We start from the raw sequence: 56,672 nt of genomic DNA, 5'->3' as shown, positions 1-56,672 counted from the left end.
CTCCAGCGCACCGCCAGCGCCCCAGGCGGCCGGGTTGCCGATGTCGCCTTCCAGAAACACCTCCAGCTTGCTCAGCTTCACACCCTTCCAAGTGGCCACGGCCGTCACGCCCACGGCAATGCAGCCGCCCAGGCCGCTGAGCACGATCTCGCCGGGCGCTGGTGCCGTGTCTTCGCCAAACAAGTGCAGCGGCTCGTCCACCACCACCACGTGCTTCTCGCCCACGTGCGACAGCGAGCGGTACTGGCCCTCCATCACGGTGTGGACCTTGTTGGTGCCGCGCCGCGCAGGGTTGGCCTTGCCGCCAGCGGCAAAGTCGGCCAGGCCCTTGGCGTCGATGGGGCGCAAGTAGGCCTTGACGGTGGTCACAGGTGCGGTGGGTTCGAGTGTGTCGGTGGAAGACATGAAGATTCCTGAAAGTGAAATAGAGGGTTTGAAAAGAAAACGGGTCAGGCCGCCAGCGCCAGGCTGGCGGGTTTACTGGCCGGGGCGAATGGCAGGCCGGTCTCGATGGGCAGGCTGTCGTCGCGCGACCATTCGTTCCACGAACCGAAGTACATGCGCACGTCGCTGAAGCCAGCCTGCTTCAGCGCCAGGAAGGTGTTGGACGCGCGCGCGCCCTTGAAGCAATAGAGGTACACCGTGTCGTCCGGCGTTATGCCGGCGGTGGCGCATTCGGCCTTCACCTCGTCCGGCGTCTTGAACACCGGGCCCTGGGCCGAAGGCTTCATGAAGCGGTACCACTCCACCCACTTCGCGCCCGGTAACCGGCCCTTGCGCGGCGCGAAGTCCTTGCCGTAGGGCGAAGAGCTGTCGCCGATCCACTCGTCCACATCGCGCACGTCCAGCAACACGGTGCTGGTGCCCAGCGCGGCCTGCACATCAGCCTGGGTGAGCATCACGTCTGCCATGGGCAGCTCAGGGAAAGTGGCGGGTGTGGGCGTGGCTGCTTCGGTCGACACCGGCAGGCCAGCGGCCTTCCAGGCGCTGAAGCCGCCGTTGAGCACCTTGATCTTGGGGTAGCCCAGCCAGGTGAGCAGGTAATAGCCGCGGCACGACTGGCCGTAGCCGCTGTTCATCGAGTCTTCATAGAACACGGCCGTCTCTTTGCCAGACAGACCGGCATCGCCCAACGCTTTCGCAAACGTGGCCTTGAGTTCCTGCAGACCTTCGGGTGTGGAAGTGGCCAGAAACGTGAACACCTCGCGCAGGTTCACTGCGCCGGGGATGTGGCCAGCGGCAAAGGTGTCGGCGTCGCGCGTGTCGATGATCACCACCGGTTCGGTGGCTTGCAGCGTGGCGAGTTGATCGGGTGCGATCAGGGTGGCGTCGATGCTCATGGAAACCTCTCGAAAAGGGCAAAAGGCAGGATGGCCTAAGTGCTCTTTTGCAACGGTTGTGCCAGGGCTGCGGGCGCGTTGACAGATGCTCGTAATCTATTGATTCTTAAAGATTTATGTGGAATTTCGTAGGTGAGACGCCGGGATGTGGGCTCCGGCTGTTTGACATTGAGTTAGCACAATGTCGACAAATTAATGGGCGACTTGCGTTGAAGGCGCACGGGGGCTGGTGGTTGACGAGTGGCGCTTGCTTTCGGCCCGAGTGTGGCCCCAGCAGTCTTGGCTTCGCGCCTTTACCAATGATTTTCATCACTCACATCACCTGCATCACCTGCATCACCTGCATCACCTGCATCACCTGCATCACCTGCATCACCTGCTTTACATGTAGTCCTGCATCGTGTACGATTCCGCGCAATTTGTTGCAAAGGAGCTATGTGGACGAACTTACTTACATCTTGGATCGGCATGCCGCCGTTCTTGACGGCGGCACCTTTCCGAAACCCGAGAAGGAGTTTTCCCGGTACGCGGTGTCGATTTTTCGGGGCGGCATCGGCAAAACCACTTTGGCCTTCAACTTGGCCTACGAGTTGTCGCGAAACGATTCACTTCTTGTGGCTGATGTCTGCCCCCAGCGCAACTTGTCCGAGCTTCTTCTTGGTGAAGATCTCCACGTCACGGGCCCGGACATCTACGACGCCCTTATTCCCTACGTCGCAGCCGGAATGGATCATGTAGCTGCGGGCGACCTCGGCATGCGGATTTCTCAGAGCTGCCATGCATTCCGAGGCGGCAAGAAAAGCTACGCGATCAAGGGTTCCAATTCCTTGTTCTTGTTCGCATCCAGTCTGTATGGTGGCCTCAACCAGCTTTCGGTTATGGACCCCGTAAAGCGCTCCCAGGCGATGAGCCGAATCCTCATGGGCCTTCGTGATCTGCTTCGCCAGGAAGCTAAGGCACTTGGGGCGTCGAAGACGCTCATCGATACCAGTCCGTTCTTCGGTGGAGCGACTCACCTCGCATGGATGGCAGCGGAGGCCCTTGTTGTGCCTATTCGAGTCGATCAAAGCTCCCTTGAGGCGTTTGACCTCACGTTGCGGATGCTCGAGGACGAGTCGATGGACTTCCTGCGCTACGCCAAGGATGCGGGTATGGCGCAAGCGGCACCGAAGATTCATGTGATCGCCATGACTCACTGCGGATGGAGCCGCACTAAGGCCAACACACCTGATCATTCCACCCAGGCTTTCGTGCAGCAGGTTATTAACAAGATCAAGACCAAGGAGCATCTTTTCAGCTCAAGCAACCCGCTCGACAGCATCGTGCTGCTCGACGACTTCCACTCTGCAGGCCGCATCTCTGGGAACACCAGGGCGCCGCTGGCCACACTGGACGTGGGGCGCTTCGTGACAATTGAAGGCAAGCGCCTCCAAGTTAATGAATCGCTGACCCGCTACCAGAACGAGCTGAAGTTCCTCGCAAGTCTGCTGTGACCACCACGCCAACCTACCGGCCCTTCGCCAGGAACATGCAATGCAGAGCTTAGCTGCCTACTCCCTCGAAGCCACCGTCGCGGACTCGAGCAAGCGACATCTGAGGATCGACGAGCTGATTGACGGTTGGTTGACGCGAAAGGGGGTGGAAGATCCTCGAGCCTCGGACGGCGACTTCACGTCCAAGACGGGAGACGGAACTGGTCAGTTCTCTCGTCGCTATACAGCTTCGTCTGTGGGTGCTACCGAAGAGGTTGAGCTTCTTGAGACGGCGGACACGGGCGCCGTGTTCACGACGACGTTGGAAGTGACTGTCAAGGACGGCAACGTCACCGTGTTCGCGTCCATGGGCGCTACGCCGGGGAAATCGGCGGTGGCTCCTATCAAGGTGTACCCGAGATGCCCAGGCGTAATTCGGTCCTTGATTGAAGAGTTCAGCGACTGGACTTTCGCTGGACAAGAGCTACCGGTTGGCCGTGCCTTTGATGCAACTAACCCTGCCGCTACGTACCAACTCTGCGGTGCCTTGCGCTCTGAGCAGCGACGCCTGCCCCTGATAGTTGTGTCTATTGATCCGGATGAACAGGTGTGGTCGGAGCTACCGGCCAAAGCCGCCGACCAACTCATTGGACTCGCTGATGTGGCCTTCGTGGACGCTGAGTCATCATGGATTTTGACGGACGAGCTCGGCCCGCGCGATTCATGCTTTCTTGGTTCGGTTCGGCTTTACTGGCCAGTGCGCCGTCTCGATGGCTCGCATGAAGGTGTCACTTGGACGGCCCCGCGCCTGATGTCCTTCGGCGAGGGCGATGCTGGTCTGAATAGGTTCTTGGCACTTCTGCGGCGCACGGTGATGTCCACAGCTGCGCTGACCATGCTGCAACCGAGCTGCTTCAGGGAGGTGCAGCGCGCTGCCGCCAAAGAAAAGCTGGATTCCGTTAGTGGGCCTCAACGAAATGAGGAGTTGCTTGCCCGGAACGAACGGTTGATTGCTGACTTGGACGAAGCACAACGGACTATTGACAGACTGCAATGGAAGTTAAATGCCAGCGCGTACGCGCAGCGCGGCCTTGCGGACGATATAGCAGAAGGTGAGCCCCAGGAGTCAGTCGACAGCGAAGAACGTGCCATCCCGCCCATGTCGGGTGAAACGCGCTACTACAAAAAGATTGGGAGTGGGGGAGGCGTTGACTCTCTCGTCAAAACCAAAAAATGCAACCACAAGTCCTCAAACTGGACATCGGCATTCAAGGGCGATCAGGCCGAGAAAGGTCTACTCAAGCTCGAAGGCAGAAATGACTGGAAGAGCCTCGCGCACTGTAGCGCTTGCACTGGAGGGGGGCGCTGGCGCGTCAACTGGTAGATATACGTTTCAGGTCGGCAGGTCGAGTCGACGGGATCAGGTCTTGCCTTTTGCCACTCCTCCCCGCAATCTGCAGCGATGGCAAGACTGCTTCCCATTGAGTTCCCCGACGCGGTCTATCACGGTCCACTCCATAGTGGTACCGCACGTGCGCCAGCGGAAGCGCGCCGCGTTCTACCGTGCAAAGATGCGATGTTCGCCGTTGATGAGCCGGCGCCGGCAACGTGAGAGTGCGTTCAAGAGCCGGCCTGGCATTCGCACACTGTTGCGCCGGGTCAATCCTTCTGCTGGACGAACCCTTCGAGCAAGTTGCAATGCATATGAACCTTGGCCAGCAGCTTCCCCTCCACCAGGATGGCACGAGGCTCGGTGCCGAACTCGGCAAAGCCGGCCTCCCGATACAGCCGGATGGCCGATTCGTTCCCTTCGGTGACGGTGAGGCCCAGGTCGGTCAGTCCGATGGCTTTTGCATGAAGCATCAGCGCCCGCAACAATTCGCGCCCCAAGCGGCAACCCGCCGCTTCCCGTGCAACGTACATCGCCACCACCGTGCCTCTGTGCCGCTGCTTGGCGCGCGAAGAGCATTCGAGGCCGACCATGCCACACAGGGCACCGCCTTCGTCAAACGCACCCCAGAAAGTCACACCTGCTGAGGCCAGTCGTTGGCGCGACTCTTCGGGCGGGCGCCGGCTCGCATCTTCCCAATCGGATGTGAACGCTTCAGGGTGTTCACGCAGCGCGCGCAAGCGCAGTTCGCGGTAGGTGGGTGCGTCATCGGGCGTCAGCTGTCGAATGTGCATCTCGGGGCTTCCAAGCCATCCCTCAGCTGCAAACCATGTCGCCGCCATCCAACGCCGGCGGCCGCATCAGGTCCTCGTCAATCCCCATCACCGCACTGGCCCGCTCCACCGCGCGCCACAGCAACGGCGGCATCTTCAAAATTTCATCGGGCGATTCAGCCTGCGCAATCCAGGTGCTGATTTGCTGGTGCTCGTCGGGGCTCAGCAAGGCCAGGTGCAGCATCTCGTCAATGGTTTTCATGTGGGCCTCGCGTTGTTGGTGTCTGTGTGTACAAATGCGGCCTCGCTGCCGCTGTTCAAGGGATTGGAGCAGATGCTGTCACACATCGCACCCCGTGACCCTGCGCGTGGCCTCACTCCCCGACGCCTCACCGCAGCCCTGCCTTGCGCAACCTATACCCAAACTGCCGCAGCGTGAGACCCAGGCTTTGCGCCGCCCGCGACTGGTTGCCCTGGTGGCGGGTCAGCGCGTCCTGCAGCGTTTGTGCGTCGTGCGAGCGGGCGCTCTGGTAGTCTCGCACCAGGCCACCACCAGCGGCAGCCAGGGCCGGCGGGATCGGGGCTGATGCGGGCGCCGGGGGGCTGCGGTCCAGTGCGGTGGGCATGAAGCGCTCCAGCGCCGCGGCCGTCACCAGCGTGTGGTCGGCCAGCAGCACCAGGCGTTCGATCAGGTTGCCCAGTTCGCGGATGTTGCCGGGCCAGTCGTGCGCTTCCAGCCGCGCCAATGCGTCGGGCGCCAGGTGCACGTTGCGCTGGTGGGCCTGGTTGGCGCGGCTGATGAAGTGCAGGGCCAGGGCGCGCACGTCGTCGCGGCGTTCACGCAGGCTGGGCAGGCGAATGGGGATCACGTTGAGGCGGTAATACAGGTCTTGCCGGAAGGCGCCTGCCTGCACCTCGCGCGCCAGGTCGCGGTTGGTGGCCGCGACCAGCCGCACGTCGATGCGGATCTCGCGCGTGCCGCCCAGGCGCACCAGCGTGCCTTCCTGCAGCGTGCGCAGCAGCTTGCTCTGCATGGCCAACGGCAGCTCGCCGATCTCGTCCAGGAAGATGGTGCCGCTGTTGGCCTGCTCAAACCAGCCGGCGCGCGCCGTGCTGGCGCCGGTGAAGGCGCCGCGTTCGTAGCCGAACAATTCGCTCTCGAACAGCGTGTCTGGAATGGCCGAGCAGTTGACCTTGATGAATGGCTGGTCGCGCCGGCCGCTGGCCAGGTGCACCGCGCGGGCAAACAGCTCTTTGCCGGTGCCGGACTCGCCCAGCAGCAGCACCGTGGCCTGCGACTGCGACACCCGCTCCAGCTCGCCCAGTGCCCGCAGCAGCGCGGGCGAGCGGCCGATCAACCCGTAGCGCGCGCTGCCCACGTCGAGTGCGCGCTCCAGTGCTTCGTTGCGCGCAGCCAGCTGGCGGCGCTCTTCGGCCACCAGCTGTTCGAGCTGCAGCAGCTGCCCGGCCAGCGTGGCCAGAATGCGCAGCACGGCCAGGTCGTCGTTCAGGTGGCGCTGGCGGCTGCGGATGCGGTGGCAGGCCAGCACGCCCACGGTGGCGCCGTTGACCTCGATAGGCAGCGCGATGAAGGCGACCGTCTGTGGCGGCAGCTGGGCGCGCGCCACGGTGCGAAACAGGAACAGCGGCTCGGCGTCCACGTCTTGCACGATGGCGGGCAGCCCGCTGGCCAGCACGCGGCCGGTGATGCCCTCGCCCCAGCGGAACACGCCGCGCGCCGTTTCTTCGGCGGTGAGGCCGTAGGCATGGCGGACGGATGCGGTGTGTTCCGCGCCCGGCACCGCGTCGTCGGCCAGCACCATGCGCCCCCGGTTCAGGCCCAGCAGCTCGCTCATCAGGTGCAGCATCTCGCGAAACACGGCGGCCGGCGCCAGGCTGCGGCCCACGAGCTTCATCACCTCGCGCATCAGCAGCAGTTCCTGGGCGTGCCAGTCGGTGGCGGGTGAAAGGGAATCGGTGATGGGCTGGGGCATGCGAGGCAGGGAGGATGACCACCTCAAGCAATTTGCACACCAAGGGGTGAAATCTGCACCCGCTTGTAACCGACAAAAGGCGGTTTCCAGCGGCTCTGTGCCATGGGGTTTTGAGTGCTATTTACCTATGATGGCTTTTTTTAAACGAATGCCTATGAACGCCATGGATCTGTCTCTTGAAGATGACGAGGACCGGTACGAGCTCAGGATCACGGCAGATGACGTGCGGGAGGCCCTGCTGCTGGATGCCCGCCGTTTCATGCAGCTGGGGCTGGTGGGTGAGGTGGTGTTCTGGCTGGCCCTGATCGTCGTCGCGGTGGGCGGGCCGGTGGGCCTTCTGGCCATGGGGGCGTACGCAGGCGCCGCGGTCGCCATTGCCTGGGGCGTCATCCAGGTGGGCAAGGCTTCCGACATGCGCCCGGCCCAGCAGGGCTTGTTCCTGTTGCTGGCGCTGGCTCCGATCGTGCGGCTGATTCCGGTGGCCGCCTTCATCGGCCGCAGTTCGTCCGTGCTCAGCGCCGAAGCGGCGCGTCAGCGGGCACAGACCAGAGAGGCGCAACGCGCCGAAAAGTCGCGTTCACGATCAAAACCTGAGACGGCGAAGAGAAAAAAACCGGCGGACGAGGTGGAGGTGTTCGATGGGCTGGAAGGGGTGCATCGCGTCGATACCCTGGCCGCCGCTCGCACCCAGCCGGTGGCGCCTGCCAATTCTCCTGCCACACCAGCGGCCAGTGCCGTGCAATGGCCAGCCAACGACGTGGTCCGTCAGCAGGCGCTGGCGCGGCTGTCCACCGCGCTGCCCCGCATTCGTCTGATCGACACCGAAGGCCTTGCCGACGGCATGTTGATGCCCCCCGAGCTGGTCATGCGCGACCTGAACATTCCCCTGGACGGGGACCCGAGCCTGCTTGACCTGCCCGTGACCCGCGCGACCAAAGGCGCGTTTGGGGTGCAGTACATGGTGGAAGACGGCAAGCGTTTCAACACCGTGTTGGCCTCGGACCTGGCAGACGCCGGACTCACGGTGGATGCGCTGCACCGCTTGGCGCTGGTGAATCTGCGCCGTTTGGTGAAAGGGGAACTGAGGCTCAAAAGGGCCAACTCGAAGGACGCGGGCTACCGCGCCATGCGCATCAAGCTCGACGGGTCCCACGAGAGCAGTGTGCTGCTGCTGGACGACCTGTGGGACAAGACGCTGAAGAAGCACACGCCCAACGGCGTGGTGGCGGTCATGCCCTCGCGCGATGTCTGCACCTTCATCGATCTTTCGGCCCTGACCAAGGGTGGGCTGGCCGATCTGCGCGAGGCCATGCTGTATGCCAAGCGCCTGAACGGTGAAGCCGTCAACGCCATCCTGCACCGCCAGGGCCGGCACTGGGCGCTGGCCGGCGAGTTGGATGGGGTGTAGTCGCTTCAGGCCAGGCAGCTCCTGGGCGTGCCAGTTGGCGGCAGGGGGGCGTCAAATCATTGGAAGGAGTTGCCCCGCGATCGCCGCCGCCGCCGACCGGGTTTCCACGCCCAGCTTCTCAAACACATGCTCCAGGTGCTTGTTCACCGTGCGGTGGCTCATGCCCAGGATGTCCGCGATGTCGCGGTTGGTCTTGCCCTTGGCCAGCCACGACAGCACCTCAGTCTCGCGCGGGGTCAGCGCCACCTGGCGCAGGCGGTGCGCGGCCGGGCTGTCTGAAGGCGTGAGCGTGAGCAGCAACATGGATTCGCCCAAGGTGCCCGGCCCCAGGTTGCGCGCCAGCAGCCTTCCCTGGCGCCCCAGGTCGTGCATGGCCTCATTGCTGCGCAGCGCCTGATTGAGCCAGGCCGTCGCCTGTGAGCTTGTGTCCGTGTCGGTCCCGAAGGCCATGCCCATCCAGGCCAAAGCCTGTGGGGAGCTCCACGCCACGCGGCCTTGCGCGTCGAGCACCACGGTGCCCATGCCGGCCACATCCACCGCCGCCTGCGCCAGCCGCGCGACCCGGGCATTGCGCACGTGGGTGGCCAGCCTCGCCATCACCTCCGGTATGCGCAGGGGCTTGACCACATAGTCGACACCGCCGCTGGCAAAGCCGCGCAAGATCTGATCGCTTTCCGACAAGCCGGTCATGAAGACGATGGGCACATGGGACCAGACCGGGTTCTGCTTGATGCGCCGGCACAGGGCGAAGCCGTCCATGCCGGGCATTACCGCGTCCAGCAGCACGCCGTCGGGCACCGTGACCTCGAATCGGGCCAGCGCTTCCTGTGCATCGCGTGCCGCCAGCACCAGATAGCCCTCGCCAATCAGGGCATCGCCCAGCATGCGCAGGGTGTCCACCGCGTCGTCCACGACCAGAATCACCAGCGGTGTGGAGGGCGTGTCGGGTGTCGAAAGTTCAGGTGTCGGGTTCATCGTCGGTCAGCTCCACGGTATCGCGCAGGTGTTCGAGCAGGGCCTGGAAATCAAAACGGTCTGCGCAGGACTGCAGCAGTGCCAGCGTGGCCGCGTGGGCCGGCTCGGTGCCCTGGGCCTGCCACAGGCGCTGGCGCAGGGCGGCGGCCTGGCCCTGGCGCGCCAGGCGCTGCAGTTCCTCGCGCAAGTCTTCCGGCAGCGGCAGGCCGCTCACCCGCTGGCGCAGGATGCTTGCGGGAACGCCGGCGGGCGCCTGTTCCGTCACCCATTTCAGCGCCAGGGCGTGCTGCAGCGCGTCGAGCAACTCGGACTCCATCATGGGTTTGGCCACGAAGCCTTGGTAGTCGAGCTGGCTCAACTCATCGGGCCGGTTGTCCATCAGGTTGGCAGAGACAAACACAATGGGCAGGCGGGAGCCCGGCATCAGCCGGCGCACGGCCTCGGCGGTCTGCCAGCCATCCAGGCCGTCCATGGTGAGGTCCAGCAGCAGCAGGTCGGGCGGTTGCTGTTCAATGATTTCCAGGCATTCCTGGCCGCTGGCGGCTTCACGCACCAGAAAGCCCAATGGCACCAGAATGCTGGCCAGCAGTTGCCGGTGCAGGGGCTGGTCGTCCACCACCAGCAGCGTGCGGCGCTCGCCCAGGTAGCCGGTCACGGCGCGCAGTGTGGAGGGGATCGGCAGCGGGTGCTTCGGGTCAGACGGAATGGCTGGCAGGTACAGCCGCAGCGAGAAGGTGCTGCCGTGCCCTGGCCGGCTCTTGAGCAACAGTTCGCCGCCCATCATGTCGGTGAGCAGGTGGGTGATGGTCAGGCCCAGGCCGGTACCGGTGTCTAGCGCGCGCCGCCCCGCGCTGCCGCGTTCGAAGGGCAGGAAGATGCGCTTCTGGTCTTGCGCGGCAATGCCGATGCCGGTGTCGATCACATCGATGCGGGCCACCTGCTGCCGGAAGTCCAGCCTCAGCGTGACCTCGCCTTCGTCTGTGAAGCGCACCGCATTGCTCAGCAGGTTGATCAGGATCTGGCGCAGGCGTTTGGGGTCTGCACGCACCCAGGCCGGCAACTCGCCTTCTTGCTGAACGATGAAGCGCAGGCCCTTGGCTTCGGCCTGCGGCCGGACCATGCGCTCCACGTCTTCCAGCAACTGGGCCAATGGCAGCGGCACCGGGTCGAGCTTGAGGCGGCCGGCCTCGATGCGCGCCAGGTCCAGCGACCCGTCGATGAGGGTGTGCATGTGTTGCCCGCTGCGCTGCATGGTGGCAATGGTTTCGCGCACCCAGGTCGAGATGTCGTTGTTCTTCAGAAGGATCTGCGCATAGCCCAGGATGCTGGTCAGCGGCGTGCGCAGTTCGTGCGTCATGCCGGCCACGTAGCGGGTCTTGGCCTGACTGGCGGTTTCGGCCCGGTCGCGCGCCGACTGCAGTTCGGCGTCGGTGCGCTTGTGGGCGTTGATCTCCTGCATAAGCAATTGCGTCTGCCGCTCGGACTCGTCCTGCGCCATGCGGCGGCTGTCGGTGGTGAGCACCACCCACCACGAACACACCGCCGCGAACGGCACCAGAAAGGCATAGATTTTCAGGAAGGGCAGGTACAGCAGTTCAGACGGCGTGTGCAGGCTTTCCTGCACATAGACCATGCCGATCAAAAATCCCATGATCGCGCTGATGGACAACCACACCGCCAGAAACTGGCCGGCCCGGAAATTCACGCGAACCGCCACGCCACTGGGCAGCACGGCGGCAATCAGCGCTCGCAACTGGTCGATGGCACGTGAGTCGGTCTTGCAGCGGTCATGGCAACGCGATTCCAGCGAACAGCACAGCGAACAGATGGGGGCGCGGTAAGCCGGGCAGCCGGCCATGTCCTCGCTCTCGAACTGGTTCTCGCACACGGAGCAGCGCACCACCTCGCCGGGCCTCCACTCCTGGGTCGGTGTGCGCGCCAGGTAGTACCGGCCCTGGGTGGCCCACGCGATCAGCGGCGACAGCACCAGCGCCAGGCCCAGCGCAATGAAGGGCGAGAACGCGGCCGCCACTTCACCCATCACACCCGCATAAGCCAGGCTGGCCACCAGCGCCGCAATGATCATCGAGCCCATGCCCACCGGGTTGAAGTCGTAGAGGTAGGCACGCCGGAACTCGATGCCTTTGGGACTCAGGCCCAGTGGCTTGTTGATGATCAGGTCGGCCACCAGCGCGCCCACCCAGGCAATGGCCACGTTGCTGTACACACCCAGCACCTTCTCGATGCCGGCGAACACGCCCAGCAGCATGAGCAGTGTGGCGATGGCCACGTTGAACACCAGCCACACCACGCGGCCCGGGTGGCTGTGTGTCACGCGGGCGAAGAAGTTGGACCAGGCCAGCGAACCCGCGTAGGCGTTGGTCACGTTGATCTTGATCTGAGAAATGATCACGAAGACCACCGTCATGGCCACTGCCAGGCCCGGATGGCCCACCGCCTCGGTGAAGCCGGCCATGAACATCTGCGTGGGCTCGGCGGTGCGCTCAGGACTCACTTCAAACTGCATGGCGGCAAAAGCGAGGAAGGCGCCGCCGGCCATCTTGAGCATGCCCATGACGATCCAGCCCGGCCCGGTGACCAGCACCGCGGCCCACCAGCGCCAGCGGTTCTCGCGCTTGCGCTCGGGCATGAAGCGCAAGAAGTCCACCTGCTCGCCGATCTGCACCACCAGCGAGAAGATCACGGCCGCGGCTGCGCCGAACATCAGCGGCTGAAAGCCGTTGCTGCCCGATCGGATGCCGGTGAGGCTGGTGAAGTCGCGGTAGAGCTGGGGCTGAGAGAGCGCGATCCACACGAAGGGCAGCAACAGCAGGAACAGCCACAACGGCTGCGTCCAGGCCTGCAATTTTGAAATGAGCGTGATGCCGCGAATGACGAGCGGGATGATGACCACCGCCGAGATCAGGTAGCACCACGCCAGTGGCCAGTCAGTGGCCATCTGCAGCGCCAGCGCCATGATCACCGCCTCGATGGCGAAGAAGATGAAGGTGAACACCGCGTAGATCAGCGAGGTGATGGTCGAGCCCAGGTAACCGAAGCCCGCGCCCCGGGTGAGCAGGTCCATGTCGAGCCCGTAGCGGGCGGCGTAGTAGGCGATCGGCAGGCCGGTGAAAAAGATGATCAAGCCCACCACCAGGATCGCCCACATGGCGTTGCCAAAGCCGTAGTTGACGGCGATGGCGCCGCCAATGGCCTCCAGCGCCAGGAACGAGAGCGAACCGAACGCCGTGTTGGCCACCCGCCATTCGCTCCATTTGCGAAAGCTGCGCGGCGTGTAGCGCAGCGCGTAGTCCTCCATGGTTTCGTCGGCCACCCACGAGTTGTATTCCCGGCGGAACCGGAAGATTTTCTGCGTGGCAACGGGCGCTGCGGGCTCTGGCGAGGTCATGCACACACGCTAGCAAGAACCGGCCCTACCGCCCAGACGGTGCACCTACGTTATTTGACGTATGGGCGGGCTTCGGTGCTTTCCCTAGTCTTCACACCAGTCGGCACACCGCCGGTTTCATTGTCCCAACCGTCCCAGGAGTCATTCATGAAGCACCTCTCCGATCCGAACGCTGCCACCCCTGAAACCCCGGAAGCGAGCCGGCGCCGGGTGTTGCAGATGCTGGGCGTCGCCGGCCTGGCCGGCCTGCCCACCTGGAGCTTTGGCCAACCCACCGCGCAGGTCAACACCACCAAGCTCGCCATCACCGACACCGAAGTCACCGTGGGCCAGCTGCACTCGTCCACCGGCACCATGGCCATTTCGGAAACCGGCTCCATTCAGGCCGAACAGCTGGCCATCGACGAGATCAACGCCATGGGCGGCATCCTGGGCCGCAAGATCAAGGTGATCAAGGAAGACGGTGCCTCCGACTGGCCCACCTTTGCTGAGAAGTCCAAGAAACTGCTGATCAACGACCGCTGTGCCGCCGTGTTCGGTTGCTGGACGTCAGCCTCGCGCAAGGCCGTGCTGCCGGTGTTTGAAAAAGAGAACGGCCTGCTGTATTACCCCACCTTCTATGAAGGCCTGGAGCAGTCCAAGAACGTGATCTACACCGGCCAGGAAGCCACGCAGCAGATCCTCTACAGCCTGGACTGGGCGCAAAAGGAGAAGAAAGCCAAGACCTTCTTCCTGATCGGCTCCGACTACATCTGGCCGCGCACCTCGATGAAGATTGCGCGCAAGCACATCGAGAGCTTCCAGAAGGGCAAGGTGGTGGGGGAGGAGTACTACCCGCTGGGCAGCACCAACTTCGGCTCGCTGATGAACAAGATCAAGTTGCAGAAGCCGGATTGCATCTTCGCTGCCGTGGTGGGTGGTTCCAACGTGGCCTTCTACAAGGCGCTCAAGGCCGCCGGCATCACCGGCGACAAGCAGCTGCTGGTGACGCTGTCGGTGACCGAAGACGAAATGACCGGTGTGGGCGGTGAGAACTTCAAGGGCTTCTACTCGTCGATGAAGTACTTCCAGTCGCTGGACAACGAGAACAACAAGAAGTTCGTGGCCGCCTTCAAGGCCAAGTACGGCAAGGACGCCGTGATCGGCGACGTGACGCAGGCGGGTTACCTCGGCCCCTGGTTGTGGAAGGCCGCGGTGGAGAAGGCGCAGAGCTTCGATGTGGACAAGGTGGTGGCTGCTTCACGCACCGGCATCGAGCTCAAGACGGCGCCCGAAGGCTACGTGAAGCTGGATGAGAACCATCACCTGTGGAGCAAGTCGCGCATCGCCATGGGCATGCCGGACGCGACGTTCAAGGTGGTTTCGGAATCGCCTGACCTGATCAAGCCTGATCCGTTCCCCAAAGGCTATCAATAAGCCCACCCCCGTCGCTTGCTCACTGCGTGTAGCCGCATCCCCCCTCAAGGGGGCGGCGCTGGCGGGCCGGCAGAGCCGGACCCGCGGCGTCCTGGGGTGGCCTCGCGGCGCTCGCCACTGCAGACGGCGCTCTGGCGCCGGGTCCCTACCGCACCCCATTCACTCTGCCTTTTCGGAGTCGCATCATGAGTTTCAACGACCTGCTCAACATCGGCCTGATGCAGGGCTTCGCGGGGCTGAGCCTGTTTGCGGTGCTGCTGCTTATGGGGCTGGGCCTGGCGATCATCTTCGGGCAGATGGGCGTGATCAACATGGCGCATGGGGAGTTCATGACCATCGGCGCCTACACCATCTTCCTCGGTTCCACGCTGGCCGAATCGATCAGCCCAGGCGTGGTCGCCGCGTACTTTCCGTTTGCCATCGTGGCCGCCTTTCTGTTCGCGTTCGCGGCTGGCTGGCTGGTGGAGTGGGCGCTGATCCGCCACCTGTACAAGCGCCCGCTGGACACGCTGCTCGCCACCTGGGGCATCAGCCTGGCGATGCAGCAGTGCTTTCGCACCTTCATTGGCCCTAAGGAAGTGAGCCCCACCTTGCCGGACTGGCTGCTGGGTTCCTGGGCGCCTGCCGAAGGGCTGGACATTCCCATCAACGGCATGTTCGTGCTGGGGCTCACGGCCCTGGTCACGGGCGGCGTGCTGATCGCGCTGCACAAAAGCCGCTGGGGCCTGCGCGTGCGGGCCACCGTGAGCAACCGCGTGATGGCCAATGCCACCGGCATCGACACCAAAAAGACCGACCGGCTCACTTTTGCCATTGGTTGCGGCATTGCCGGTGTGGCCGGCGCGGCTTTCACCACCATCGGCTCCACCGGTCCCACCTCGGGCTCGCTCTACATCGTCGACGCCTTCCTGGTTGTCACCTTCGGAGGCGCGGCCAGTCTGCTGGGCACGGTGGTCTCGGCCTTCGGCATTGCACAGACGCAATCCATCACCGAGTTCTTCCTGTCGGGCTCGATGGCCAAGATGCTCACGCTCTCGCTGATCGTGCTGATCCTGATGGTGCGGCCACAGGGCTTGTTCGCTTCCAAAGTCCGCCGATGAACCGCCTCACCTTGAACCTGCACCCTGGAGCAACGTCATGAACGCCCTGAAAGCCTGGATCCTTCGCTACCAGCTCGCCAGCCTGGTGCTGCTCACGGTGCTGCTGGCCGTGGTGCTGCCGCTCTCGCTCGACATCTTCCGGTTGAACCTGGTTGGCAAGTACCTGACCTACGCGTTCGTGGCCATCGGCCTGGTGATGCTCTGGGGGTATGGCGGTGTGCTCAGCCTGGGGCAGGGGGTGTTCTTCGGGCTGGGGGGCTACGCCATGGCGATGTTCCTCAAGCTGGAGGCCTCAGACCCGGAGACCACCAAAATCCAGTCCACCCCCGGCATTCCCGACTTCATGGACTGGAACCAGATCACCGAGCTGCCGGCGTTCTGGGTACCGTTCAAGAGCTTTCCCCTGGCACTCGCAGCTGTGATCGTGGTGCCCACGCTGCTGGCCTTCATCATCAGCTTCGCGATGTTCAAGCGGCGCGTGGGCGGGGTGTATTTCGCCATCATCACGCAGGCGGTGGCCCTGATTCTCACCGTGCTCATCATCGGCCAGCAGGGCTTCACGGGTGGCGTGAACGGCATGACCGACCTCAAGACCTTGCTGGGCTGGGACACGCGCACCGACAGCGCCAAATACATCCTCTACTACATCTGCGTGGGTATGCTGGTGTTGTCCATCGTGGTGTGCCGCTGGATCCAGACCAGCAAGCTGGGCACCCTGCTGCTGGCCATGCGTGACAAGGAAGACCGCGTGCGCTTTTCAGGCTACGACGTGGCTGATTTCCGCATCTTCGTGTTCTGCCTGGCGGCCGCGCTCTCGGGCATCGGCGGTGCGCTGTTCACGCTTCAGGTGGGCTTCATGTCACCGAGTTTTGTGGGCATCGTGCCTTCGATCGAGATGGTGATCTATGCGGCGGTGGGTGGGCGCATGAGCCTGGTCGGCGCGGTGTACGGCGCACTGATCGTCAACGCCGGCAAGACGTTTTTCTCCGAGAGCTTCCCTGACCTCTGGCTGTTCCTGATGGCTGGCCTGTTCATCGGGGTGACCATGGCCTTCCCCATGGGTCTGGCCGGTTTGTGGGAGGAACGCATCGTGCCGTGGTGGAAGGGCCGTCAGGCGGCCTTGCGTGAAGCTGCTGCCGCACGCCCGCAACCTCCCTCGCCCCCACCGCATGCGCCCATGGCGAAGCAGACAACCTCGACCCCGGTGACGCTGCCTGAAGGCGCCAGCGGCCAGAGCGTGTAAGTCAACGAGAGACACCAGATGAGCAACACAGACTTCGCCCTCTCCGTGGAAGACCTCACCGTTTCCTTTGACGGTTTCAAGGCCATCGACGCCCTCACGCTTTACATCGACAAGAACGAGCTGCGCGTGATCATCGGCCCCAACGGTGCGGGCAAGACCACGCTGCTGGACCTGATCTGCGGCAAGACCAAGGCCAGCGCCGGCAGCATCAAGTTCAAGAACGAAGAAATCATCCAGGTGCCCGAACACAAGCGCGTGCGCAAAGGTATCGGCCGCAAGTTCCAGACGCCCTCGATCTACGAGAACCTTTCCGTGTTCCAGAACCTGGAGGTGTCTTACCCCTCAGGCCGTTCGGTGTGGGGCGCGCTGGCTTTCACCGCCACGGAGGAAATCAAGGCCCGTGTGCAGTCGGTGGCCGAAGACATCGGCCTGGGCGACAAGCTGGAAACAGAAGCCGGTCTGCTCTCGCACGGGCAGAAGCAGTGGCTGGAGATCGGCATGTTGCTGATGCAGGAGCCCGAGTTGCTGATGCTCGATGAGCCCATCGCCGGCATGAGCGCGCGCGAGCGCGATCTCACCGCCGAACTGTTGCACCGAATCTGCCAGAACCGCGCCGTGATCGTGATCGAACACGACATGGACTTCGTCAAGAAGATCGCGCACAAGGTCACGGTGATGCACCAGGGAAAGATCCTCGCCGAGGGTCCCATGGATCAAGTTCAAGCCGACCCCAAGGTCATCGACGTGTATTTGGGGCACTGACATGAAGCACCCCCTGCGCCGCTTCGCGTCTTCCCCCTCTCTCGCCTTCGGCGGGAGGGGGACGGCACCAGAGGCCCGGCAAAGCCGGTTCCTCGGTGCCTCTGGAATCATCCCGCGCGCCGACGCGAGTTTCGAGTAAGGAGTTCGTATGCTGAAAGTCAAGGACCTCGTCGTCGCCTATGGCCAGAGCCAGGCACTTCACGGCATCTCGTTTGAGGCGCGCGAGAACGAGTGCGTGGCCATCATGGGGCGCAACGGCATGGGCAAGACCACGCTGTTCAAGAGCCTGATCGGCGTGCTGCCGGTGAAGAGCGGACACATCTCCATCGCGGGCCAGGAGGTGTCGACACTGGAGAGCTACCAGCGTGTGGCCAAGGGCATTGCGTACGTGCCGCAGGGGCGCATGATTTTCCCCACGCTCACGGTGGAAGAGAACATCCAGACCGGGCTGGAAAACGCCAAAGACAAGACCGTTCCCGAAGAAATCTATGCGCTGTTTCCCGTGCTGTGGGACATGCGCCGGCGCAAGGGCGGCAACCTTTCGGGCGGACAGCAACAGCAGCTGGCGATCGCGCGCGCGCTGGTCACCGACCCCAAGGTGCTGCTGCTCGACGAGCCCACCGAAGGCATCCAGCCTTCGATCATCAAGGACATCGCCAAGGCGCTCAACGAGATCCGCAAGATGCGCAAGATCACCATCGTGGTCTCCGAGCAGGTGCTCTCGTTCGCCATGGACGTGGCCGACCGGCTGTTCGTGATTGAAGGCGGCCGTCTGGTACACGAGACCGAGCGCAGCGACACCGACCTGCAGCACATCAAGTCCTACCTGTCCGTCTGATTCCACTCACCCTTCCACCCCTGCAAGGAGCACACCATGGCCGAAACGCTGATCAAGGTCGACCTCACGAAGTCACCACTGGAGAACGAAAACATCCACAACCGCTGGCACCCCGACATTCCCATGGCCTGCTGGGTCAAGCCGGGCGATGAGTTCATCCTGGAAACTTTCGACTGGACGGGCGGATTCATCAAGAACAACGACAGCGCCGATGACGTGCGCGACATCGACCTGAGCACGGTGCATTACCTCAGCGGCCCGGTGGGCGTGAAGGGTGCCGAGCCGGGCGACCTGCTGGTGGTTGATCTGCTCGACATCGGCGCCAAGGACGACAGCCTCTGGGGCTTCAACGGCTTCTTCAGCAAGAAGAACGGCGGCGGCTTCCTGACCGAACATTTCCCGCAGGCACAGAAGTCGATCTGGGACTTCCACGGCATGTTCACCAGTTCGCGCCACGTGCCTGGCGTGAAGTACGCGGGCCTGATCCACCCCGGCCTGATCGGCTGCCTGCCCGACCCCAAGATGTTGGAAATGTGGAACACGCGCGAGCAGGCGCTGATCGACTCCGACCCCGCCACCAGCGGTCTCGCCAACCCGCCGTTTTCCGCCACCGCCCACATGGGCAAGATGACCGGCGCCGCACGCGACAAGGCCGCCGCCGAAGGCGCCCGCACCGTGCCGCCGCGCGAGCACGGCGGCAACTGCGACATCAAGGACCTGTCGCGCGGTGCCAAGGTGTTTTTCCCGGTGTACGTGGAAGGCGCGGGTCTGAGTGTGGGCGACCTGCACTTCAGCCAGGGCGACGGCGAGATCACCTTCTGCGGCGCCATTGAAATGGCCGGCTGGGTGCACATGAAGGTCACGCTCATCAAGGGCGGCATGGCCAAATACGGCATCAAGAACCCGATCTTCAAACCCAGCCCCATCACGCCCACCTACAACGACTACATCATCTTTGAAGGCATCAGCGTCGACGAGAGTGGCAAGCAGTACTACCTGGACGTGAACGTGGCCTACCGCCAGGCCTGCCTGAACGCTATCGAATACCTGAAGAAGTTCGGCTACTCCGGCGCACAGGCTTACTCCATCCTGGGCACCGCCCCGGTGCAAGGCCACATCAGCGGTGTGGTCGACGTGCCCAACGCCTGCGCCACGCTGTGGCTGCCGACGCAGATCTTTGACTTCGACATCAACCCGAGCGCAGCTGGTCCGATGAAGCACCTCGATGGTTCGGTGGCAATGCCGCTCTCCCCGGATCTGTGAGTGCGCCATGCCCACCTACGACTACGCCTGCCCGGCCTGTGGTGGCTTCGACGCGTTCCGCCCCTTGAGCGAACGCAACGAGCCCGCCTCTTGCCCGGACTGCGGTGCCGCGTCAGCGCGCGTGTTCGTCACCGCGCCGCGCCTGGCGCTCATGGACGGCGGCACGCGCAGCGCCATGGGCATCAACGAGCGGGCGCGGCACGAGCCACAGCATTCGGGGAGCTACGCCCGCATGAAGCACCCGCCGGGTTGCGGCTGTTGTGGCACGGTGCGCAGCAAGGCGACCGTCACAGCGCCGAACGGCGCCAAAGCTTTCCCAAGCAAACGCCCCTGGATGATCAGTCACTGAAGAAGGAGCCCGAACCATGATGCATGGCGACATTTCGAGCAGCAAGGACACGGTCGGCGTGGCCGTGGTGAACTACAAGATGCCGCGGCTGCACACCAAGGCCGAGGTGCTGGACAACGCGCGCAAGATCGCCGACATGATCGTGGGTATGAAGTCCGGCCTGCCCGGCATGGACCTGGTGATCTTTCCCGAGTACAGCACGCACGGCATCATGTACGACGCGAAGGAGATGTACGACACGGCGTCCACCGTGCCTGGGGCCGAGACCGCCATCTTCGCCGAGGCCTGCCGAAAGGCGAAAGTGTGGGGCGTGTTCTCGCTCACCGGCGAGCAGCACGAAGAGCACCCGAACAAGGCCCCGTACAACACGCTCATCCTGATGAACGACCAGGGCGAGATCGTGCAGAAGTACCGCAAGATCATGCCCTGGGTGCCCATCGAAGGCTGGTACCCGGGCAACTGCACCTACGTGTCTGAAGGCCCCAAGGGACTGAAGATCAGCCTCATCATTTGCGACGATGGCAACTACCCCGAGATCTGGCGCGACTGCGCGATGAAGGGCGCCGAACTCATCGTGCGCTGTCAGGGCTACATGTACCCCGCGAAAGACCAGCAGGTGCTGATGGCCAAGGCCATGGCCTGGGCCAACAACAGCTATGTGGCCGTGGCCAATGCATCCGGCTTTGACGGTGTCTACAGCTACTTCGGCCATAGCGCCATCATCGGCTTCGACGGACGCACGCTCGGCGAGTGTGGCGAGGAGGACTACGGCATCCAATACGCCGCGCTGTCCACCAGTTTGATCCGCGACTTCCGCAAGAACGCACAGAGCGAGAACCATTTGTTCAAGCTGCTGCACCGCGGCTACACCGGCATGATCAACTCGCGCGAAGGCGACAAAGGTGCCGCCGCCTGCCCCTACGACTTCTACGCACGCTGGGTCAACGATCCCGAAGGCACGCAGAGGGCGGTGGAGGCCATCACGCGACCCATGGTGGGCACCGAAGAATGCCCTATCGAAGGTATACCGAACCCCGACACGGTGGGTCACCGCTGAAGCGCGGTGATGGCGGAGCAACAGGCCGACCCGCTGGCGGAATGGCGGTTGCGGCAGGAGCCGTACTACCAACCGGTGGGCCACGAGATCGCGGCTTTCGATGCTGCGCGCACAGCGCGCTTGCCACTTTTACTCAAGGGTCCAACGGGTTGTGGCAAGACGCGCTTCGTGGAGCACATGGCCTGGCGACTCCAGCTGCCATTGATCACCGTGGCCTGTCACGAGGACCTGAGTGCGAGCGACCTGGCCGGGCGCTGGTTGCTCGATGCACAAGGCACGCGCTGGATGGATGGCCCGCTGGCCCAGGCGGTGCGCCATGGTGGCCTGTGTTACCTCGACGAGTTCATGGAGGCCCGCGCGGACACCACTGTGCTGCTGCATCCCCTGGCCGACACGCGACGGGTGCTGTCGCTGGAGCGCTGCGGCGAACTGTTGCATGCGCACCCCGACTTCCAGCTCATCGTCAGCTACAACCCTGGCTACCAGGGCATTCATCGGGAGCTGAAGCCTTCAACGCGGCAGCGTTTTGTGGCGATGAATTTCGACTATCCAGACCCGCCCACAGAAACCGGCATCGTGCAGCGAGAGGGGCTGGCTTCATCTGAGCTGGCGGGGCAGTTGGTGCGATTCGCCGTGCGGACCCGGCACCTGCGCGATGAAGGCCTGGAAGAGGGGGCCTCCACCCGCATGCTGGTGCACGCCGCACTGCTGGCACGCGCCGGTCTCTCACCGCACGACGCGACCATGCAGGCCATTGCAGATCCGCTCAGCGACGACCCGGATGTGGGCGCCGTCTTGCGCGCCCTGGTCCTCGCGAGCTTCTGACGCCGTGGACACAGCGGTCCAGGTTCGTCGCGTGGCGCGAGCCCTGTGGGGTCAGGCCGTGCAGACCACCATCCAGACCGGCGTCCCGCGGACCGATGCCCGCACGGTTCTCACGTGGGATGCGCTCAATGAGCCTGTGATGCACTTGCCCGCGGGTGTTGGCCAATGCGTTGACCTGCCGTTGGCCATGGCGGCGCACGCGGCGGCCCATTTGCGTTTTGGGGGGGCGCCGCAACCCCGCACCGGACTCAAGCCTGTGCAACAGGCGCTGCTGGGTGTGCTGGAGGACGCCCGTGTGGAGTGGCTGGCGCTGCAGGAGCTGCCCGGCCTGCGGGCGGTGTGGTGGGCTTTCCATGCCGACGCGGCGGCACAGCGGGGCGCCGGTTTCGAAGACCTGCTCGCGCGCCTATCTGCGGGCCTGCTGTATCCCGCGCACGATGACCCGCACGCCTGGGTGGCACGCGTGCGGCGCATGTTCTATGAATCCGATGGATATTCGATTGCGCTTCGCACCCCCACCCAGGTGCGCGAGGCCGCTTCGGTCCTGGGCCACGACATCGGCCAGATGCGTCTGCCGTTCAACGCCCGCACGTACACCGTGCACGCGCGTTACCGCGACGACAACATCCACCTCTGGCTGCCGGACGATTCCCTTCCGCCTTCGGACATGCCGCTGCATGCCGATGCCCCGCCGCCCTCCCAGGGTCCGCCCGCAGCGCCGCCCGAGCAGGCTCTCACTGAACCCGACGCCGTGTATGCCGAGTGGGATCACCGCATCGGCCGCTACCGGCCGCGCTGGTGCAGTGTGTACGACGTTGCCGTGCCGCAGGGACCAACGGCCTGGCAACCAGGTGCGCTGGTCCCGGGTGAACGGAGTCTCGCATGGCGACTGGCGCGTATCGGGGGCGCCTTGCGGCGCGGCAGTGATCGGTCCATTGATGGCGATGAGCTGCATGCCGTGGCGCTGGTGGACTTTGCGTTGGACCATCGCGGCGGTCGCACGCCAGACCCTCGGGTCTACCACCGTCCATCGCGCCCATCGCCGCCGCTGGCTGTGCTGTTTTTGCTCGACGCATCGGCCTCCACTGCGATTCCAGGAGGGCGTGAGGGTGATCTGCTCGGGCGCATCCAGCACAGCGCCGCCACTGCGGCGCTCGCGCTGCAGCGGCTCGGTCACCGCAGCAGTCTGTGGTCCTTCTCCAGCCAGGGCCGGCACCGCATCGACATGCCTTGCCTCAAACCCTGGGACGGCGACCTGGCGGCCATGCCACGGTTGCGGGGAGGCGGCTCGACGCGGCTGGGGGCCGCGCTGCGCCATGCCTTGTACCTCAGCGTGCAGGACGAGCAACTGAATCCGGGCTGGCGGCGCGTGGTGGTGGTGCTGACCGATGGCGAACCGCACGATGTGGATGTGCACGACCCGGCCTACCTGACCGCCGACCTGCAGCGCGCCGCGCGCGAAGCGGCTCGCCGGGGCGTGGCGGTACGTGCCCTGGTATTCGAGCCAGGGGAAGGTGGGGCGCTCGTCTCCGCCCTGGGGCCGGATGGTGTGCGGCGTTGCAGGACGCAGGCCGATCTGCCCAGGGCCCTGACGCAGCTGCTCACGGCCTCCGGCTGAACGAACAGCTAAAATCACCCCCTCTCAAGGAGCGCTGCAGCGCCGGGCCCGATGTTTCCATCGCGCGCACCCGGTGTCAGGCTTGAGGGGGAACCCCGGTTCCTGGCCCCGCACACCGTGCCGGGTCACCCAACGGCGCTCACCAGTTTTTGTCAGCCCCTCTGGTGAGCCTCATGTCAGATACCGTTTCTTCCGTCCCGTCCACTCCCGTGCCGCCCATGCTGCTCTCTGGCCTGGAGCCGCTGCGCATTGGCGAAGGCAGCCTGTTCGTCAACGTGGGCGAGCGCACCAACGTCACCGGCTCCAAGGCCTTCGCCCGCATGATCCTCAACGGCGAGTACGAGCAGGCCCTGGCCGTGGCGCGCCAGCAGGTGGAAAACGGCGCCCAGATCATCGACATCAACATGGACGAGGCGATGCTGGACAGCCAGGCCGCCATGGTGAAGTTCCTGAACCTGATCGCTGGCGAGCCCGACATCGCCCGTGTGCCGGTGATGGTGGACAGCTCCAAGTGGGAGGTGATCGAGGCCGGCCTGCGCTGTGTGCAGGGCAAGGGCGTGGTGAACTCCATCAGCATGAAAGAAGGCCTGGACGAGTTCAAGCGGCAGGCCAGGTTGGTCAAGCGCTATGGTGCGGCTGCGGTGGTGATGGCCTTCGACGAAAAAGGCCAGGCTGATACCTACGAGCGCAAGATCGAGATCTGCGAGCGTGCCTACCGTGTGCTGGTGGACGAGGTGGGTTTCCCGCCGGAAGACATCATCTTCGACCCCAACATTTTTGCCATCGCCACCGGCATCGAAGAGCACAACAACTACGCGGTCGACTTCATCAACGCCACGCGCTGGATCAAGCAGAACCTGCCCGGCGCCAAGGTGAGCGGCGGTGTGTCCAACGTGAGCTTCAGCTTCCGCGGCAACGACCCGGTGCGCGAAGCCATCCACACCGTGTTCCTGTACCACGCCATTCAGGCTGGCATGGACATGGGCATCGTCAACGCCGGCATGGTGGGCGTGTACGACGAACTGGAGCCCGAGCTGCGCGAGCGTGTGGAAGACGTGGTGCTGAACCGCCGACCCGATGCCGGGGAACGCCTGGTCGACGTGGCCGAAAACGCCAAGGGCGCGGCCAAGGACGACAGCAAGCGCAACGAGTGGCGTGGCCTGCCGATCCGCGAGCGGCTGACGCACGCGCTGGTGCGCGGCATGAACGAGTTCATCACCGAAGACACCGAAGAAATGTGGCGCCTGATCGAAGCCGACGGTGGGCGCCCCCTGCACGTGATCGAAGGCCCGCTGATGGACGGCATGAACGTGGTCGGCGACCTGTTCGGCCAGGGCAAGATGTTCCTGCCGCAGGTGGTGAAAAGCGCGCGCGTGATGAAGCAGGCCGTGGCCCATCTGCTGCCCTACATCGAAGCCGAGAAGCTGGCCATGCAGGCCGCAGGCGGCGACGTGAAACCCAAGGGCAAGATCGTGATCGCCACGGTGAAGGGCGACGTGCACGACATCGGCAAGAACATCGTCACCGTGGTGCTCCAGTGCAACAACTTTGAAGTGGTGAACATGGGCGTGATGGTGCCCTGCCACGAGATCCTGGCCAAGGCCAAGGAAGAGGGCGCCGACATCGTGGGCCTCTCGGGTTTGATCACGCCCAGCCTGGAAGAGATGCAGTACGTGGCCGGCGAAATGGAGAAGGACGCGCATTTCCGCGAGACGCAGATCCCGCTACTCATCGGCGGCGCCACCTGCAGCCGCGTGCACACCGCCGTGAAGATCGCGCCGCATTACAGCGGCCCCGTGGTTTATGTGCCCGATGCCTCGCGCAGCGTGAGCGTGGCGCAAAGCCTGATCGGCGACAGCCGGGTGAAGTACATCGCCGAACTCAACGCCGACTACGACAAGGTGCGCACCCAGCACGCCAACAAGAAGCAGGTGACGCTTTGGCCGCTGGAGAAGGCGCGTGCGAACAAGTCGCCGATCGACTGGACCTCGTTCGCGCCACCGAAGCCCAAGTTCATCGGCAAGCGCGTGTTCAAGAACTTCGACCTGAACGAGATCGCCAAATACATCGACTGGGGCCCGTTCTTCCAGACCTGGGACCTGGCCGGCCCCTACCCCGCCATCCTGGACGACGAGATCGTGGGCGAGCAGGCGCGCAAGGTGTTTGCCGACGGGCAGGCCATGCTGAAGAAGATCATCGACAACCGTTGGCTGTCGGCCAATGGCGTGATCGGCCTGTACCCGGCCAACACCGTGAACGACGACGACATCACGCTCTACACCGACGAGACCCGCAGTACGGTGGCACTGACCTGGCACGGCCTGCGCCAGCAGACCGAGAAGCAGGAGATCGATGGCGTGATGCGCCCCAGCCGCTGCCTCGCCGACTTCGTGGCACCCCAGGGTGTGGCCGATGATTACGTGGGCCTGTTCGCTGTGACCGCCGGCCTGGGGGTGGAGAAAAAGGAAAAACAATTCCTCGATGCGCACGACGACTACTCGGCCATCATGTTCAAGTCGCTCGCCGACCGCCTGGCCGAAGCCTTTGCCGAATGCCTGCACCAGCGCGTGCGCACCGACCTCTGGGGCTACGCCGCCGACGAGGCGCTCAGCAACGACGAGCTCATCAAGGAAAAGTACCAGGGCATCCGCCCGGCACCCGGTTACCCCGCCTGCCCGGACCACAGCGTCAAGCGCGCCATGTTCGAGCTGCTGCAATGCCAGGACATCGGCATGACGCTCACCGAAAGCCTGGCCATGTCACCGGCCGCGAGCGTGAGCGGCTTCTACCTGAGCCACCCGGAAAGCACCTACTTCAACGTCGGCAAGATTGGCGAGGATCAGGCGCAGGACCTCGCCAGGCGCAGCGGTGTGCCGCAAAACGAATTGCAGCGCTGGTTGGCACCCATCCTTTAGCCCACGCTGTGCCAGGGAACCTGGCTGGGCCAGAAACGGGTTGGGAAATATTCCCCAGGCCGAGCCACCACCTGTAATGAAAAGTTGCTTGACATGATATGTCGAGCAACCTATGCTCGCGCCCATCACACCACCAAACAAGGAGAGAGGGGCGATGAAAACACTGCTCGAACAGCTCAAGAGCCTGGACGTGCTGACCGCTGAAGCCATGGGGGGCGCGATGGTCCAGCTGCAACCCATTCCCGGCGATGTCCCCGTGGTTCAGGTGGCCATCGATGGCCGGCAGGAACTGCCGATCTTCGTCACCAGCACCGACAGCCAGATCCTGTGCATCTGCTACCTCTGGTCCGACGACGAAGTGCTGCCGGAACGCCGCACCGACCTGCTGCAAACCCTGCTTGACCTGAACCCGTCGGTGCCCCTGTCTGCCTTTGGCCGGGTAGGCAACCGCTTTGTGCTGATTGGCGCCTTGAGCAATGACGCTCGTGTGGAGGACATCGCCCATGAGGTGGCGGTTCTCAGCGACAACGCGCTCGACGCCCTGACGGCGCTGCAGGAATTTTTGAAATAACGCTCACCACTGGAGGAAGCCATGTCTGTGATCAAGAAGATGATGACCCTGTTGCACGGCAGCGTGCGCGAGATCGGCGAGAGCGTGGTGGACGCCAACGCCACCCGCATCTATGAGCAGGAAATACTCGATGCCAAACAAAGCATCGTCAAGGCCAAGGACGACCTGGCCGGCGTGATGGCCAAGGAAATGCAGAGCGCGCGCGCACTCGAACGGGTGCAGGCAGACATCGCCCGCTACGAGGGCCTGGCCGTGGAGGCGCTGGACAAGGCGCAGGAATCGCTGGCTGAGGAAGTGGCGGGCAAGATCGCCGCGCTGGAAGTGGAGCTGCAGACCCAGAGCCAGGCCCACGCGGCCTACGCGGTGCAGGTCACGAGACTCAAGGATCTCATCAAGTCGGCCGAGACGCGCATCCGTGAACACGAGCGTGAAATCGGCGTGGCCAAGACCACCGAGAGCGTCTACCGCGCCACGCGCTCCATTTCTGAAAACATTGGCCAGGGCGGCAACAAGCTGGTGAGTGCGCGCGAATCGCTGGAACGCATCAAGGCGCGCCATGAAGATCTCGCCGACCGCATGACCGCCGCCGAACAACTGGACAACGAGTTTGGCCACGGCGCGCTGGAAAAGAAGCTGGCCTCAGCGGGCATTGGCGAGGAGTCGCGACGCCAGAGCGCCGTGATGGACCGCATCCGTGCCAAGCGTCAGGCGGCGGCACCCGACGCCGACAAAGGCGCCGGCTGATGGTCACGCGCAAGCCGGTTCGCTGGAGCGGATCGGACGCCGCGCTCAAGGCGGTGCAGGTGGCGTTCGATGTGGAAGAGGCGGTCATGGACGCGGTGAGAACCGCCGCGTTCGACAACCACCTTTCCACCTCGGACCAGATCCGGCACATCCTCAAGCTCGCAGTGTCCAAACGCCCCAAGCGTCCGAGGCTGACAGTCTCCCTCACCGCACAGGACTACGAGATCCTGGGTGAGCGATACGATCTGCCGCCGGAGGACCGGCTGGCGATCAAGGAGCGGGTCACGCAGGAGCTGGTCCGTTTTGCGACCCCGGCAAAGCCGGGGCGCTGAGAGATAAACAAAACACCGGGGGCGGTCAAAAGGGCCGTCACCTGGCGCATCAACAATCTGGAGGGAGGGGCAGATGGGCAATTTCTGGGATGCCGTGACCGCCTACCCCACAGCGGTCTTCACGGTCCTGCTGCTGGTGGTACTCGGGTATTGGTTGCTGGCCCTGCTGGGCCTGGTGGATTTCGATTCGCTCGGGGGTGACCTGGAGCTTGAGGTCCGGGGCGACATTGACGGGGTTGATCTGGGCACCGTGGCGGGGTACGTGGTGGCCATGGGGCTCAACGGGGTGCCGTTCTCCATCGTGGTCAGCTTGCTCGTGCTGGTGGCCTGGACGATCAGCAGTTTTGTTGGGCAATGGCTCATGCCGCTGATTCCCACGTGGCCCTTGCAACTGCTGGTGGGCACCGGTGTGCTGATCTTGAGCACGGCCGTCTCCATCCTAATCACGGCGCGGCTGATCCGGCCCATGCGCGGCCTGTTCGTTACCCACCAGGCACAGGCCAATGCCAGTCTGGTGGGCCGCACCTGCCGCGTGATGAGCCTGAGCGTCAACGAACGCCACGGCCACGCCGTGGTGGCCCAGCGTGGCGCCAACCTGAACATCCGGGTGCGGGCCGACACGCCGAACGCCCTCACCAAAGGCAGCACGGCCTACATCCTCGAATACGACGAGGGCACCGGCCGTTACCTTATTCGCTCCGAAGACTGAACCCACCTTCCCAAACACTACTACCCACCATGTACATCAACCTAGGAATTCCCATGGAGCAGATCCTCATCATTGCGGGCATCGTGTTCTTCTTCATCTTCAGTTTCTTCGTGATGTTCGCGAAGTTCTACAAGAAGATCGAACAGGGCCATGCGCTCATCATCAACACCCTGCGTGCAGAGCCCGAGGTGACCTTCACGGGGCGCATGGTCTACCCCATCATCCACAAGGCCGAGCTGATGGAAATCTCGGTCAAAACCATCGAGATCGACCGCTCAGGCAACGACGGCCTGATCTGCCGTGACAACATCCGGGCCGACATCAAGGTCAAGTTCTTTGTGCGGGTGAACAAGACCGCCGACGACGTGCTCAAGGTGGCGCAGGCCATCGGCTGCGACCGTGCGTCGAACCAGTCCACGCTGGAAGAACTGTTCTCGGCCAAGTTCTCCGAGGCGCTCAAGACCGTGGGCAAGTCCATGGACTTTGTGGAGCTTTACCAGGCGCGGGACCGTTTCCGCGACGACATCATCACGCAGATCGGCGACGACCTTTCCGGCTACGTGCTCGACGACGCTGCCATTGACTACCTTGAGCAGACGCCCCTGTCCAAGCTCGATGCCAACAACATCCTGGACGCCCAGGGCATCAAGAAGATCACCGAACTCACTGCCGCCGAGCATGTGCGCACCAACGAACTGCGCCGCAACGAAGAACTGCTGATCAAGAAGAAGAACGTGGAAACGCAGGAGTCGCTGCTGGAGCTGGAGCGCCAGGCTGCCGACGCGCAGGCGCGCCAGTCACGCGAAGTGGCCACGGTCAAGGCGCGCGAAGAAGCCGAAACCCTGAAGATCCAGGCCGAGGAAAAAACCAAGGCCGAACTGGCCCGTCTGCAGTCTGAGCAATTCATATCGGTGCAACAGGAAAACGTGCTGCGTGAAAAAGAAGTGGCTGAGAACAACCGCAAGCGCGCGGTGGCCATCGAAGAAGAGAAGGTCACCCGCGCACGCGAACTCGAAGTGGTCGACCGCGAGAAGGAAGTGACGCTGCAGAAGATCGAAAAGGACAAGGCGGTCGAGGTGCAGAAGAAGGCCATCGCCGACGTGATCCGCGAGCGCATCGTGGTCGAGCGCACCGTGGCCGAACAGGAAGAGGCAATCAAGGAACTGCGTGTGGTGGCCGAGGCCGACCGCACCAAACAGTCCACCGTGATCATGGCCGAAGGCCAGGCCGAAGAGAAGCTGATCCTGGAGGTCAAGGCGGCTGAGGCGCAGGAGCGCATGGCCCGCCACCGCGCAACCGAACAGATGACGCTGGCCGAGGCGAAACTGAAGGTTGCAGAGAAAGAAGCCGAAGCCAAGAAGCGCGAAGCCGAAGGTCTTGAGGCCATCACCGCTGCCCCCGGCCTGGCCGCCGCCAAGGTGACCATGGTCACCGCCGACGCGGTGGAGAAACAAGGCATGGCCGACGTGCACGTGCGTGCGGCCGGTGCCGACGCCACGCTCAAGGAAGGTCAGGCAGAGTCGCAGGTCATTGAACTGCGTTCCCAGGCCGAAGCCGTGGGTCTGCGTGCCAAGCTCGAAGCCGAAGCCGCTGGCAAGGAAAAGCTGGGTCTGGCCGACGTGCAGGTGCGCCTGGCCGAGGCCGACGCCGTGGTCAAGGCCGGTCAGGCCGATGCCGCCACCATCGAAGCCCGCTTCCATGCCGAAGCCGTGGGCCTGCGCGAGAAGTTCGACGCCATGAGTGCCATGAGCGGTGACACCCGGGCGCACGAGGAATTCCGCATGCAGCTGGAAAAGGCCCATGTGGAAACCGTCAAGGGCATCGACGCACAGACCTCGATCGCGCGCGAGCAGGCCGAGGTGCTGGGCACAGCCCTGGCCAACGCCAAGATCGACATCGTGGGCGGGCAGGGCGACTACTTCGACCGGTTTGTCGGCGCGCTGTCGGTGGGCAAGGGCATTGACGGTGTGGTGAACAAGAGCAAGACCCTGCAGGTGGCGTTCAAGGACCAGCTCGCCGGTGACCGCGACGTGGTGCCTGATCTGCAGAACCTGCTGGGTGCGCTGGGCAGCTCCAGCAGCGAACTGCAGAACCTGGGCTTGACCGCCTTGCTGGCCAAGGTGGCCAGCAACGGTGGTGATCCGCAAAACCCGGATGTGCAGAAGTTGCTCAATTCGCTGAAGAAACCTTGAGCCTGTCCAACTGCCGTCTTTAGGCTGACCCCCACACCGGAGACCCACCATGTCTGCCTCCTGGCATTGCTGCGCCTGCAGCCACCGCCCCGCCCTGTCTGAACAAGCCCTCTCCCCGGGGCTGCCTGCCCGGGAGTGTGCCGAATGCAACGGCCACTGGGTGTGTCTGGACGACCACCGCCGGTGGGTCGAAAGTGGCGCGCCGCAAGCCGAACCAGCCGAGCTGGTCGAACACTGGCTGCCCGATCTGGCCTCTCCCGCGCGGGCCTGTCCACAATGTGATCGCATCATGGAGCGCCTGCGCACCGGGCGCCAGCCCGATGTGCGCATCGATCGGTGTGTGCATTGTCACGCTGTCTGGCTCGATGGCGGCGAATGGGCTGCGCTGCAGTTCCACGAGGCGCGTCTGGATGAAGTGTTGTCCGACATGTGGCAGAGACAGCTCCGGGAAGCCGAGCAGCTGGAACGCAGGGAAGACTTGGTGCGCCAGCGCCATGGCGACGCTTGCATCGACGAGGTGTTGCGCATCCAGGCCTGGCTGCAGCAACAGGCAGAACCTGGCGTGGTGCTCAACTTGATCCGCAATGGTTGGTGAGCGGCCACAGCGAAAGACCGACATGTCCGAACAAGATTCCGTGGCGCCCGGCGCACCTGCCGGGGCCGATGCCGCCGAGCGCCTGGTGGCTGAAGGTGGCAGCTACGAGCTGCTCAAGAAGCGGTTGCAGACCCAGGGTGAACTGCTGCTGCAAAAAACCGGCGACCTGAACCAGGCCCGGGTAAGCGAGTTCGGCAAGGCCGAGCAAAGCCTGCTGCTGCGCACCCGTGCGCGCACAGAAAACAACTGCGTTGCGCGCGATCTGGTGCGCATCGGCGATGTGCTGCTGTTCGGCTACAACGTGTTCATAGGCCTGCGCAAGGAAACGGCGGTGAGCGATGTGTTCGCGCTGTACCGCATGGCCGAGCACGATGGCGCAGACGAGCTGGAAAGCGTGCCCCTGGCTGGCAGCTTCCTGGACGATCCGCGCTTCGTGGCCGACTTCCGCGAGCTGTATGCCTATTACAAGCAGGCCACGCTGCTGCAATTGCGCGTCACCCAGGACAAGCTGCTGGCAGCGTTCCAGATCGGGCAGCAACTGCACGACCTGCGGGTGTTCCGCTGGCTCATCGAGGCCGATGGCGAGGTGCGCTACCTCGACAACCGGGGCGAGCGCGACATGGCGCTGCCGCCCACGCACGACTTCGAATGGACCGTGGCCACGCGCGAGCACCATGTGGGCGGCAAGCACCCGCATATCAACGTGCTGGACACCGTGTTCGTGGAGACCACCGGGGGCGACCTCACGGTCAAGATCGAGAACAACACTGAAGTCGGGCTGGGCATCTACAGCGAACCGGTGGACGACCTGCACCAGTCCCTGGCCGATGCCGAGGTGGCATGGGCCCGGCTGGGGTTGTTGATCCTGCTGCGCATCAAGCCCTACCGCGAGACCGAGACCCGCTACCTGGTGTTCAACACCCGCACGCAGAAAGTCGAGCGCATCGACGCCATCGGCGTGTCCTGCGTGCAGCTGCCCGAAGACCACGGCATCATCTTTCCGGGCGGCACCTACCTGCAGTCGGGCGAGCTCAAGCGCTTTGACCTGCCGCCCGCACTCAGCAGCAGCTTGCGCTTCAAGCGGCTGCTGCGTTCACCCCAGGGCGAAGACGTGCTCTACGTGTTCTACCAGCCCGGCGGCGGCCACTATGTGCTGTTCACCTACAACCTGATCAACAAGACCCTGGCCGCGCCCATCGTCTCGCACGGTTACGCGCGCTTCCCTGACGGCCGCGTGCTGGTGTTCCTGGCCGACAGCGAAGAACCCACCCGCGTGCACCCCATGCAGCTTTGGCAGACCCCGTTTGCCAGCGAGGAATACGCCGCCACCCTGCCGCGTGGCACCGGTTTTTTTGCACGCGTGGGCAATGCCGAACTGGTGCGTGGCATTTCAGATCTGATGGGCGTGGCCCGTGCGGTGCAGGAGCAGGTGCCCACCCGCACAGCCTATGAAGACCTGATCCGCCAGTGCAAGCGCATCCACGACGCCTACTTCTGGCTGCAGGAGGCCGAAGCCCAAGGGGTGGGCGAAGTCCTGCAGACCATCGTGGACGGCTCGCGGCAGACCCTGGGTGAGTTCGAGAAGGTCGACAGCATCCGGCGCGACACCGCGCGCGCCTTGCAGCAGGCCGAAGGCGAACAGCGTGTGCTGCTGACCGACATCGCTAGCACGATCTGGCGCCGACCTGAAGATTTTGTGCTGGCGCTGGGTCGCCTGCGGGAACACCGGGGCCGCCTGCAGCCGCTGAAGGAACTGCGCTACGCCGACCTCGCCGAGCTCGACGCCATGGACGAAGCGCTGCAGGAACAGCAGCAGTTCGTGGGCCACCGGGCCATGCAGTTCCTGGCCGACGACAACGCCTTCGACAGCCACCGCGCTTTTCTCAAACAGGCGGCGGTCGACTTCGGACATGCCCACACCTCGCCCGCGCTGGGTCATCTGCTCGATCAACTGGACGAGCAGGCGGCCGGCCTGGACCTGCTCACCGAACAACTGGGCGGCCTGCCCGGTGGCGACGCGGTGGTGCGCACCGCCATTCTGGATCGCATCTCCGGTCTGTATGGCGAGATCAACCGCCTGCGGGCCGAAGCCCGCAGCCGCCGCCGCACCCTGGGCGCCACCGAGGCGGCGGCCGAATTTGGTGCGCAATTCAAGCTGTTCGGCCAGGCGGTGGAGAACGCACTCGAGTTCGCCGACACACCAGAGAAGTGCGACGAATCCCTCACCCGCCTGCTGGCCCAACTGGAAGAGCTCGAAGGCCGCTTTGCCGACCATGAGGTCTTCATCACCGATGTGGCCACCAAGCGCGAAGCCGTGGTGGACGCGTTTGCTGCGCGCCGCCAGGGCCTGGTGGAAGCCCGGCAGCGCCGTGCCCAGGCGATCGGCGAGGCCGCCGGCCGCATCCTTGACGGCATTCCACGGCGCATCGCCACCTTCACGGACGTGGCGCAGATCCACGCCTACTTCGCCGGTGACCCGCTGCTGGCCAAGCTGCGCCAGCTCACCGACGACTTGCGCGCACTGGGTGCCGAGGTGCAGGCCGACGACGTGGCCACGCGCCTGAAGACCTCACGCGATCAGGCTCTTCGCACGGTGCGAGACAAAGGCGACCTGGTCGCTGCCGACGGCAACACCCTGCGCTTCGGCCGCCACGCCTTCACCATCCAGCGCCAGCCGCTGGACCTTTCCCTGGTGCCCACACAGGGAGGCCTGTCGTTCCAGATCACCGGCACCGACTACCTGCAGCCGGTGGCCGACGCCCGGCTGGATGCCTTGCGTTCGCGATGGGACCAGGCCCTGGTGTCCGAGACGCCAGACATCAGCCGCGCCGAGTACCTCGCAGGTTCGGTGCTGCAGGCGGCGCTGCAGTCAGGGCAGGGCGCGCACTGGGCGGAGCTGGTGCGCAGCGCCACCGTCACGGCCGACGCTGCCGGCACAGAGGCCGCCAAGCCCTTGATCGAACACGTGCGCGCCTGGTCGGCCACGCGCTACCAGGAGGGCTATCAGAAAGGCGTGCACGACGAAGACGCCGCACGGCTGCTGGGCGCCCTGGTGCGCATGCAGGACGGCGCCGGCCTGCTCGCCTGGGGCCCCACTGAGCGCTCGCTGGCCCTGCTGTACTGGCAACACGACCGGCATGGTGAAGCGCGCGATGCCTTGCACCGCCGCGCACGTGCCGCCTGGCAGATCCAGCAACTCTTCGGCACCCAGGAAGCGCTGCGGGCGGTCGAGCGCGATGCGACCCTGGCGCTTGCGCGCTTCGAGCAGAGCTTTTTGCCCGACACCCAGACCGACACCGAACAAGCCCACACCCGCCACGTCCAGGCCGCCGCTTACCTGGTGCGCCAGCTGGCCCAGGAAGTGGGCGCCGAGCCCCAGTGGGTGGTGTCGGGCAACGCCGAAGACCTGGCACTGGCCATGCGCCGTGCGCTCGAGGCCACGCAGGCCTGGAGCGACTGGCAGCGCGACCTGGACGCCTGCCTGCCACCGGAGCGCTGGCGCATGGCGCGCGACTGGGTGCGCGCGTTCAGCCAGACGCGCATGCCCGAGGCACAAGGCTGGGTCGACGAAGCCGCCACCGTGTTGTGCCTGAACCTGCCGCGCCACCGCGTCAACGCCGACCTGCAAGCCCGCGTGGAAGGCCTGCTCAGCGAACACCCGCGCATGGAGCAGGGCGCGCTGATGCTCAACCTCAACGATTTCTGGCAACGCTTCCTGCATCACCAGAGCCAGGTGGTGCCCGCGTTCGAAGCCCTGCATCGGCTGCGTCACGAACTGGTGGTGCAGGAAAAGAAACGCCTGCACCTGACGCAGTTCCAGGCCAAGCCCTTGTCCACCTTCGTGCGCAACAAGCTCATCGACGAGGTCTACCTGCCCATGATCGGCAACAACCTCGCCAAGCAGATCGGCGCCGCTGGCGACGCCGCACGCACCGACCGCATGGGCCTGCTGCTGCTCATCTCCCCGCCCGGCTACGGCAAGACCACGCTCATGGAATACGTGGCCGACCGCCTGGGCATGGTGTTCGTGCGCATCAACTGCCCGGCGCTCGGGCACGACGTGGTGTCCATCGACCCCGCTTCTGCGCAGCACAGCGCAGCGCGCCAGGAACTGGAGAAGCTCAACCTCGGCCTGGCCATGGGCAACAACGTGATGCTGTACCTGGACGACATCCAGCACACCAACCCCGAGTTCCTGCAGAAGTTCATCGCCCTGGCCGACGGCACGCGGCGCATCGAGGGCGTGTGGGACGGTCAGCCGCGCAGCTATGACCTGCGAGGCAAGCGGTTCTCGCTGATCATGTCGGGCAACCCGTACACCGAGTCGGGCGACGTGTTCAAGATCCCCGACATGCTGGCCAACCGGGCCGACATCTACAACCTGGGCGACGTGCTCTTCGGGCGCGAAGCGCTGTTTGCCTTGTCGTACCTGGAGAACAGCCTCACGGCCAACCCGGTGCTGTTGCCCCTGTCGTCGCGTGAACCCAAGGACGTGCAGCTGCTGGTGCAGCGCGCGCAGGGACAGGAGGTGGCTTCCACCGCCTTCGCGCACCCCTACGGCGCGGCCGAGCTGGACGAGCTCACCGAGCTGTTCAAACGCCTGTTCCGGGCGCGCGATCTCTTGCTCAAGGTCAACCTCAGCTACATCGAATCGGCCGCACAGAAAGACGACTACCGCACCGAACCGGCGTTCAAGCTGCAGGGCAGCTACCGGAACATGACCAAGCTCGCGGGCCAGATCACGCCCCACATGCGCGACGACGAGCTGGATGCCCTGCTGCGTGACCACTACCGGGGCGAAGCCCAGACGCTGACCACCGGCGCCGAAGAAAACCTGCTCAAGCTCGCCCACCTGCTGGGCAGCCCCACGCCTGAGGAACGCAAGCGCTGGCGCGAGATCTGCGACGAGTTCGTGCGCCAGCGCAAACTCGGTGGCCAGGAAAGCGACCCCGGCACCCGCATCACCGCGGGCTTGCTGGATGTGGCGCGCGCTGTGGAATCCCTCAAGCGGGAAGACGAAGCGCCCGCCCCGCCGCCTGAGCCCACTGTCGGCCCATCTGAAGGCATGCGCCTGGCCGAAGCGGTGCTGGAGATCGCGGTGACCTACCGCAAGATCCTGCTGCCGCTGATCTCTGCCACCGAGCGCCGCCTGAAGATGGACAGCTCCATCCGGGGCGAAGTGGAGCGCGTGGCCAACCAGCTCGACACCCTCAAGGCCAAACAGGCGGCCTTGCGTGGTTCGACCGCCAAGAGTGGCGCCGAGCCGAAGGCATGAACCCATCGGAACAAACCCTTCGCTCCCTGCTGGAACAGCTGGAGCTCAGCCTGGCCGACAGCCGCCTGAGTGACGCTGAAAAGCGCGATCTGTCCCACACCCTGCGCGAGGCCTCGGTGCCGGAAGAAGGCCTGCGCCGCTTGCGCAACCAGGCCTTCGAGATGGTGCGTTCGCGCATGGACGAAACCAGCGAGGCGGATCCGCAAGCCTTGCTGCGCTGGGTCGAAGGCGTGGTGCGCCTGCTCGATGTGTCCCGTGGTGCCTCCGGCAGCTACCGTGCGCAGGCATGGTTCAGTCCGGGCCAGGACTGCCTGCGCGCCATACAGGGGCAACTGCGCGCCTGCCGCCAGCAAGCCGACATCTGCGTCTTCACACTTTCGGACGATCGCATCACTGATGAAGTGCTGGCTGCACATCGGCGAGGCGTGGCGGTGCGGCTGATCACCGACAACGAGAAGCTGTTCGACGATGGCAGCGATGTGCGTGCGCTGGCCCGTGCCGGTGTGGCGGTGCGGGTCGACAACACGGCCGCGCACATGCACCACAAGTTCGCCCTGTTCGACTGGCGCTGGTTGCTCAATGGCAGCTACAACTGGACCCGCAGCGCGGCCGAATACAACGAAGAAAACCTGGTGCTCTGCAACGATGCCAATTTGTTGCGCCAGTTTCAGGGTGCGTTCGAGACCATGTGGGCAGCTTTCGATCCATTGTGATCCTTGCACCTTGATGGGATCTTTTCCCATCGTCCGTGGGCGTGTGCCGAGCGTTTACCCGATACCCCGCGCTCCCGGCCAGCATGGCAATGCTTTAGTTTCCATATTGGCAAAAATGGGGGCGACGGCTTGGCCGCCTGTCCCACCATTGAAGCCGCCCGCTGATCTCGCAGCGCAAGGCGGCCCGCCACATGCTAGAACCCTGTCCCAAACTTCAGCGAACAGGTGATTCATGGCGGTGTGCATAGCGTGTGGAACGGACAACCGGGACAAGGCGTTGTTCTGTCGGGGCTGTGCCACGTCGATGGTGGCACTGGTAGGTTCGACCGCAGCCGCTCCGACCGCCCCGGCCCCCGACACCGCACCCTCAGGCCCGACGCAAACCTGCCCCGCTTGTCAGGCGAAAAACTCGCTGGTGGCCACTTCGTGCAAAAACTGCCGCATCTCGCTGGTGCCCGACATGGTGGCACCCCCCAAGACCATTCCTGCGGCGGTGGCGCCCAGCAGCAGCAACGCCAAGTTGGTGGTGATGGTGAGTCTGGCGCTGGTGACCACCGCGGTCGGCACCTGGTGGTGGAGCGCCCAGGGTGGCTCGTCAGCGCCCGTGGCGGCCCAGGCCGTTCCGGTGATCACGCAAACCACGGGTCTGGGCATAGAGGCAACCGAAAGCAGTGCCCCGGTACCTGAGAAGCCCGTGGTGAGTACCGATGCTGCGTCGGTGGTTGCGGCGGAAGCGCAGGCCACCCGGATCAAGGAGCAGGCCGCAGCGGTGGCCTCTGCCGACCGGGCCCGTCGCATCCGCGAACGGAAAGAAAAAGAAGCGCGCGAGCTGGCGGCGGCCGAAAAGCTGCGGGCCGCGCAAGCAGCCGAGCAGCGGCAAGCTGAACAGGCCCGACGCCGCGCCGAAGAAACCGCACGGCAAAAGGCAGCCGAAGCCGCTGCGCTCGCAGCCGCCAAACCGCCACCGCCGGTGCAGACGGTGGACACGATCTGCGCGTCGAGCACCAACTTCGTCGCACGCGAGGTGTGCCGCACGCGTGAATGCAAAAACCCGGCTTTCACCAAGGATCCTGTGTGCGTTCGCTTCCGGGAAGTGGAAGCGGCCAACACGCGCCAGCCGATGTTCTAGGGCCTGCTCACACATTTTTCCACTTGGAAAAATAGTGTGAACAGGCCCTAGCGTTTGCCGGCCGGGCGGCGCGCGCTGGTCCAGTAGGTGAACTCGTCCTCGTGGACCTCGATGTCGAGTTCCATCACCCTCGCCTGCAGACGCGACTGGGCATCGGCCACGGCCTGGTTGTAGACGCTCGGTCCCACTTCCTTCAGAAAAAAGTTGAGCAAGCCCTCGGCAGCGACGTTGCCGATGCGCTCGTCCATGTGTTCGAGGAAGTAGCGTTCGATGGAGGCCACGGCTTGCTGCCGGATGGGTTTGCCAAGTTCGATGCTCATGGTGGTCGTGAACGGGTGGATCTGCGCAGACGACGGCAGGGCTCGGTGGCGCCTGGATCAAACAGATGAATCAGACCCGCCCGCCACGCTGGAAGCATCCGGCGCGGCAGGCGAGTCGCTTCACTGCAGTTGCGCCTGGCCGTTGTAGGCCACGACGCAGCGTTGGTTGCCCGCGTCGGCCACGATGGACAGACCAGCGCCGAAAAGGCCCGGCACGTTGGATGCACGGTACACCACGCCCGTCGTGACCCGCACACCGTCCTGGATGGTTTGTGCCGACGTGGAGATGCCCAGATCGTCTGGGTCCACCTGCCCTTGCAGCACGAGCTGGTTGCTCACCAGCGTCACGGCCCGGCCAGATTGGCTGACCGTCTGGATGACCTCGATGCGCCTGGCCACGCCTGTGTTGCAGTCGTCCACCGTTTTGTCCATCACCACAAAGTAGGTGCCTGCGTACAACGGAACGACCTCGGGTTCAGAAGAGCCGCCACCACAGCCCACCAGGGCGACAGCAACCAGGGGGACCGTCAAAAGGGTGCGCATCATTGAGCACCTTCTTTCTTCACCAGCGAGCCCAGCACCGTTTGCAGCGCACTGAGGATCGTGCCGTTGGCCTGGCTTGGCGCTGCCTTGGCTTGTTGCGAGGCAGACTGATCGGCGACCGATTTGGCCAGTTCGATGGCGCGTTGATCGGGTTGCTTGGCCATGGCAGTGGCCGAGGCCACCGCAAGTGCGGCAGCGATGGAAGTGAGCTGGAAGGGTGTCATGGGGGCTCCCGTTGGAGGCGCCTTGGGGGGCGCGTTGGTTGAGGTGGCTTGTCTTCAAGCCGGGTGCATGTTAGCAATGCCGGGCCCGAAAAAAGTCGCTTGGAGCCCGACGACTGAAGTGGTGGCGGTTGACGTCCTTCAGCCGATCAGACGTTCATGATGCTCACAGCGCGGGCGTTCAGGTAGGCATCCATGGCTTCCGGCCCACCTTCGGAGCCGTAACCCGAGTCCTTGATGCCGCCGAACGGCATCTCAGCCGATGGCATGGCGGGCATGTTCACCCACAGCATGCCCACCTCGACGCGGCGCGCCAGCAGGTCGGCGTTTTTCAGGGAACGGGTGAAGGCATAACCCGCCAGCCCGAAGGGCAGGCGGTTGGCCTCGGCGATGGCTTCGTCCAGCGTCTGGAAGCTGCGCACCGCCGCCATCGGGCCGAAGGGTTCGTCGTTGAACACGCGGGCATCGAGTGGCACGTCGGTCAGGATGGTGGGCTGCCAGAAATTACCGGCCTCGCCGATGCGCTCGCCGCCCGTGGCCAATGTGGCGCCACGCTCCACGGCGTCCTTGGTGAACTCGGCCATGGCCGTGACGCGGCGCGGGTTGGCCAGCGGACCCATCTGCGTGGTCTCGGCCGTGCCGTCACCCACCGCCAGACCGGCAGCGTGTTTGACCAGCGCGGCGGAAAATTCCCTGGCGATGCTCTCGTGCACCAGAAAGCGCGTGGGCGAGATGCAGACCTGCCCCGCATTGCGGAACTTGGCGCCCCCTGCGGTCTTCACGGCCAGGGCCACGTCGGCGTCTTCGGCTACGATCACGGGCGCGTGCCCGCCCAGTTCCATGGTCACGCGTTTCATGTGCTGACCGGCCAGCGCAGCGAGTTGTTTGCCCACGGGCGTTGAGCCGGTGAAGGTGATCTTGCGAATGACCGGATGAGCGATGAGATAGCTGGAGATTTCCGAAGGTGTGCCGTAGACCAGTCCGAGCACACCTGGGGGCAGGCCCGCGTCGGCGAAGGCGCGCACCAGTTCGGCGGGCGCAGCGGGGGTTTCTTCGGGCGCCTTCACGATCATGGAGCATCCCGTGGCCAGGGCCGCCGCCAGCTTGCGCACCACTTGGTTGATGGGGAAGTTCCAGGGTGTGAACGCGGCCACCGGGCCGATCGGGTCTTTCAGCACCATCTGGCGCATGGCCAGGTTGCCGCGCGAGGGCACGATGCGGCCGTAGACACGCAGGCCTTCGTCGGCGAACCATTCGATGATGTCGGCCGCTGCCATGGCCTCGCCTTTGGCTTCGGCCAGCGGCTTGCCCTGTTCTTGGGTCAGCAGTGCGGCAATGGCGCCCGCGCGTTCACGCATCAGTCCTGCGGCGGCGCGCATGATTTTGGAGCGGGCGATGGCAGGCATGTCGCGCCAGGTCTCGAAGCCTTTTTGTGCGGCCTCGAGGGCCAAGTCCAGGTCGGCCTGGCGAGCGTGTGCGACGCGCCCGATCTCTTTGCCGGTGGCCGGGTTGAACACGGCGAGCGTTTCGCCGGCGGCGGCCTCGCGCCATTGGCCGTGGATGAACAGTTGGGTGTCGGGGTAGCTCATGGCAATCTCCTCATTGCGAACGGGAACAGCGAAAAGGGGAGCACCTTACCAGCAGTCGCACGTTCGAATGACGGGAGCTTCAGGGGCAATGACGCTGGACCGGCGTTTGACTCGGATGTGGACTCAACATGCCGGTTTCACGGCACAGGGTTCAAGGCGCCTGACGCAACACCCGCCGGTACTGCACCGCTTCCGCCACGTGACTGGCGCTCACGTTCTGGGTGCCCGCCAGGTCGGCGATGGTGCGCGCCACACGCAGGGCGCGATGGGTGCTGCGCGCGCTCCAGCCCAGGCGGGCGGCCGCGGTGTTGAGGAACTTCAGGGCGGAGGGTTCGGCCAGCACGTGTTCATCCAGAGCCTGGCCGGTCAAGGCTTGGTTGGGCTGGCCCTGGCGGCTGTGGGCGCGGTCGCGAGCGGTCTGCACACGTTCGCGCACCGCGCTGCTGGGTTCACCCGGCGGGCCTTGCAGCAGGTCGTCGGCTGGCAGCGCGGGCACTTCCACGTGCAGGTCGATGCGGTCCAGCAGCGGGCCGCTGAGCTTGCTCTGGTAGCGCGCGATCTGGTCGGGCGTGTCGCGGCAGGCCTTGGTCGGGTGGCCGAGAAATCCGCAAGGGCATGGGTTCATCGCGGCAATCAGCTGGAATCGGGCCGGAAACTCGCTTTGCATGGCTGCGCGTGAGATGCGGATGTGGCCGCTTTCCAGGGGTTCGCGCAAGGCTTCAAGCGCGGCGCGTGGAAATTCGGGCAGTTCATCCAGAAACAGCACGCCGTGGTGCGCCAGCGAGATTTCACCCGGTTTGGGCGGTGACCCACCGCCCACCAGTGCCACGGCACTGGCACTGTGATGGGGTGCACAGGTGGGGCGCTGCGCCCAGCGTTCCAGTGAAAAGCGCCCCGCCAGCGAGGCCACGGCCGCCGACTCCAGGGCCTCCAGCGTGCTCATCGGGGGCAGCAGGCCCGCAAAGCGCTGGGCCAGCATGGACTTGCCCGATCCCGGTGGCCCCATCATCAACAGACTGTGGCCGCCGGCGGCCGCAATCTCCAGCGCCCGCTTGGCCGCGATCTGGCCTTTCACGTCGGCCAGATCGGCGTAGTGGGGCAGGCGCCCGGCGCTGGTGGGCTCCAGCCGTTGCCAGCCACCATTGTCTGGCGGTGGTTCGGTTGCATTTTGCGATTCAGGCAGAAAGTGGGCGATCACATCCAGCAGGTGGTGTGCGCGGTATATCTGTGCCTCCGGGACCAGGGCGGCTTCTTCGGCACTGCCTGGGGGCAGCACCAGCCGGGTGGCCGGCGTGGCGCCGTCCTGACCTGTCTGGGAACGGTGCAGGGCCAGGCTCATGGCCAGCGCGCCGCGCACCGGGCGCAACTCGCCCCCCAAGGACAGCTCACCCGCAAACTCCCAGCCAGCCAGGCGTGCGGCGCTGATCTGGCCGCTGGCCGCCAGGATGCCCAGCGCGATCGGCAGGTCGAAGCGCCCCGAATCCTTGGGCAGGTCGGCCGGGGCAAGGTTGACCGTGATGCGCTTGTTGCTGGGGAATTCAAGCCCGCTGTTGGCAATGGCCGACCGGACCCGTTCACGCGCTTCCTTGACTTCGGTATCGGCCAGCCCTACCAGGGTGAAGCTGGGCAGACCGTTGGCCAGATGGACCTCGACACAGACCGGGCGGGCCTCAAGCCCCAGCAACGCGCGGCTGTGCACCAGCGACAAGCTCATGATTCCTCCCTGATTTGGTGCGTTTCCTGCCTCCAGCGGTCCGATTTACGGTCATTCGAGGCATGCACTTGGTTGGTGCGCACGCTTTTGGTGTGATGGCGCACGTGGTGCGCCGAACCGGAAATCATGGCACATGGACGGCGCAAACCCACCCCAAATTTGGGGGACGTGGTGGGTCGGGGGCGTCGGCGGGATGGCATTCCTGCTCGGCCGCGGTTATGGCATGGTCCCTGCATGATGTTGTCGGCGAATGCAGCAAAGCCGGCGGCAGGCCCCAGGGCAGGGCGCCTTTCTGAACTTCCAGCAGAGGGATCACCCCATGAAAATGGTCACCGCCATCATCAAGCCGTTCAAACTCGACGAAGTGCGAGAAGCACTCTCCAGCATGGGCGTTCAAGGCATCACCGTGACCGAAGTCAAGGGCTTTGGTCGTCAGAAGGGGCACACCGAGTTGTACCGCGGCGCCGAGTACGTGGTCGATTTCCTGCCCAAGGTCAAGATCGAGGCCGCTGTCTCTGAAGACCTCGTCGAGCGTGTGATCGAAACGATTGAAGCTGCGGCACGCACCGGCAAGATCGGTGATGGAAAGATCTTTGTCAGCGATCTGGAGCAGGTGGTCCGGATCCGCACGGGTGAAACCGGCAAAGAGGCCCTTTGACCATTGAAGCCGGCGGCCTGGGGCTTGGGCCGCCCGCGCCTTCATCGGCCTGACCATCTGAACCGACAGGGAAACGGGAAGACGGGCGTCCTCCCCCCTCGGTCGTGCTTATCGTGCATTTGGGTGCACAAAATGGTGCGAGCTCGCCCCTGCTGGAACGAATTTTTACCTTTCTGGCACACATCATGCTTGGGGCTCTGGACCCTACAACCCCAACAGGAGAGTTCGACGTGAAAATGGTTTCAGCCATCATCAAACCGTTCAAGCTGGACGAAGTGCGAGAAGCACTCTCCAGCATGGGCGTTCAAGGCATCACTGTCACCGAAGTCAAGGGCTTCGGTCGGCAAAAGGGCCACACCGAGTTGTACCGCGGCGCCGAGTACGTGGTCGACTTCCTGCCCAAGGTCAAGATCGAGGCAGCTGTTTCCGAGGACCTCGTCGAGCGTGTGATCGAAGCCATCGAAGGCGCCGCACGCACCGGCAAGATCGGTGACGGCAAGATTTTCGTCACCGACCTCGAACAGGTGGTGCGCATCCGCACCGGCGAAACAGGCAACGAAGCGCTTTGATCGCCTTCCCCGAACAAGAAAGCACATGAATATGAAAAACCTCATCGCAACCCTGATGCTGGGACTCGGTCTGGCCCTTGGTGGTGTCAACGCTTTTGCCCAGACGGCGACCGAAGCGCCTGCGGCCATGGAAACCACACAAGCCGCACCCGCTGCCGCAGAAGCCCCGGCCGCCGTGGAAGCGCCCGCTGCAGCCGAGGCCCCGGCTGCTGAAGAAGCCGCCGCCGCACCCACGGTCGACAAAGGCGACGTGGCCTGGATGATGGTCTCCACCATCCTGGTCGTCCTCATGGTCCTGCCCGGTCTGGCGCTTTTCTACGGCGGCCTGGTGCGCAGCAAGAACATGCTGTCCGTGCTCATGCAGGTCATGGTGGTGTTCTCGTTGATCTCCATCCTGTGGGCCATTTACGGCTACAGCTTGGCCTTTGGAGGCGAGGGACTGATCATCGGCAACCTCGATCGGGTGTTCCTGATGGGCATCACCCCCGACTCGCTGGCCGACACCTTCTCTGACGGTGTGAAGATTCCTGAATACATCTTCATCGCCTTCCAGGCCACTTTCGCCGGCATCACCTGCGCCCTGATCGTGGGCTCCTTCGCTGAACGCATGAAGTTCAGCGCCGTGCTGCTGTTCTGCGCCATCTGGTTCACCTTCAGCTACCTGCCGATCGCCCACATGGTGTGGGGCGTGGGCGGCTACCTGCTCGACAAGGGCGCGCTGGACTTCGCCGGTGGTACCGTGGTGCACATCAACGCCGCCATGGCTGGCCTGGTGGGTGCCTACATGGTGGGCAAGCGCATCGGCTATGGCAAGGAAGCCATGGCACCGCACAGCCTGACGCTGACCATGGTCGGTGCCTCGCTGCTGTGGGTGGGCTGGTTCGGCTTCAACGCCGGCTCCAACCTGGAAGCCAACACCGGTGTCGGACTGCCGTTCATCAACACCATGTTCGCCACCGCCGCCGCCGTGCTGGCCTGGTGCATCGGTGAAGCGCTGGGCAAGGGCAAGGCCTCCATGCTGGGTGCTGCGTCCGGCGCTGTGGCTGGCCTGGTGGCCATCACCCCGGCCTGCGGCTCAGTGGGCCCCATGGGCGGCATCATCATCGGCCTGGTTGCCGGCTTCGTCTGCCTGTGGGGCGTCAATGGCCTCAAGAAGATGCTGGGCGCTGACGACTCGCTCGACGTGTTCGGTATCCATGGCATCGGCGGCATCATCGGCGCCATCCTGGTGGGCGTGTTTGCCGCGCCTGGCCTGGGCGGCACCGGTGGCGACGACTTCTCCATTGGCAGCCAGGTCCTGATCCAGGCCGAAGGCGTGCTGATCACCATGGTGTGGTCGTCGGTGGTGGCCTTCATCGCCTACAAGATCGTGGACATGGTCATTGGCCTGCGCGTCACGGAAGAAGCCGAGCGCGAAGGTCTGGACATCACCGCTCACGGCGAAACCGCCTACAACCGCTGATCCTTCACCTGCGGGTATCGAGCATCCGTTGCTCGATACCCGCAGTGTCGAAATCTCCTTGGACGTTGAGCCCGCATCGCCTCTGGCATGCGGGCTCTTTTTTGCCCCGGGGGTTTTCGTGCTTTCTGCGGACCCAGGGTTCGCCGTCCACGCGAAGCCGCTCTGCGTGCCGCAGAGCGGCAGGGGTCAGACCGCATCCACCCGATGCTTCCCTATGATGTCCGCGCGACATCACAACATCAGGAGGACACCATGAACCCACTGCGCTCCAGCCACGCTTCGCCGCTGAGACCCCTGCTTGCCTTGGCACTGGTCTGCCTCGCCGGCTCTCCGGTCTGGGCACAGCCAGCGCAACCCACCGCTGTCACACCCGGTTCGCCTACCAGTGCGGCCGCGCCACGTCCTCCCACCAGCGTGCGCTTCATCAAAGCCCCCTCCGACGAGACACCCGCAGCCAGAGCCAGAAGACTGAAACGGGAGTGCAAGGGCAAGCCCAACGCCGGCATGTGCTTGGGCCACGCCAGCTGACAACATGGAAAGCGGGCGCAGCGGGCCCGCAGGCGCCACGGGCAATTGCATCGCTGTGTGCAAAAAATTCAAGCGCTGCTGGGGCACCGACGGCTACCATGTCCGCCATGAATGCCCACGTTGAAGCAGAACCGGCCCAGCTGGTCGACCAGATACGCGCTGCCAGCGCCGCAGGCACACCGTTGCGCATCGTCGGCGGCGACACCAAGCGGTTTTACGGCGAACCCGTTCAGGGCGAGCCCTTGTCCACCACTGCGTGGGCGGGCATCGTCAATCATGAACCGACCGAACTCGTCATCACCGTGCGTGCGGGCACGCCACTGGCCGACGTGGAAGCCGTGCTGGCAGAAAGAGGCCAATGCCTGCCTTTCGAACCGCCACATTTTGGCGAGGGCAGCACCGTGGGCGGCATGGTGGCGGCCGGCCTCGCCGGCCCGGCCCGTGCCACTGCGGGTGGCGTGCGCGACTTCGTGCTGGGCTGCCGTTTCATCAACGGGCGGGGCGAGCTGCTGACTTTTGGCGGACAGGTCATGAAAAACGTGGCCGGCTACGACGTCAGCCGCGTCATGGCCGGGTCCATGGGCACGCTGGGGCTGATCACCGACGTCAGCCTCAAGGTCCTGCCGGCGGCCCCCGCCGAGGCCACGCTGGTGTTCACACTGAACCAGCACGACGCGCTGGAACAGTTGCACCGCTGGGGCGGCCAGCCGCTGCCGCTCAATGCCTCGTGCTGGGTGCGGGACGACACCCAACCGGATGCGCCCGAACTGCTGTTTGTTCGCTTGCGTGGCGCGGTCGCTGCGGTGGAAGCGGCCTGCGAACGCATGCTGCGCGAGGCCGGCGGCCAGCGCATGGACACCGCGCAAGCCGCGCCCGACTGGGCCGCCTGCCGCGACCAGAGCCTGCCATTCTTTGCCTCAGCGTCGCCGGAACTTTGCCTGTGGCGGCTGTCGCTGCCGCAGACCGCGCCCGTGCTGGATCTGCCGTACGCACAACTGGTCGAATGGCACGGCGCACAGCGCTGGTTGTGGGCACCCGCTGCTGCCGTTGCAAAGTTGCGCGCAGTGGCGGCCGCTGCCGGTGGTCACGCCACCTTGTTCCGTGCAGGGGCGGACGGCGCACCCCATGTGCGGCGTTTTGACGCCCAGTCACCCGCCGTTGAAGCCATCACCCGTCGCCTGCGTACCGAATTTGATCCGACTGGTGTGTTCAGTCCCGGTCGCATGGGTTGACATCTATCGGATCTGCCGGACCCGCATCACGCCAGCGCCCTCTGCCTCCCACCCTATCGCCCCGACATGCAAACCAACCTCTCCCCCGAATACCGTGCCCGCGCCGACGGACGCGAGGCAGAGGCGATCCTGCGCAAGTGCGTGCATTGCGGCTTCTGCACCGCCACCTGTCCCACGTACCAGCTGCTGGGCGACGAGCTCGATGGTCCGCGCGGGCGTATCTACCTGATGAAACAGGTGCTCGAAGGGGCCGCGCCCACGCGCAAGACCCAGCTGCACCTGGACCGCTGCCTGACCTGCCGCAACTGCGAATCCACCTGCCCCAGCGGGGTCGACTACGGGCACCTGATCGACATTGGCCGGAAGATCGTGGACGAGAAGGTGCCGCGACCGGCGGGCGAGAAAGCCGTGCGCTGGCTGCTCAAGGAGGGGCTGCCTTCGCCGCTGTTTGGCCCCGCGATGAAGATGGGGCAGATGGTGCGTGGCCTGTTGCCTGCATCGCTGAAGAACAAGGTGCCGGCCAGACAGGACGCTGGCCGCTGGCCCACGCAGGCCCATGCGCGCAAGGTGCTGATGCTCACGGGCTGCGTGCAGCCGGCGATGATGCCCAACATCAACAGCGCCACGGCCCGCGTGCTGAATGCGGCAGGCATCCAGACCGTGATCGCCCCCGAGGCAGGTTGTTGTGGCGCGGTCAAATTCCACCTCAACGACCAGGAGGGAGGCAAGGCCCAGATGCGCGCCAACATCGACGCGTGGTGGCCGCTGCTGGAGCAGGGTGTGGAAGCCATCGTGATGAACGCTTCAGGCTGCGGTGTCACCGTGAAGGATTACGGGCACATCCTGGCCGACGACCCGACCCATGCCTACAAGGCCGCACGTGTGAGCTTGCTGACCAAGGACCTCAGCGAATGTTTGCCCGAACTGGTGCCTGTGCTCAAACCCAAACTGGCCAGCGTGCCCGATGCGAAGAAGGTGATCGGCTACCACCCTCCCTGCACCCTGCAGCATGGCCAGCAACTCAAGGGCGGGGTGGAGACCCATCTGGCCGCGCTGGGCTTCAACGTGCAGGTGGCGAAGACCGAAGCCCACCTGTGTTGTGGCTCGGCCGGCACGTACTCGGTGCTCAATCCCACGCTGTCGTACCAGCTGCGCGACCGCAAGCTCGGCCATCTGGGTGAATTTCAGCCCGACGTGATCACCAGCGCCAACATCGGCTGCATCACCCACCTGCAAAGCGGTACGTCCACCCCGGTGCGGCACTGGGTGGAGGTGTTGGACGACCTTTTGCACCCCATATGATCCCAGCGCTCGCCACCTTGCTGGTGTTCCAGCTCGTGGGCGAGACGCTGGTGCGTGTGCTGACCGTGCCGGTGCCGGGGCCGGTGTTGGGCATGGCCTTGCTGCTGCTGGCACTGGTGCTGCGACCGGCATGGGCCGGCGCCATCCGGCCCACGGCGCAGACGTTGCTGCAGCACCTGTCGCTGCTCTTCGTGCCCGCCGGCGTGGGGGTGATGCTGCACCTGCAGCGCCTGGGTGACGAGGCCCTGGCCATTGGCGTGGCTCTGGTGATCAGCACCTGGGTGGGTCTGGCCAGTGCGGCGCTCACCATGGCGTGGTTGATGAAGCGCTCAGCCCCGCCCCAGGAGAAAGACGGGCCATGAACGAAGGGCTGCCCCTGGCTTCAGCCACGGCGGCCGTTGGCCGGCTGGCCGACGTCTGGGTGTATCTGTCGGCTTCGCCTTTGCTGTGGCTCACCACCACGCTGTTGGTTTACCAGGTGACTTTCGTGGCCTACCGGCGCAGCGGCTTTCACCCGCTGGCCAACCCGGTGGCACTGTCCGTGATGGTGCTGGGGGCGCTGCTCTGGATCACCGGTACCCCTTACGCCACCTACTTTGAAGGGGCGCAGTTCGTGCATTTTCTGCTGGGGCCGGCGACGGTCGCGCTGGCGGTGCCGCTGTTTGAACAGCTGGCGCGCCTGAAGCGGTTGTGGCTGCCCATGCTGGGCGCACTGGTGGTGGGCACGCTGGCCGCCACGGTCACGGCCATTGGCGTGGGTTGGACGCTGGGGGCAACAAAGGTCACGATGGCATCGCTGGCGCCCAAGTCCGTGACCGCGCCCGTGGCCATGGGCATTTCAGAACAGATCGGCGGCCTGCCCACGCTGACCGCCGTGCTGGTGGTGTGCACCGGCATCCTCGGGGCGGCCAGCGCGCGCTACCTGTTCGATGCGCTGCGCATTCACGATCCCACGGTGCGTGGTTTTGCGCTCGGCACCGCCGCGCACGGCATCGGCACCGCGCGTGCGTTTCAGGTGAGCGACAAAATGGGCGCCTTCGCCGGCCTGGCGATGGGCCTGTGTGCCCTGTTCAGCGCAGTCGCCCTGCCGCTGGTGGCGGGTTGGCTGCTGCGCTGGGTGTGAGGCGCTCAGGCCGGTATCGGATCAGCGTGCGACCGAGTATGTGGCGTCTTGCACGCAGCGCATGCCGGCTTGCGGGGTTTCGAAATGGTCGATGGTGTAGGTGCCCATGCCGCCACCGGTCACGCCGATCCACAGGAAGCGCGTGTCGTTGCCCTGGGTTTCAATGGTGATCTTGGGCGAGTGCATGCCGGCAATCCCGTCGTTCTTCATCTGGATGGTGTGCTCACCCGGCTCCACCCAGGCCTGTACGAAGGTGTTGGGCTTCACGAAGCCAATCGATTCACCGTTGAGCTGCACGTCGGTGGTGATGCCCGCGCCGACCAGGACGGCCTTCTCGCGGCACACGAACAGGTTGGTCAGGCCCGGCTGGGTCTTGAACTGCTTGATCTCGTTCTGGGCTTGCTGGTCAGCCATCTGGACAGTGGCGCAGCCTGTGATCATCAACAAGGTGACCAGGGCGGTGGAAATGCGGATAGTGGCTTTCATGCGGGAATGCAAAGAAGTGAAGACCGCGTTAATGTAACCAAATGTCCAGCCCTAAGGATGGGCCGCAGGGTGCCGGGTTCTTGTCAGCCGCTGGATCCTGCGGCCCAGACGGCTGAGCGGTGGGCCCAGGCGGCGCCACAGTGGCTGCCCGTAGACGATCAGCGCCAGCGCCAGCAGGATCAAGGGCAGTGCAATGAACACCTGACCGGTGAGCACTTCGCCGCCGAGCGCCACACCCACCCACAGCGCTACCACCGGGTTCACGAACGAATAACTGCTGGCCAGAGCGGCACTGCTGTTCTTCAGCAGCCACAGGTAGGCGTTGAGCGTGACCAAGGTGCCCATGACCACCAGGTACCCCCACGCGCCCCAGGAGGCCACGCTGGTCTGGCCGATCTGCCAAGTGTGCGTGGCCGGCTCGAACAACACCGCCACCAGTAACCCGATGGCGCCGCCCGTGAGCCACTGTGCAGCAGACGCCATAGCGGGGCCGGGCAAAGAGAGCTTGCGCGATGCATAGGAGCCCAGGCTCCAGCACAGCGGGGCGCCGAAGGCGAACAGGGCGCCCAGCCAGGTGGCGGAGAAGTCGCCTTCCAGCGCCAGCACCGCTGCACCCGCCACGCCCAGCACCAGGCCCAGCCAACTGGTGGCGGGCACGTGTTCACCGCCCCAGCGCGTCCACAGCGCCAGCCACATGGGCATGGTGGTCACCACCGTGGCCATCAGCCCGGAACCAATGCCCATCTTCTGCGCCAGCACCACCAGGCCCATCGCCCCAAAGGCCATCAGGCCACCGATCAGCGCCGAATGCCGCCATTGCTCCAGCGAGGGCCAGGCCAAACCCTTCCAGCGGGCCAGGCCCAGCATCACCGCACCGGCCAGCAGGAAGCGCGCGCCGTTCATGAGCAGCGGTGGCATGGTCTGCATGGCCACATTCAGCGCGTGGTAGGTCGTGCCCCAGACGAAATACACAATCAGCAAGGCTGCGATCAGTGGCACTTGCTTGCCAGAAGGGATGATGCGCCGGAAAATGAATGACATATCTGCACCTGATGTGGAAAATATTCAGACGATGGCTTGAATGCCGGAATTTACACGAACTCAGACGATGTCGCAAGAAAATCTACAGACAGACGACCTGGACAGAAGAATCATTACGGCCTTGAGCGCAGACAGCCGTCGTTCTTACGCTGACGTGGCCGGCGAGGTGGGCATGTCCACCGCTGCGGTGCACGAGCGGGTGCGCAAGATGGTGGAACGCGGGGTGATCGAACGCTTTTCGTTGAGGGTGGTGCCGGAAGCCGTGGGGCTGCACTTCACCGCCTTCGTGGCCGTGCGCAACGACGGCGGGGCGCACTGCCGCGACATCGCACCGCGGTTGAGCGAAATCCCTGAAGTGCTGGAGTTGCACAGCGTGGCTGGGGAGCACGACTTCCTGGCCAAGATCCGCTGCACCCATCCGCGGGCACTTGAGGAGGTGCTTTACAAGATAAAGGCCATACCCGGTGTGGCGCGCACCACCAGCACGGTGGTGTTGAACACCGAGTTTGAACGGTAGGCGGGCTTCTGGCAGGCGCCGCTTGCCGTGGGGTGCGCAGCCTTACACCCGCTGGGCAATCGCGTCGCGAAACCGGCGGCTGCAAGGCACGGTGGAGCCGTCGCGCAGGTGAGCGCGTGCGTCACCGCTGTCCAGTGGTTCAATTTCAGCGATGTGGTCCAGGTTGACTGCGTGGCTGCGGTGCACGCGTACGAAGCGCTCTGGGTCGAGTTGCTGGAGGAACTCGGTGAGGGTGGCGCGCAGCAGGTAGTCGTGTCCGTTCACGCGCAGCCCCACATAGTTGCCCTGGGCCTGCACCCAGGCGATGTCGGACGCGGCCACCAGAAATTCGCGGCGCAGCTTGCGCACCAGGAAGCGCGTGGGCCGCGCCTCTGACACAGGCGCCTCCTCGGCACCGGGGGCGGGTTCGGGCGCATCCAGCACCCGCGCTTCTCCGGTGAGCCGCAACATCAGGAAGCGGTAGCTCATCAGCGCCGCGACGATCAGCGTATAGCTGCGCACGTCCTTGAGGTATTCGTAAGCAAGTTGCACCGACCAGGGGCCCCATTCGTAGCGCTCTCCCATCATGGCGTAGCCGGCCTTGCGCAACAGCACCATGCCCAGCACGTGCAGCAAGCAGAACACCAGGCTGGCACCGAGGTGCAGGGGCAGCACTGTGCGTAGCGTGTCCCAGCGCAGCGGAAAGCGGCGCTCGAACGCCACAATGGCCGGGATCAGCGCGCCGACGAGCAGCGCGCTCGAGACCTCCCAAAGCACCGGCTGCCACGGTTCGGCCTGCCTCGTGGCCACCCGTTCCAGATCGATCCAGGTCACCACGCTGTTGAAGACGGTCTGCAGGGTGAGCACGACCAGCCAGAACCCGAGCTCGAACCGGCGTCGAACGGCGAGATAGCGAGTGAACCAGTCGGCAGGAAGGCGCATGGCCGCCAGTCTACGTGCGGCCCGTCCCCGGGGTCCACCACTCGTCACAGTCGGCCAACAACCCATCCCAAAACAGCCTGCGGCGCCGCCGTTGGCTCCAAGAATGGGCGTTTTTCAGCCCGCTGGGGGAAGCACTTCATGAACCGCCGACACGACATCGATGCCCTGCGCGCACTCGCCTTTGCCATCGTCATCACGTACCACGTGGGCATGTACTACGTGGCCGACTGGCACTGGCACCTCAAGAGCCCGCACGCCGCCGAATGGCTGCAGTGGCCCATGCGCGCGCTCAACCTCTGGCGCATGGACCTGGTGTTCCTGATCTCGGGCGTGGCCTTCGGCTTCCTGAGCCGGGGCCTCACGCCTGCCCGGCTGATCGGTGCGCGCAGCCTGCGCCTGTTGCTGCCCCTGGCCTTCGGCATGGCCGTTGTGGTGCCGTACCAGCCCTATGTGCAGGCAATCGAGCAAGGCGTCATCGAGCCGGGGTTTGCCGCCTTTCTGGCCCGCTACTTCACCGGCGGGCAGTGGCCGCGCGGCGCCTTTGATGGTTCGGATTTCGGCGTCACCTGGAACCACCTCTGGTACCTGCCTTACCTGTGGCTGTACACGGTGGTACTGGCCTTGCTGTCTCCAGCGCTGGCGTCGAACGCCGGCCAGCGATGGCGGCAATCCGTCACCCGTCTTCGAGGCGCCGCCCTGCTGGTGCTGCCCGCGATGCCGCTGGTCCTGTATTCGCTCGTGCTGTGGCCCCGTTTCCCTCCCTCTCACGATCTGATCCACGACGCCTGGCTGCATGCGGTGTATTTCACGCTGTTTCTGTATGGGCACTGGTTGGGCGTGGACGCTGACCTGTGGGCCGAACTCCGCCGCCTTCGATGGACCGCCTTGGCCCTGGCCGTGTGTGCCTTCGCTCTGCACGTGGGCCTGCGGCTCACGCTGGCCGGCACCGACCCGGTCTGGCGGATGCTGGCTCGGTGGGTGGCCGATGCCTATGTGTGGGCCAGCCTGGTGGCGGTATTGGGCTGGGGCCACCATGCCCTTGACCGGCCGTGGCCCTGGCTGGCATGGGCCAACGAGTCCGTCTACCCCTGGTACGTGCTGCACCAGACGCTGGTCATTGTTCTGGCGGTCTGGCTGGCGCCGCTGGCGCTGGGCCCGGTGGTGGAGCCGATCGTTCTGCTGTTGGGCACGGTGCTGGGTTGCTGGTTCCTCACCGACGGGCTGGTGCGCCGGGTGGGATGGCTCAGGCCGCTGTTCGGCCTCAAGCGGCAAGTGGGCGAGGCAGCGGGGTGCACTGACCAACGTGGTGACGGGTCTCTGGTGCCTGATCGAGCGGGCGCCGTGGGGCGGCTGAAGCCCTGACAAAATGGCCCGCTCATTCTCCAGGAGCCCTCATGTCCCCTTCCACGCACCCCTTGCGCTGCCGCTGTGGCACGCTGCAAGGCCATGTTGAACTGAACGGCATCAGCAACCGCATGGTGTGTTATTGCCTTGACTGCCAGACTTTCGCGCGGTTTCTTGGGCGGCCGGAAGACGTGCTGGATGCGCAGGGTGGTTCGGAGGTGGTGCAAACGGCACCGCATCGCATCAGGATCACCCAGGGCGCAGAGCAGCTCGCGGTCATGCGCTTGTCCGACCAGGGCATGTTGCGCTGGTACGCAGCCTGTTGCCGCACGCCCGTGGGCAACACCATGCCTCGCCCCAGCTTTCCTTTCACCGGTTTGCTCAGTACCTGCCTCGACACCTTGCCCCTGACGCCGTCGTTCGGTCCGGTGCGTGCGCGGGCCAACACCACAAGCGCAGCGGGTGAGCCCAAGCCCCGGGCGTTTGGCATGGCAGGCGCCGTGCTGCGCATTCTGAGCATAGTGCTGCACAGCCGTCTCACCGGCCGCTATCGGGACACGCCGTTCTTCACCGCAGCGGGCGCGCCGGTGGCTCAGCCCACCGTGCTCTCTGCCGAGGCGCGTGCACGTCTGCGTCCCCCGCCCGGCAACGACTGATCCGCCCTCAGGCCAGTGCTTCTTCGATGTCTTTGGCCAGTTTTTCAGGCGCGTCCTGGGGCGCATAGCGCTTGATCACGCGACCGTCCTTGCCGACCAGGAATTTGGTGAAGTTCCACTTGATGGCCTTGCTGCCCAGCAGGCCCGGCGCTTCGGCCGCGAGCCACTGGTAGAGCGGATGGGCCTCTGCGCCGTTGACGTCGATCTTGCTCATCATTGGAAACGTCACACCGAAGTTCTTCTGGCAGAACGCGCCGATCTCTTCGTTGCTGCCCGGGTCCTGGCTGCCAAACTGGTTGCAGGGAAATCCCAGTACCACCAGGCCCCGGCTGCCGTAGGTCTGGTGCAGCTTTTCCAGCCCGGCGAACTGCGGCGTGAAGCCGCAAGCGCTGGCGGTATTGACGATGAGCAGGGGCTTGTTGCGGAACTGGTCGAGCGCCACCGGCTTTCCGTCAATGGTCTGGGCCTCAAAGTCGTAAATGCTGGGCATGCCGGGTTCCTGCAACGGTTGAAAAAAGAGGCCCATTGTGGCGCTTCGCCACCGATGTTGCGCAATGTGCCTCTCTGGATCCGAGACGCGCTGCCGGGTATTGCGAAAGTGGGGCATACTTATTAGTAATAATTTGTTAACGAATTTTGAGGCAAACGCATGGCAGCTGCGTATTCGGTCGCTCTGGTGGGATTCGCGCAAAGCGAATCGGCGACATTCGAATCCTTTTTCAGTCTCGCGGCCCGCCGACCGCCAGCCTATGCCGTGCAGGACGAGGTGTCGGATGCCCAGATCCTGGTCGTCAATGCCGACAACCAGCAAGCGCTGAACCTGGTGCAATTTGCCGAACTGCCGGGTCGGGTGCTGTTGCTGGGCAACTCCGATGGCGGAACGGGATGGCCTCTGCAGCGCAAGCCCGTGAAGCTTGTGGCGGTGTTGGCCGCGCTGGATGCGCTGGTGGGCGCGCGCACCACCCGTTCGGATGCCTCGCCCGCTGGCACCGCGCACGGCGATTCCCTTCTTCAAGGCCTGGACGAAAGCATGCGCTTGGCCGGACGGCGCACCCCTGGAGCGGCGACATCCCGCACCATGGCACCGGCCGTTCGAACCGCGCGGCACACCGCCGATTCGGGCTTTCCCGTGACACGGCCCATGACACGCGAGGCCGTCGCCACGCCGGAGTCGACGCTGGCCCCACGTGCCAGCTCGCGCTCGGGCGTGGTGCGGCTGACCGACTTCGGCGGACTGGACGAAATGCCTTCGCCGCCGTCCAGCCCGGCCACGCGATCCGGGCGGGCGACCAGGTCGGCCCCGGCAGCGGACAAGGCCTCGCTGCCAGACCTGCCGCGCGGCGACATGCTGCTGGTGGCCGAAAGCCTGGTCGAAGGTCGCATCCTGCACAAGCGCTTCAAAAAATACGGTCTGAACATTGACTGGTCGCGCGAGGCCAAACAGGCCCTGGTGATGATGCAGAACCATGCCTACCGGCTGGTGGTGATCGATCGCCTCAACGGCGATCCCGACGCCCTGCAGGTCTGCCGCGCCGCGAAGCAGAAGAAGGGCCCCAAGGGCGCGCCGGTGGTGTTCATGTTTGCACCCACCGCTGGCAGCATGGACCGCGTCAAGGCCGGTCTCGCCGGCAGCGACGCCTACCTGTCGCGCTCGGTCGGCGAAGCCGACCTGTACCGCACACTGGCCCAGCACCGCCTGGTGAGCCTCGACGGCTTCGCCCCGACGAATATCGGATGACCCCCCTGCGCCGCTGACGCGGCTTCCCCCCTCTGTAGCGCGCCGCTGCGCGGCGCTTCGTGGGGGGACGGCATCTTGGGCCGGCAAAGCCGGACCCTTGATGCCCCTTGACAAAAGCACTTCACGCCGGAGAGTGTGCCTGTGCGCTGTTGCGGCGTTTCATGTGAAAAGTTTCCGGAGCGCGTGCCTCATTCCAGGGGCGCGGTGGAACCGGCTTGTATGGTTGAGGGGTTGGGGTGGAGGGCCTGGAACTTCCGGCTATTGGCTCAGACCGACTGGCAAAGATTGCCCCCACCCCGCC

General features: G+C 64.6%; 51 protein-coding genes and 1 riboswitch (1 of these 52 running past the window's edge). Of the genes, 35 read left to right on the top strand and 16 right to left on the bottom strand.

Going from position 1 to position 56,672, the window contains the following annotated elements; all coding sequences use genetic code 11:
• Window positions 1–405: the 5' portion of an OsmC family protein gene (locus J2W49_RS20265; protein WP_310320527.1), read on the bottom strand. The gene continues 165 nt to the left of window position 1, outside the view; only the first 405 of its 570 coding nucleotides appear in the window; its start codon is at window positions 403–405; the stop codon falls past the left edge of the window.
• Window positions 406–449: 44 nt separating this feature from the next.
• Window positions 450–1,340, bottom strand: coding sequence for a sulfurtransferase (locus tag J2W49_RS20260; protein ID WP_310320525.1), 891 nt, complete (start codon window positions 1,338–1,340; stop codon window positions 450–452).
• 299 nt (window positions 1,341–1,639) lie between these two features.
• On the opposite strand from J2W49_RS20260, the gene J2W49_RS20255 reads away from it, so the two are divergent.
• Window positions 1,640–2,833, top strand: a complete 1,194-nt coding sequence (locus J2W49_RS20255) for a ParA family protein (protein ID WP_310320524.1) — start codon at window positions 1,640–1,642, stop codon at window positions 2,831–2,833.
• A gap of 40 nt (window positions 2,834–2,873) precedes the next feature.
• Window positions 2,874–4,196, top strand: a complete 1,323-nt coding sequence (locus J2W49_RS20250) for a hypothetical protein (protein ID WP_310320522.1) — start codon at window positions 2,874–2,876, stop codon at window positions 4,194–4,196.
• Window positions 4,197–4,471: 275 nt separating this feature from the next.
• Here J2W49_RS20250 and J2W49_RS20245 read toward each other — a convergent pair whose 3' ends face one another.
• The 3 genes from J2W49_RS20245 to J2W49_RS20235 form a co-directional block, all read right to left on the bottom strand.
• A complete protein-coding gene (locus J2W49_RS20245) occupies window positions 4,472–4,996 on the bottom strand; it encodes a GNAT family N-acetyltransferase (RefSeq protein ID WP_310320521.1) in 525 nt (174 codons plus the stop codon).
• A 22-nt stretch (window positions 4,997–5,018) separates the two neighbouring features.
• Window positions 5,019–5,237: a hypothetical protein gene (locus J2W49_RS20240; protein WP_310320519.1), complete on the bottom strand. Its 219-nt coding sequence runs from the start codon at window positions 5,235–5,237 to the stop codon at window positions 5,019–5,021.
• Window positions 5,238–5,364: 127 nt separating this feature from the next.
• On the bottom strand, window positions 5,365–6,969 hold the full coding sequence (locus J2W49_RS20235; RefSeq protein WP_310320517.1) for a sigma-54-dependent Fis family transcriptional regulator: 1,605 nt from the start codon (window positions 6,967–6,969) through the stop codon (window positions 5,365–5,367).
• Window positions 6,970–7,132: 163 nt separating this feature from the next.
• Between J2W49_RS20235 and J2W49_RS20230 the strand changes: the two genes are divergently transcribed.
• Window positions 7,133–8,377 (top strand): hypothetical protein, encoded by a 1,245-nt coding sequence (locus J2W49_RS20230; protein ID WP_310320515.1) that lies wholly within the window; start codon window positions 7,133–7,135, stop codon window positions 8,375–8,377.
• A gap of 51 nt (window positions 8,378–8,428) precedes the next feature.
• Here J2W49_RS20230 and J2W49_RS20225 read toward each other — a convergent pair whose 3' ends face one another.
• A complete protein-coding gene (locus J2W49_RS20225; RefSeq protein ID WP_310320513.1) occupies window positions 8,429–9,352 on the bottom strand; it encodes a response regulator in 924 nt (307 codons plus the stop codon).
• Window positions 9,336–12,761, bottom strand: a complete 3,426-nt coding sequence (locus J2W49_RS20220) for a hybrid sensor histidine kinase/response regulator (protein WP_310320511.1) — start codon at window positions 12,759–12,761, stop codon at window positions 9,336–9,338. Before J2W49_RS20220 ends, J2W49_RS20225 begins: the two co-directional genes overlap by 17 nt.
• Window positions 12,762–12,908: 147 nt before the next feature.
• Between J2W49_RS20220 and urtA the strand changes: the two genes are divergently transcribed.
• The 20 genes from urtA to J2W49_RS20120 all read left to right on the top strand — a co-directional run bounded on the left by urtA (window position 12,909) and on the right by J2W49_RS20120 (window position 38,407).
• Window positions 12,909–14,177 carry an urea ABC transporter substrate-binding protein gene (gene urtA / locus J2W49_RS20215; RefSeq protein WP_310320509.1) on the top strand — a complete coding sequence of 423 codons (1,269 nt, stop codon included), beginning with the start codon at window positions 12,909–12,911 and terminating at the stop codon, window positions 14,175–14,177.
• Window positions 14,178–14,362: 185 nt separating this feature from the next.
• On the top strand, window positions 14,363–15,277 hold the full coding sequence (urtB, locus tag J2W49_RS20210) for an urea ABC transporter permease subunit UrtB (protein ID WP_310320508.1): 915 nt from the start codon (window positions 14,363–14,365) through the stop codon (window positions 15,275–15,277).
• A gap of 37 nt (window positions 15,278–15,314) precedes the next feature.
• Entirely contained in the window at window positions 15,315–16,520 is a 1,206-nt protein-coding gene (gene urtC, locus J2W49_RS20205; RefSeq protein ID WP_310320506.1) for an urea ABC transporter permease subunit UrtC, read from the top strand.
• Window positions 16,521–16,538: 18 nt separating this feature from the next.
• Window positions 16,539–17,282 carry an urea ABC transporter ATP-binding protein UrtD gene (gene urtD, locus J2W49_RS20200; RefSeq protein ID WP_310320505.1) on the top strand — a complete coding sequence of 248 codons (744 nt, stop codon included), beginning with the start codon at window positions 16,539–16,541 and terminating at the stop codon, window positions 17,280–17,282.
• 148 nt (window positions 17,283–17,430) lie between these two features.
• Window positions 17,431–18,120, top strand: coding sequence for an urea ABC transporter ATP-binding subunit UrtE (gene urtE, locus J2W49_RS20195; protein ID WP_310320504.1), 690 nt, complete (start codon window positions 17,431–17,433; stop codon window positions 18,118–18,120).
• 36 nt (window positions 18,121–18,156) lie between these two features.
• The gene (gene fmdA / locus J2W49_RS20190) at window positions 18,157–19,383 is read left to right on the top strand and encodes a formamidase (protein WP_310320502.1); all 1,227 of its coding nucleotides are present in this window, start codon (window positions 18,157–18,159) and stop codon (window positions 19,381–19,383) included.
• A 7-nt stretch (window positions 19,384–19,390) separates the two neighbouring features.
• The gene (locus tag J2W49_RS20185) at window positions 19,391–19,732 is read left to right on the top strand and encodes an FmdB family zinc ribbon protein (RefSeq protein WP_310320500.1); all 342 of its coding nucleotides are present in this window, start codon (window positions 19,391–19,393) and stop codon (window positions 19,730–19,732) included.
• 16 nt (window positions 19,733–19,748) lie between these two features.
• Entirely contained in the window at window positions 19,749–20,789 is a 1,041-nt protein-coding gene (locus J2W49_RS20180) for an aliphatic amidase (RefSeq protein WP_310320498.1), read from the top strand.
• Between the two features lie 9 nt (window positions 20,790–20,798).
• Complete coding sequence (locus J2W49_RS20175) at window positions 20,799–21,614, top strand: CbbQ/NirQ/NorQ/GpvN family protein (RefSeq protein WP_310320496.1); 816 nt, start codon at window positions 20,799–20,801, stop codon at window positions 21,612–21,614.
• 4 nt (window positions 21,615–21,618) lie between these two features.
• Window positions 21,619–23,232 (top strand): nitric oxide reductase activation protein NorD, encoded by a 1,614-nt coding sequence (locus J2W49_RS20170; RefSeq protein ID WP_310320494.1) that lies wholly within the window; start codon window positions 21,619–21,621, stop codon window positions 23,230–23,232.
• Window positions 23,233–23,252: 20 nt separating this feature from the next.
• Window positions 23,253–23,380, top strand: a riboswitch (S-adenosyl-L-homocysteine riboswitch).
• 70 nt (window positions 23,381–23,450) lie between these two features.
• Complete coding sequence (gene metH, locus J2W49_RS20165; protein WP_310320872.1) at window positions 23,451–26,147, top strand: methionine synthase; 2,697 nt, start codon at window positions 23,451–23,453, stop codon at window positions 26,145–26,147.
• A 154-nt stretch (window positions 26,148–26,301) separates the two neighbouring features.
• Window positions 26,302–26,718 (top strand): DUF2170 family protein, encoded by a 417-nt coding sequence (locus tag J2W49_RS20160; RefSeq protein ID WP_310320492.1) that lies wholly within the window; start codon window positions 26,302–26,304, stop codon window positions 26,716–26,718.
• A gap of 21 nt (window positions 26,719–26,739) precedes the next feature.
• Window positions 26,740–27,462, top strand: a complete 723-nt coding sequence (locus tag J2W49_RS20155) for a PspA/IM30 family protein (RefSeq protein ID WP_310320489.1) — start codon at window positions 26,740–26,742, stop codon at window positions 27,460–27,462.
• Window positions 27,462–27,794, top strand: a complete 333-nt coding sequence (locus J2W49_RS20150) for a hypothetical protein (RefSeq protein ID WP_310320487.1) — start codon at window positions 27,462–27,464, stop codon at window positions 27,792–27,794. The genes J2W49_RS20155 and J2W49_RS20150 overlap by 1 nt, the downstream gene beginning before the upstream one ends.
• Before the next feature lie 73 nt (window positions 27,795–27,867).
• A complete protein-coding gene (locus J2W49_RS20145; RefSeq protein ID WP_310320485.1) occupies window positions 27,868–28,503 on the top strand; it encodes a ubiquinone biosynthesis protein in 636 nt (211 codons plus the stop codon).
• Between the two features lie 29 nt (window positions 28,504–28,532).
• Window positions 28,533–30,695 (top strand): hypothetical protein, encoded by a 2,163-nt coding sequence (locus J2W49_RS20140; protein WP_310320483.1) that lies wholly within the window; start codon window positions 28,533–28,535, stop codon window positions 30,693–30,695.
• A gap of 49 nt (window positions 30,696–30,744) precedes the next feature.
• Complete coding sequence (locus tag J2W49_RS20135; protein ID WP_310320481.1) at window positions 30,745–31,290, top strand: TFIIB-type zinc ribbon-containing protein; 546 nt, start codon at window positions 30,745–30,747, stop codon at window positions 31,288–31,290.
• A gap of 22 nt (window positions 31,291–31,312) precedes the next feature.
• Window positions 31,313–36,565 carry a DNA repair ATPase gene (locus J2W49_RS20130; protein ID WP_310320479.1) on the top strand — a complete coding sequence of 1,751 codons (5,253 nt, stop codon included), beginning with the start codon at window positions 31,313–31,315 and terminating at the stop codon, window positions 36,563–36,565.
• Window positions 36,562–37,278, top strand: a complete 717-nt coding sequence (locus tag J2W49_RS20125; RefSeq protein WP_310320477.1) for a phospholipase D-like domain-containing protein — start codon at window positions 36,562–36,564, stop codon at window positions 37,276–37,278. The genes J2W49_RS20130 and J2W49_RS20125 overlap by 4 nt, the downstream gene beginning before the upstream one ends.
• Window positions 37,279–37,510: 232 nt before the next feature.
• Complete coding sequence (locus tag J2W49_RS20120) at window positions 37,511–38,407, top strand: double zinc ribbon domain-containing protein (protein WP_310320475.1); 897 nt, start codon at window positions 37,511–37,513, stop codon at window positions 38,405–38,407.
• 47 nt (window positions 38,408–38,454) lie between these two features.
• Here the strand turns inward: J2W49_RS20120 and J2W49_RS20115 are convergent, their stop codons facing one another.
• From J2W49_RS20115 to J2W49_RS20095, 5 genes are all read right to left on the bottom strand, one after another.
• Complete coding sequence (locus tag J2W49_RS20115) at window positions 38,455–38,727, bottom strand: DUF2164 domain-containing protein (RefSeq protein ID WP_310320473.1); 273 nt, start codon at window positions 38,725–38,727, stop codon at window positions 38,455–38,457.
• Between the two features lie 120 nt (window positions 38,728–38,847).
• On the bottom strand, window positions 38,848–39,273 hold the full coding sequence (locus J2W49_RS20110; protein WP_310320471.1) for a hypothetical protein: 426 nt from the start codon (window positions 39,271–39,273) through the stop codon (window positions 38,848–38,850).
• Window positions 39,270–39,494, bottom strand: a complete 225-nt coding sequence (locus J2W49_RS20105; protein WP_310320469.1) for a hypothetical protein — start codon at window positions 39,492–39,494, stop codon at window positions 39,270–39,272. Before J2W49_RS20105 ends, J2W49_RS20110 begins: the two co-directional genes overlap by 4 nt.
• Before the next feature lie 146 nt (window positions 39,495–39,640).
• Complete coding sequence (locus J2W49_RS20100) at window positions 39,641–41,080, bottom strand: NAD-dependent succinate-semialdehyde dehydrogenase (RefSeq protein ID WP_310320467.1); 1,440 nt, start codon at window positions 41,078–41,080, stop codon at window positions 39,641–39,643.
• Between the two features lie 151 nt (window positions 41,081–41,231).
• Window positions 41,232–42,794 carry a YifB family Mg chelatase-like AAA ATPase gene (locus tag J2W49_RS20095; protein ID WP_310320465.1) on the bottom strand — a complete coding sequence of 521 codons (1,563 nt, stop codon included), beginning with the start codon at window positions 42,792–42,794 and terminating at the stop codon, window positions 41,232–41,234.
• A gap of 319 nt (window positions 42,795–43,113) precedes the next feature.
• Between J2W49_RS20095 and glnK (J2W49_RS20090) the strand changes: the two genes are divergently transcribed.
• The 8 genes from glnK (J2W49_RS20090) (at window position 43,114) to J2W49_RS20055 (ending at window position 49,668) form a co-directional block, all read left to right on the top strand.
• Window positions 43,114–43,452 carry a P-II family nitrogen regulator gene (gene glnK, locus J2W49_RS20090; RefSeq protein WP_310320462.1) on the top strand — a complete coding sequence of 113 codons (339 nt, stop codon included), beginning with the start codon at window positions 43,114–43,116 and terminating at the stop codon, window positions 43,450–43,452.
• Window positions 43,453–43,682: 230 nt separating this feature from the next.
• Window positions 43,683–44,021: a P-II family nitrogen regulator gene (glnK, locus tag J2W49_RS20085; RefSeq protein ID WP_310320460.1), complete on the top strand. Its 339-nt coding sequence runs from the start codon at window positions 43,683–43,685 to the stop codon at window positions 44,019–44,021.
• A gap of 31 nt (window positions 44,022–44,052) precedes the next feature.
• Window positions 44,053–45,483: an ammonium transporter gene (locus tag J2W49_RS20080; protein ID WP_310320457.1), complete on the top strand. Its 1,431-nt coding sequence runs from the start codon at window positions 44,053–44,055 to the stop codon at window positions 45,481–45,483.
• Window positions 45,484–45,735: 252 nt separating this feature from the next.
• Complete coding sequence (locus J2W49_RS20075) at window positions 45,736–46,011, top strand: hypothetical protein (protein WP_310320455.1); 276 nt, start codon at window positions 45,736–45,738, stop codon at window positions 46,009–46,011.
• 107 nt (window positions 46,012–46,118) lie between these two features.
• Window positions 46,119–47,243, top strand: coding sequence for a glycolate oxidase subunit GlcE (glcE, locus tag J2W49_RS20070; protein ID WP_310320453.1), 1,125 nt, complete (start codon window positions 46,119–46,121; stop codon window positions 47,241–47,243).
• Window positions 47,244–47,309: 66 nt separating this feature from the next.
• Window positions 47,310–48,545 (top strand): glycolate oxidase subunit GlcF, encoded by a 1,236-nt coding sequence (glcF, locus tag J2W49_RS20065; protein WP_310320451.1) that lies wholly within the window; start codon window positions 47,310–47,312, stop codon window positions 48,543–48,545.
• Window positions 48,542–48,907, top strand: a complete 366-nt coding sequence (locus J2W49_RS20060) for a CidA/LrgA family protein (protein ID WP_310320449.1) — start codon at window positions 48,542–48,544, stop codon at window positions 48,905–48,907. Before glcF ends, J2W49_RS20060 begins: the two co-directional genes overlap by 4 nt.
• Window positions 48,904–49,668 carry an LrgB family protein gene (locus J2W49_RS20055; RefSeq protein ID WP_310320447.1) on the top strand — a complete coding sequence of 255 codons (765 nt, stop codon included), beginning with the start codon at window positions 48,904–48,906 and terminating at the stop codon, window positions 49,666–49,668. The genes J2W49_RS20060 and J2W49_RS20055 overlap by 4 nt, the downstream gene beginning before the upstream one ends.
• Window positions 49,669–49,689: 21 nt before the next feature.
• Here the strand turns inward: J2W49_RS20055 and J2W49_RS20050 are convergent, their stop codons facing one another.
• Window positions 49,690–50,154 (bottom strand): DUF2846 domain-containing protein, encoded by a 465-nt coding sequence (locus J2W49_RS20050; RefSeq protein WP_310320446.1) that lies wholly within the window; start codon window positions 50,152–50,154, stop codon window positions 49,690–49,692.
• Window positions 50,155–50,205: 51 nt separating this feature from the next.
• Window positions 50,206–51,195 (bottom strand): EamA family transporter, encoded by a 990-nt coding sequence (locus J2W49_RS20045; protein ID WP_310320444.1) that lies wholly within the window; start codon window positions 51,193–51,195, stop codon window positions 50,206–50,208.
• 40 nt (window positions 51,196–51,235) lie between these two features.
• Between J2W49_RS20045 and J2W49_RS20040 the strand changes: the two genes are divergently transcribed.
• Window positions 51,236–51,712 (top strand): Lrp/AsnC family transcriptional regulator, encoded by a 477-nt coding sequence (locus J2W49_RS20040; protein ID WP_310320442.1) that lies wholly within the window; start codon window positions 51,236–51,238, stop codon window positions 51,710–51,712.
• 42 nt (window positions 51,713–51,754) lie between these two features.
• Here J2W49_RS20040 and J2W49_RS20035 read toward each other — a convergent pair whose 3' ends face one another.
• Window positions 51,755–52,633, bottom strand: a complete 879-nt coding sequence (locus J2W49_RS20035; RefSeq protein ID WP_310320440.1) for a LytTR family DNA-binding domain-containing protein — start codon at window positions 52,631–52,633, stop codon at window positions 51,755–51,757.
• 138 nt (window positions 52,634–52,771) lie between these two features.
• Between J2W49_RS20035 and J2W49_RS20030 the strand changes: the two genes are divergently transcribed.
• Together J2W49_RS20030 and J2W49_RS20025 are read left to right on the top strand one after the other, a co-directional pair.
• A complete protein-coding gene (locus tag J2W49_RS20030) occupies window positions 52,772–53,995 on the top strand; it encodes an acyltransferase family protein (RefSeq protein ID WP_310320439.1) in 1,224 nt (407 codons plus the stop codon).
• Between the two features lie 32 nt (window positions 53,996–54,027).
• Window positions 54,028–54,633: a DUF6151 family protein gene (locus J2W49_RS20025; protein ID WP_310320437.1), complete on the top strand. Its 606-nt coding sequence runs from the start codon at window positions 54,028–54,030 to the stop codon at window positions 54,631–54,633.
• Between the two features lie 7 nt (window positions 54,634–54,640).
• Here the strand turns inward: J2W49_RS20025 and J2W49_RS20020 are convergent, their stop codons facing one another.
• Window positions 54,641–55,123: a glutathione peroxidase gene (locus tag J2W49_RS20020; RefSeq protein ID WP_310320435.1), complete on the bottom strand. Its 483-nt coding sequence runs from the start codon at window positions 55,121–55,123 to the stop codon at window positions 54,641–54,643.
• A 159-nt stretch (window positions 55,124–55,282) separates the two neighbouring features.
• On the opposite strand from J2W49_RS20020, the gene J2W49_RS20015 reads away from it, so the two are divergent.
• A complete protein-coding gene (locus J2W49_RS20015; RefSeq protein WP_310320433.1) occupies window positions 55,283–56,371 on the top strand; it encodes a response regulator transcription factor in 1,089 nt (362 codons plus the stop codon).
• Window positions 56,372–56,672: the final 301 nt, after the last annotated feature.

The sequence above is a fragment of the Hydrogenophaga palleronii genome (assembly GCF_031457455.1).
GTDB classification, from domain to species: Bacteria; Pseudomonadota; Gammaproteobacteria; order Burkholderiales; family Burkholderiaceae_C; genus Hydrogenophaga; species Hydrogenophaga palleronii_A.
This window is presented reverse-complemented; position numbering and strand designations above follow the sequence as displayed.

Bases quoted from the DNA above. Each gene is read 5' to 3' on its own strand.
- J2W49_RS20115 (WP_310320473.1), bottom strand. From the start codon at position 38,727: ATGAGCATCGAACTTGGCAAACCCATCCGGCAGCAAGCCGTGGCCTCC.
- J2W49_RS20125 (WP_310320477.1), top strand. From the start codon at position 36,562: ATGAACCCATCGGAACAAACCCTTCGCTCCCTGCTGGAACAGCTGGAG.
- J2W49_RS20130 (WP_310320479.1), top strand. From the start codon at position 31,313: ATGTCCGAACAAGATTCCGTGGCGCCCGGCGCACCTGCCGGGGCCGAT.
- J2W49_RS20050 (WP_310320446.1), bottom strand. From the start codon at position 50,154: ATGAAAGCCACTATCCGCATTTCCACCGCCCTGGTCACCTTGTTGATG.
- J2W49_RS20145 (WP_310320485.1), top strand. From the start codon at position 27,868: ATGGGCAATTTCTGGGATGCCGTGACCGCCTACCCCACAGCGGTCTTC.
- J2W49_RS20095 (WP_310320465.1), bottom strand. From the start codon at position 42,794: ATGAGCTTGTCGCTGGTGCACAGCCGCGCGTTGCTGGGGCTTGAGGCC.
- J2W49_RS20030 (WP_310320439.1), top strand. From the start codon at position 52,772: ATGAACCGCCGACACGACATCGATGCCCTGCGCGCACTCGCCTTTGCC.
- glnK (WP_310320462.1), top strand. From the start codon at position 43,114: ATGAAAATGGTCACCGCCATCATCAAGCCGTTCAAACTCGACGAAGTG.
- metH (WP_310320872.1), top strand. From the start codon at position 23,451: ATGCTGCTCTCTGGCCTGGAGCCGCTGCGCATTGGCGAAGGCAGCCTG.
- J2W49_RS20035 (WP_310320440.1), bottom strand. From the start codon at position 52,633: ATGCGCCTTCCTGCCGACTGGTTCACTCGCTATCTCGCCGTTCGACGC.
- fmdA (WP_310320502.1), top strand. From the start codon at position 18,157: ATGGCCGAAACGCTGATCAAGGTCGACCTCACGAAGTCACCACTGGAG.
- J2W49_RS20225 (WP_310320513.1), bottom strand. From the start codon at position 9,352: ATGAACCCGACACCTGAACTTTCGACACCCGACACGCCCTCCACACCG.
- urtD (WP_310320505.1), top strand. From the start codon at position 16,539: ATGAGCAACACAGACTTCGCCCTCTCCGTGGAAGACCTCACCGTTTCC.
- J2W49_RS20260 (WP_310320525.1), bottom strand. From the start codon at position 1,340: ATGAGCATCGACGCCACCCTGATCGCACCCGATCAACTCGCCACGCTG.
- J2W49_RS20015 (WP_310320433.1), top strand. From the start codon at position 55,283: ATGGCAGCTGCGTATTCGGTCGCTCTGGTGGGATTCGCGCAAAGCGAA.
- J2W49_RS20160 (WP_310320492.1), top strand. From the start codon at position 26,302: ATGAAAACACTGCTCGAACAGCTCAAGAGCCTGGACGTGCTGACCGCT.
- J2W49_RS20120 (WP_310320475.1), top strand. From the start codon at position 37,511: ATGGCGGTGTGCATAGCGTGTGGAACGGACAACCGGGACAAGGCGTTG.
- J2W49_RS20140 (WP_310320483.1), top strand. From the start codon at position 28,533: ATGTACATCAACCTAGGAATTCCCATGGAGCAGATCCTCATCATTGCG.
- J2W49_RS20245 (WP_310320521.1), bottom strand. From the start codon at position 4,996: ATGCACATTCGACAGCTGACGCCCGATGACGCACCCACCTACCGCGAA.
- J2W49_RS20040 (WP_310320442.1), top strand. From the start codon at position 51,236: ATGCCGGAATTTACACGAACTCAGACGATGTCGCAAGAAAATCTACAG.
- J2W49_RS20025 (WP_310320437.1), top strand. From the start codon at position 54,028: ATGTCCCCTTCCACGCACCCCTTGCGCTGCCGCTGTGGCACGCTGCAA.
- J2W49_RS20185 (WP_310320500.1), top strand. From the start codon at position 19,391: ATGCCCACCTACGACTACGCCTGCCCGGCCTGTGGTGGCTTCGACGCG.
- J2W49_RS20075 (WP_310320455.1), top strand. From the start codon at position 45,736: ATGAACCCACTGCGCTCCAGCCACGCTTCGCCGCTGAGACCCCTGCTT.
- J2W49_RS20220 (WP_310320511.1), bottom strand. From the start codon at position 12,761: ATGACCTCGCCAGAGCCCGCAGCGCCCGTTGCCACGCAGAAAATCTTC.
- J2W49_RS20155 (WP_310320489.1), top strand. From the start codon at position 26,740: ATGTCTGTGATCAAGAAGATGATGACCCTGTTGCACGGCAGCGTGCGC.
- J2W49_RS20255 (WP_310320524.1), top strand. From the start codon at position 1,640: ATGATTTTCATCACTCACATCACCTGCATCACCTGCATCACCTGCATC.
- urtC (WP_310320506.1), top strand. From the start codon at position 15,315: ATGAACGCCCTGAAAGCCTGGATCCTTCGCTACCAGCTCGCCAGCCTG.
- J2W49_RS20080 (WP_310320457.1), top strand. From the start codon at position 44,053: ATGAAAAACCTCATCGCAACCCTGATGCTGGGACTCGGTCTGGCCCTT.
- J2W49_RS20105 (WP_310320469.1), bottom strand. From the start codon at position 39,494: ATGACACCCTTCCAGCTCACTTCCATCGCTGCCGCACTTGCGGTGGCC.
- J2W49_RS20175 (WP_310320496.1), top strand. From the start codon at position 20,799: ATGGCGGAGCAACAGGCCGACCCGCTGGCGGAATGGCGGTTGCGGCAG.
- J2W49_RS20020 (WP_310320435.1), bottom strand. From the start codon at position 55,123: ATGCCCAGCATTTACGACTTTGAGGCCCAGACCATTGACGGAAAGCCG.
- glcE (WP_310320453.1), top strand. From the start codon at position 46,119: ATGAATGCCCACGTTGAAGCAGAACCGGCCCAGCTGGTCGACCAGATA.
- J2W49_RS20240 (WP_310320519.1), bottom strand. From the start codon at position 5,237: ATGAAAACCATTGACGAGATGCTGCACCTGGCCTTGCTGAGCCCCGAC.
- J2W49_RS20100 (WP_310320467.1), bottom strand. From the start codon at position 41,080: ATGAGCTACCCCGACACCCAACTGTTCATCCACGGCCAATGGCGCGAG.
- urtE (WP_310320504.1), top strand. From the start codon at position 17,431: ATGCTGAAAGTCAAGGACCTCGTCGTCGCCTATGGCCAGAGCCAGGCA.
- glcF (WP_310320451.1), top strand. From the start codon at position 47,310: ATGCAAACCAACCTCTCCCCCGAATACCGTGCCCGCGCCGACGGACGC.
- J2W49_RS20230 (WP_310320515.1), top strand. From the start codon at position 7,133: ATGGATCTGTCTCTTGAAGATGACGAGGACCGGTACGAGCTCAGGATC.
- urtB (WP_310320508.1), top strand. From the start codon at position 14,363: ATGAGTTTCAACGACCTGCTCAACATCGGCCTGATGCAGGGCTTCGCG.
- J2W49_RS20135 (WP_310320481.1), top strand. From the start codon at position 30,745: ATGTCTGCCTCCTGGCATTGCTGCGCCTGCAGCCACCGCCCCGCCCTG.
- J2W49_RS20250 (WP_310320522.1), top strand. From the start codon at position 2,874: ATGCAGAGCTTAGCTGCCTACTCCCTCGAAGCCACCGTCGCGGACTCG.
- J2W49_RS20110 (WP_310320471.1), bottom strand. From the start codon at position 39,273: ATGATGCGCACCCTTTTGACGGTCCCCCTGGTTGCTGTCGCCCTGGTG.
- J2W49_RS20055 (WP_310320447.1), top strand. From the start codon at position 48,904: ATGAACGAAGGGCTGCCCCTGGCTTCAGCCACGGCGGCCGTTGGCCGG.
- J2W49_RS20150 (WP_310320487.1), top strand. From the start codon at position 27,462: ATGGTCACGCGCAAGCCGGTTCGCTGGAGCGGATCGGACGCCGCGCTC.
- J2W49_RS20060 (WP_310320449.1), top strand. From the start codon at position 48,542: ATGATCCCAGCGCTCGCCACCTTGCTGGTGTTCCAGCTCGTGGGCGAG.
- J2W49_RS20180 (WP_310320498.1), top strand. From the start codon at position 19,749: ATGATGCATGGCGACATTTCGAGCAGCAAGGACACGGTCGGCGTGGCC.
- urtA (WP_310320509.1), top strand. From the start codon at position 12,909: ATGAAGCACCTCTCCGATCCGAACGCTGCCACCCCTGAAACCCCGGAA.
- J2W49_RS20235 (WP_310320517.1), bottom strand. From the start codon at position 6,969: ATGCCCCAGCCCATCACCGATTCCCTTTCACCCGCCACCGACTGGCAC.
- J2W49_RS20045 (WP_310320444.1), bottom strand. From the start codon at position 51,195: ATGTCATTCATTTTCCGGCGCATCATCCCTTCTGGCAAGCAAGTGCCA.